General features: G+C 39.0%; 46 protein-coding genes and 1 tRNA gene (2 of these 47 only partly in view). 20 read left to right on the forward strand and 27 right to left on the reverse strand.

Annotated features, from left to right (window positions below; all coding sequences use genetic code 11):
* The 9 genes from BM107_RS05775 to BM107_RS05815 all read right to left on the reverse strand — a co-directional run.
* On the reverse strand, nt 1-7 hold the 5' end (the start) of the coding sequence (locus BM107_RS05775; protein ID WP_090981191.1) for a TerD family protein. The gene continues 560 nt to the left of window position 1, outside the view; only the first 7 of its 567 coding nucleotides appear in the window; it begins with the start codon at nt 5-7; its stop codon lies beyond the left edge, outside the window.
* 26 nt (nt 8-33) lie between these two features.
* The gene (locus tag BM107_RS05780; protein ID WP_090981193.1) at nt 34-1,320 is read right to left on the reverse strand and encodes a hypothetical protein; all 1,287 of its coding nucleotides are present in this window, start codon (nt 1,318-1,320) and stop codon (nt 34-36) included.
* Nucleotides 1,320-5,222, reverse strand: coding sequence for a hypothetical protein (locus tag BM107_RS05785; protein ID WP_090981195.1), 3,903 nt, complete (start codon nt 5,220-5,222; stop codon nt 1,320-1,322). The genes BM107_RS05780 and BM107_RS05785 overlap by 1 nt, the downstream gene beginning before the upstream one ends.
* A 6-nt stretch (nt 5,223-5,228) precedes the next feature.
* Nucleotides 5,229-6,872, reverse strand: coding sequence for a hypothetical protein (locus BM107_RS05790; RefSeq protein ID WP_090981197.1), 1,644 nt, complete (start codon nt 6,870-6,872; stop codon nt 5,229-5,231).
* A gap of 18 nt (nt 6,873-6,890) precedes the next feature.
* Nucleotides 6,891-7,229 (reverse strand): hypothetical protein, encoded by a 339-nt coding sequence (locus BM107_RS05795; RefSeq protein WP_090981200.1) that lies wholly within the window; start codon nt 7,227-7,229, stop codon nt 6,891-6,893.
* A 27-nt stretch (nt 7,230-7,256) separates the two neighbouring features.
* On the reverse strand, nt 7,257-8,795 hold the full coding sequence (locus tag BM107_RS05800; protein WP_139222277.1) for a hypothetical protein: 1,539 nt from the start codon (nt 8,793-8,795) through the stop codon (nt 7,257-7,259).
* 343 nt (nt 8,796-9,138) lie between these two features.
* On the reverse strand, nt 9,139-9,750 hold the full coding sequence (locus tag BM107_RS05810; protein WP_090981207.1) for a GIN domain-containing protein: 612 nt from the start codon (nt 9,748-9,750) through the stop codon (nt 9,139-9,141).
* 421 nt (nt 9,751-10,171) lie between these two features.
* Nucleotides 10,172-10,303 carry a hypothetical protein gene (locus BM107_RS25190; RefSeq protein WP_262987379.1) on the reverse strand — a complete coding sequence of 44 codons (132 nt, stop codon included), beginning with the start codon at nt 10,301-10,303 and terminating at the stop codon, nt 10,172-10,174.
* Between the two features lie 246 nt (nt 10,304-10,549).
* Entirely contained in the window at nt 10,550-11,161 is a 612-nt protein-coding gene (locus BM107_RS05815) for a GIN domain-containing protein (RefSeq protein ID WP_090981209.1), read from the reverse strand.
* Between the two features lie 379 nt (nt 11,162-11,540).
* On the opposite strand from BM107_RS05815, the gene BM107_RS05820 reads away from it, so the two are divergent.
* Both BM107_RS05820 and BM107_RS05825 read left to right on the forward strand, forming a co-directional pair.
* Complete coding sequence (locus BM107_RS05820) at nt 11,541-12,512, forward strand: aldo/keto reductase (RefSeq protein ID WP_090981211.1); 972 nt, start codon at nt 11,541-11,543, stop codon at nt 12,510-12,512.
* On the forward strand, nt 12,513-13,346 hold the full coding sequence (locus BM107_RS05825) for a helix-turn-helix domain-containing protein (RefSeq protein WP_090981213.1): 834 nt from the start codon (nt 12,513-12,515) through the stop codon (nt 13,344-13,346).
* Between the two features lie 116 nt (nt 13,347-13,462).
* Here BM107_RS05825 and BM107_RS05830 read toward each other — a convergent pair whose 3' ends face one another.
* Nucleotides 13,463-14,440, reverse strand: a complete 978-nt coding sequence (locus BM107_RS05830) for a S41 family peptidase (RefSeq protein WP_090981215.1) — start codon at nt 14,438-14,440, stop codon at nt 13,463-13,465.
* Between the two features lie 386 nt (nt 14,441-14,826).
* A complete protein-coding gene (locus BM107_RS05835; RefSeq protein ID WP_090981431.1) occupies nt 14,827-15,183 on the reverse strand; it encodes a winged helix-turn-helix transcriptional regulator in 357 nt (118 codons plus the stop codon).
* A 306-nt stretch (nt 15,184-15,489) separates the two neighbouring features.
* Between BM107_RS05835 and BM107_RS05840 the strand changes: the two genes are divergently transcribed.
* The 6 genes from BM107_RS05840 to arsB all read left to right on the forward strand — a co-directional run bounded on the left by BM107_RS05840 (nt 15,490) and on the right by arsB (nt 19,373).
* A complete protein-coding gene (locus BM107_RS05840) occupies nt 15,490-15,885 on the forward strand; it encodes a DoxX family protein (protein ID WP_090981217.1) in 396 nt (131 codons plus the stop codon).
* A gap of 90 nt (nt 15,886-15,975) precedes the next feature.
* Nucleotides 15,976-16,701, forward strand: a complete 726-nt coding sequence (locus BM107_RS05845) for a DsbA family oxidoreductase (protein ID WP_208864339.1) — start codon at nt 15,976-15,978, stop codon at nt 16,699-16,701.
* A gap of 105 nt (nt 16,702-16,806) precedes the next feature.
* Nucleotides 16,807-17,136, forward strand: coding sequence for an ArsR/SmtB family transcription factor (locus BM107_RS05850; protein ID WP_090981219.1), 330 nt, complete (start codon nt 16,807-16,809; stop codon nt 17,134-17,136).
* A 56-nt stretch (nt 17,137-17,192) separates the two neighbouring features.
* Complete coding sequence (locus BM107_RS05855) at nt 17,193-17,660, forward strand: DUF6428 family protein (RefSeq protein WP_090981220.1); 468 nt, start codon at nt 17,193-17,195, stop codon at nt 17,658-17,660.
* A 13-nt stretch (nt 17,661-17,673) separates the two neighbouring features.
* Complete coding sequence (locus BM107_RS05860; protein ID WP_090981221.1) at nt 17,674-18,294, forward strand: low molecular weight phosphatase family protein; 621 nt, start codon at nt 17,674-17,676, stop codon at nt 18,292-18,294.
* A 2-nt stretch (nt 18,295-18,296) separates the two neighbouring features.
* Nucleotides 18,297-19,373 (forward strand): ACR3 family arsenite efflux transporter, encoded by a 1,077-nt coding sequence (gene arsB / locus BM107_RS05865; protein ID WP_090981223.1) that lies wholly within the window; start codon nt 18,297-18,299, stop codon nt 19,371-19,373.
* A 350-nt stretch (nt 19,374-19,723) separates the two neighbouring features.
* On the opposite strand, the gene BM107_RS05870 is transcribed toward arsB, so the two are convergent.
* A tRNA-Arg gene (locus BM107_RS05870) sits at nt 19,724-19,795 on the reverse strand.
* Between the two features lie 204 nt (nt 19,796-19,999).
* On the opposite strand from BM107_RS05870, the gene BM107_RS05875 reads away from it, so the two are divergent.
* Nucleotides 20,000-20,722 carry an SDR family oxidoreductase gene (locus tag BM107_RS05875; protein ID WP_090981225.1) on the forward strand — a complete coding sequence of 241 codons (723 nt, stop codon included), beginning with the start codon at nt 20,000-20,002 and terminating at the stop codon, nt 20,720-20,722.
* Between the two features lie 85 nt (nt 20,723-20,807).
* Here the strand turns inward: BM107_RS05875 and metG are convergent, their stop codons facing one another.
* Complete coding sequence (gene metG, locus BM107_RS05880) at nt 20,808-22,916, reverse strand: methionine--tRNA ligase (RefSeq protein WP_090981436.1); 2,109 nt, start codon at nt 22,914-22,916, stop codon at nt 20,808-20,810.
* 40 nt (nt 22,917-22,956) lie between these two features.
* Between metG and BM107_RS05885 the strand changes: the two genes are divergently transcribed.
* Nucleotides 22,957-23,856: a S66 peptidase family protein gene (locus tag BM107_RS05885; protein ID WP_090981227.1), complete on the forward strand. Its 900-nt coding sequence runs from the start codon at nt 22,957-22,959 to the stop codon at nt 23,854-23,856.
* Nucleotide 23,857: 1 nt separating this feature from the next.
* Nucleotides 23,858-24,265 carry a DoxX family protein gene (locus tag BM107_RS05890; RefSeq protein WP_090981228.1) on the forward strand — a complete coding sequence of 136 codons (408 nt, stop codon included), beginning with the start codon at nt 23,858-23,860 and terminating at the stop codon, nt 24,263-24,265.
* Between the two features lie 545 nt (nt 24,266-24,810).
* Here BM107_RS05890 and BM107_RS05895 read toward each other — a convergent pair.
* From BM107_RS05895 to BM107_RS05915, 5 genes are all read right to left on the reverse strand, one after another.
* A complete protein-coding gene (locus BM107_RS05895; protein WP_208864340.1) occupies nt 24,811-26,442 on the reverse strand; it encodes a RagB/SusD family nutrient uptake outer membrane protein in 1,632 nt (543 codons plus the stop codon).
* Between the two features lie 17 nt (nt 26,443-26,459).
* Nucleotides 26,460-29,561 carry a SusC/RagA family TonB-linked outer membrane protein gene (locus BM107_RS05900; protein WP_090981230.1) on the reverse strand — a complete coding sequence of 1,034 codons (3,102 nt, stop codon included), beginning with the start codon at nt 29,559-29,561 and terminating at the stop codon, nt 26,460-26,462.
* Between the two features lie 1,283 nt (nt 29,562-30,844).
* Nucleotides 30,845-31,528, reverse strand: a complete 684-nt coding sequence (locus BM107_RS05905) for a hypothetical protein (protein WP_090981232.1) — start codon at nt 31,526-31,528, stop codon at nt 30,845-30,847.
* A gap of 67 nt (nt 31,529-31,595) precedes the next feature.
* Nucleotides 31,596-33,086 carry a SusD/RagB family nutrient-binding outer membrane lipoprotein gene (locus BM107_RS05910; RefSeq protein WP_159435203.1) on the reverse strand — a complete coding sequence of 497 codons (1,491 nt, stop codon included), beginning with the start codon at nt 33,084-33,086 and terminating at the stop codon, nt 31,596-31,598.
* Between the two features lie 11 nt (nt 33,087-33,097).
* Nucleotides 33,098-36,268, reverse strand: coding sequence for a SusC/RagA family TonB-linked outer membrane protein (locus BM107_RS05915; RefSeq protein WP_090981235.1), 3,171 nt, complete (start codon nt 36,266-36,268; stop codon nt 33,098-33,100).
* Nucleotides 36,269-37,051: 783 nt separating this feature from the next.
* Here BM107_RS05915 and BM107_RS05920 point away from each other — a divergent pair.
* On the forward strand, nt 37,052-37,744 hold the full coding sequence (locus BM107_RS05920; RefSeq protein WP_090981237.1) for a hypothetical protein: 693 nt from the start codon (nt 37,052-37,054) through the stop codon (nt 37,742-37,744).
* 286 nt (nt 37,745-38,030) lie between these two features.
* On the opposite strand, the gene BM107_RS05925 is transcribed toward BM107_RS05920, so the two are convergent.
* The 4 genes from BM107_RS05925 to BM107_RS05945 all read right to left on the reverse strand — a co-directional run bounded on the left by BM107_RS05925 (nt 38,031) and on the right by BM107_RS05945 (nt 46,920).
* The gene (locus BM107_RS05925) at nt 38,031-38,957 is read right to left on the reverse strand and encodes a BT_3987 domain-containing protein (protein WP_090981239.1); all 927 of its coding nucleotides are present in this window, start codon (nt 38,955-38,957) and stop codon (nt 38,031-38,033) included.
* 13 nt (nt 38,958-38,970) lie between these two features.
* On the reverse strand, nt 38,971-40,485 hold the full coding sequence (locus BM107_RS05930; RefSeq protein ID WP_090981241.1) for a SusD/RagB family nutrient-binding outer membrane lipoprotein: 1,515 nt from the start codon (nt 40,483-40,485) through the stop codon (nt 38,971-38,973).
* 25 nt (nt 40,486-40,510) lie between these two features.
* Entirely contained in the window at nt 40,511-43,657 is a 3,147-nt protein-coding gene (locus BM107_RS05935; protein WP_090981242.1) for a SusC/RagA family TonB-linked outer membrane protein, read from the reverse strand.
* A 767-nt stretch (nt 43,658-44,424) separates the two neighbouring features.
* Nucleotides 44,425-46,920, reverse strand: a complete 2,496-nt coding sequence (locus tag BM107_RS05945) for a M14 family metallopeptidase (protein ID WP_090981247.1) — start codon at nt 46,918-46,920, stop codon at nt 44,425-44,427.
* Between the two features lie 83 nt (nt 46,921-47,003).
* On the opposite strand from BM107_RS05945, the gene BM107_RS05950 reads away from it, so the two are divergent.
* On the forward strand, nt 47,004-48,305 hold the full coding sequence (locus BM107_RS05950; protein ID WP_208864341.1) for a UDP-N-acetylmuramoyl-tripeptide--D-alanyl-D-alanine ligase: 1,302 nt from the start codon (nt 47,004-47,006) through the stop codon (nt 48,303-48,305).
* A gap of 1 nt (nt 48,306) precedes the next feature.
* Here BM107_RS05950 and BM107_RS05955 read toward each other — a convergent pair whose 3' ends face one another.
* The 4 genes from BM107_RS05955 to BM107_RS05970 form a co-directional block, all read right to left on the reverse strand.
* Nucleotides 48,307-48,645 (reverse strand): hypothetical protein, encoded by a 339-nt coding sequence (locus tag BM107_RS05955; RefSeq protein ID WP_090981249.1) that lies wholly within the window; start codon nt 48,643-48,645, stop codon nt 48,307-48,309.
* Nucleotides 48,646-48,792: 147 nt separating this feature from the next.
* On the reverse strand, nt 48,793-49,290 hold the full coding sequence (locus tag BM107_RS05960; protein WP_090981251.1) for a gliding motility lipoprotein GldH: 498 nt from the start codon (nt 49,288-49,290) through the stop codon (nt 48,793-48,795).
* A complete protein-coding gene (ricT, locus tag BM107_RS05965; RefSeq protein ID WP_090981253.1) occupies nt 49,259-50,794 on the reverse strand; it encodes a PSP1 domain-containing protein in 1,536 nt (511 codons plus the stop codon). Before ricT ends, BM107_RS05960 begins: the two co-directional genes overlap by 32 nt.
* A gap of 1 nt (nt 50,795) precedes the next feature.
* Nucleotides 50,796-51,944 carry a DNA polymerase III subunit gene (locus tag BM107_RS05970; protein WP_090981255.1) on the reverse strand — a complete coding sequence of 383 codons (1,149 nt, stop codon included), beginning with the start codon at nt 51,942-51,944 and terminating at the stop codon, nt 50,796-50,798.
* Nucleotides 51,945-52,333: 389 nt separating this feature from the next.
* Between BM107_RS05970 and ruvX the strand changes: the two genes are divergently transcribed.
* The 7 genes from ruvX to BM107_RS06005 all read left to right on the forward strand — a co-directional run bounded on the left by ruvX (nt 52,334) and on the right by BM107_RS06005 (nt 57,309).
* Nucleotides 52,334-52,750 (forward strand): Holliday junction resolvase RuvX, encoded by a 417-nt coding sequence (gene ruvX / locus BM107_RS05975; protein ID WP_090981257.1) that lies wholly within the window; start codon nt 52,334-52,336, stop codon nt 52,748-52,750.
* A gap of 6 nt (nt 52,751-52,756) precedes the next feature.
* A complete protein-coding gene (locus BM107_RS05980; protein ID WP_090981259.1) occupies nt 52,757-53,395 on the forward strand; it encodes an O-methyltransferase in 639 nt (212 codons plus the stop codon).
* A 78-nt stretch (nt 53,396-53,473) separates the two neighbouring features.
* Nucleotides 53,474-54,151 carry a glucosaminidase domain and LysM peptidoglycan-binding domain-containing protein gene (locus BM107_RS05985; protein ID WP_090981261.1) on the forward strand — a complete coding sequence of 226 codons (678 nt, stop codon included), beginning with the start codon at nt 53,474-53,476 and terminating at the stop codon, nt 54,149-54,151.
* A 92-nt stretch (nt 54,152-54,243) separates the two neighbouring features.
* Entirely contained in the window at nt 54,244-55,086 is an 843-nt protein-coding gene (locus BM107_RS05990; RefSeq protein WP_090981263.1) for a glucosaminidase domain-containing protein, read from the forward strand.
* Between the two features lie 48 nt (nt 55,087-55,134).
* A complete protein-coding gene (locus BM107_RS05995; RefSeq protein ID WP_090981265.1) occupies nt 55,135-55,887 on the forward strand; it encodes a hypothetical protein in 753 nt (250 codons plus the stop codon).
* Nucleotides 55,884-56,207, forward strand: a complete 324-nt coding sequence (locus BM107_RS06000; RefSeq protein ID WP_244278741.1) for a hypothetical protein — start codon at nt 55,884-55,886, stop codon at nt 56,205-56,207. Before BM107_RS05995 ends, BM107_RS06000 begins: the two co-directional genes overlap by 4 nt.
* 94 nt (nt 56,208-56,301) lie before the next feature.
* Nucleotides 56,302-57,309 (forward strand): DUF3078 domain-containing protein, encoded by a 1,008-nt coding sequence (locus BM107_RS06005; RefSeq protein ID WP_090981267.1) that lies wholly within the window; start codon nt 56,302-56,304, stop codon nt 57,307-57,309.
* 2 nt (nt 57,310-57,311) lie between these two features.
* On the opposite strand, the gene BM107_RS06010 is transcribed toward BM107_RS06005, so the two are convergent.
* Nucleotides 57,312-57,671, reverse strand: the 3' portion of a protein-coding gene (locus BM107_RS06010; protein WP_090981269.1) for a ferredoxin reductase domain-containing protein. 372 nt of this gene lie beyond the right edge of the window; 360 of the gene's 732 nt are visible here — the last part of the coding sequence; its start codon lies off the right edge, out of view; the stop codon is at nt 57,312-57,314.

Genomic DNA, 57,671 nt, shown 5'->3' on the forward strand with positions numbered 1-57,671 from the left:
TAGCCATTTTATTAAGTTTTGGATTTATATGCCCTAAGCTTTTTTTGGAGGTAAGGGTGGTGGTTTTACCTGATTGTTTTTAGTATTCGGTGTTGCTTTTATTTCTGGCAACCTGGGAATGTTTATGGGTTTTGGAATGTCGCTTTGTTTTCTTGGTGGTAATGGCGGTGGCAATTTTGGTGATGGGAGCGGAGGACGAACCAATACCGGAGGCGCAGCAGGTACTTTTGCTTCAACTTTATAACCGCTATTGGCAATTGCCTGGAAAATAGCCAGCATGGTATCTTTAACGTCAACAGGCTGTAAGGCCGTAACATGATGATACTTTTTCAGCAGTTTATCAGAAAAATACGCTGTGCTGATTTCTTCTGATCCCAGCAGGATTGTGACGCCATCTGCCTGCAGATTGTTTGCCTTCAGCAGATCGTCTATTGCGGCAAAAATCATCCCGTCATTGGCGTAATATTGCAGCCTGTCGTTCAGATTTCTTTCTCTTACATTAAACCAATACCGGTTTCCATCAGACAGTTCGGCTTCACCTTTAATAATCGGACTGATGTTTTGAAGTAAAGCCGCACAAAAGGGAAGCAAAAAAGCGATTTCCGCACCTTTATCAACCGACAGGTAGGAATTTTGCATGATAACATATTCCACAATCATATCGGCCAGGATTTTTACCCTCGGGTCGGCCCCCTGACCTACCAGTTTGGCCGATCCGAGAGGTTCTGCCCTGATGTTTTTGTAGAGGTTTAAATAAAGTACGTCATCAATACCATTCATAAATAAAATGGCCTTGTGGTTTGGCAAAATCTGCTTTTGGGAGAGTATATTGAAAAGGGTATGGTGATATTCAATACGGCCTAAATTGAAATAACCCGCCTCCTGAAACAGGTTTTCGATCAGCGATTTCTCATTGTCTTCAATATCATCATCAAATAAAAAGCGCAAAGGAAACTGCTGCCTGTACGATTCGATAGAATCTGATTTGTATAATACCGTATTTAAAAAGTGTGATAAGTATTGTTCAACACCGTAATAAAACAGCTGCTTAACCGGTTTTTTATGACCATATATACTGAAATGTTTAGCCGGATCTTTTACAATTTCGAAATAATTACCATAAGCATAAGGATCGTTTCTGTAAAAGCGCTCCCTTGCTGCGCCACCAAAAATAAAATCGTTGCCATTTACATAAAAGTACAGGGGAACCGCATTCGATTCCCTCATTTTTAATGGGACATAAGGGTTACTGTCTGATTGATACCAGAAAGTAACCGTCCGCTTCGATATTTTTGCCAATACACAGAATCCCATCGCCATTATTGTTTTTGAATACCCTTAAGCAGGTGTTTTTCAAAGAATTTCATCCCTTCCAGAATGATGATCGGTGCTACGTAATCGAAATCTTTCTGATCATCGTGTTTCCGCTTTTGTGCTTTGATAAAATCCGGCTCTCCCTTGATATAGTTCTCAATATTCATATCCTGAAAACCGGCCATAAAATCTGTTGCATTCATTTTTAAACCGAACATCCCGGATGATACCTTGTAAAACAGATCGGCAAAATCCATAAACCTTGGGCAATGTGGTTTGCCTTCCTGTGGTAAACAGATAAAATGATTGCCAATATGCTCCAGCATTTCGGGCGTAATGGAATTGGTTGACTCCAGGTATTTAAATTCGCCATTTGGCGTAACCACACAGAAATTATCCTCGCCTAATATCTCAATGGCCTGTTTGTTGGTGGGTACCAAAATACTGGTGATGTTGGTGGGGATGGCCAAACCTTTTGATACCTCGTATTTAACATCCGCATTATCTGTACCGCGGTGTGAATTGATATCAATTATTTTTAAAGGGATTGTAGTAATCGGACTAATGGTTTGTTTGGCCACGGTTTCTCCACCCATTCCCCTGATAAACATCTGCGTATAATAATCATCTGCTGCAGCCGGATTTACCGCGTTAAACCAGTCGAATATCCTTGCGCCTTTCCCTGCAAATGCAATTTTTATTTTCGGTGGAATGGCTTTAACCGCCGGAGGTGCATCTTCTGATTTTACAATTTCATTCCGCAGTTTATAGGCCAGCTGACCTGCGTAAAACATAATCAGGCCGGTTACATAAAGGTTAACGCTCATCATTTCCTTGCACTCCGCAGCAATCAGGAGGTAAAAAGTTTCAAAATCAGCAGCTTCTAAACGGTCAACCACCTGTTCGAAATAATAAGGCGCGGTATTTTCATTAAATTTGGGTGTGCCGGAATTTAACCCCTGAATCGATATTTTTTTCTTTTCGCAGATCCGGAGCAGTACGTTTTTAAAATTGGGCGAAAATTTGGTAGCCTGCGCCACACGTTCAGCCGCAAACCGGATGGAATTCTGTTTGATCATGGCTTTTCCGCCCTCCATCTGGCATAATGCGGTAATATCTGTTGTACTGCCACCAATATCAAAACAAAGCACCAGTTCTCCGGGATTAATGGAGTAGCCTCCATTCGGGCGTACCAGGTAATTGGCTACGGCACAAGCTTCTGACAATGACTCCTCATTACCTAATTTTTTGAAATCGAATCTCACCGGACCGGTTTCCGTTTTGATATCTACTGCTGTAAGCGTTTTTTTAGCATCATTCCCCCATCCTGTTACTACCTCTGCTTTGGCCTGTTCACCCCAGGCACTATTGCCAGTTGAGCCCCATGCCGGTGTTGTGGCCGCAGGTGCTGATGCCTGGCTGCCCCATGCAACCGACTGAGCTAAGGGAGACCCCCAGCTGCTGTTGCCTGATGTATCGCCGATATCAGAAAGATCGGAAGGAGGGAAGGTTTTTAATTTAACGTTGCTTTCAATCGGTGATATTTCTTTAAGCGAATCCCATATGCCCCGGTACTCGCTTAATAACTCTTTACCCATTGATGAAGGGTACGACCATTTTAAGGTATGCGGCTCATGCCCTTCAATAAATAACTGCGCATAAACATGCAGCAATAGGGTACTTAAATAGGCTGTTTTATAGCTCTTGTCAATCTGCTGGGTAGACCATTTCATATTGTACACCAGCTCGGCCCTGCCAATGCGGTTATAACCTAAAATGTAGCGGTTGTTTTCTGCATTTTCAATAGGGAGGTTTTTTTCAAAACAGGGGAAACCACCCTTTACGGCCTGGGCCATTAACGAGTTAACCTGGATGTTGCCATCGTTTACTACTCTTCTGGGATCGTGGATAGTTAATACTGATTTAATGGAATTGGTGAGGATTTCGTCGTTCTGAAAAAAGAAAATTTCATCCTCAACAGCTGGGCGTTCGTCGTTATTTTTACTATCGGTAGCCAATAATGATACCCTTTTGTTGATGAGTTTCAGGTTTTCGCAAACCTCGTTCCGCTGATCGGAAAAGTAAGCAATAGATGAATTTGTACTACCAAAATCGACCCCTAAAAATGCCGGCGATAAGGTCCTTGGCGCGTTTAACATATTTATCGGTAAAGCCTGGGTATTGCCTGACCCATCATAACGAATGATCCCAAAGCCGCAATCAACCCCTGCCTGCGAAAATTTCACACCTTTAAAAGGTTTATTGCTTTCGTATATCTCGTATTTATATTTATTGTCGGCCACCGCATTGTTGGCTGCAACGTGTAGCTGCGCTTTGATGCTGCCATATTTTTCGGAGATTACCGCTGCCTTTCCATTATTGGCCAGGTATAACGGAATGCCCTTTTCATCCAGCACAATCCTGAAAAAATCGTCATCCATATTTCCGATAAATGGCGTAGCCTGAAACCTGGCATCGTTATGTGGTATTTCGGAATACAGAAAATAGCGGTTCCATTGTTTGGATATAAAATTAGGCCACATTAAAATATCCTTACCGCTGATCGATTCGGGGGTAACCCTATAAATAACCTCTTTAACAATCTCATTTCCGGTTTCGGTATATAACGTTAGCTGAACAATCAGTCGTTCGCCATCTTTATCTGCCGGATCGTAAATGGCAGTAATACGCGATTTTACGTTCGATGATTCGGAAATACCCACCAAAGCATCGAGTGTAGCACCAAAAACATTTAGTGCCAGCGGCGTTAAGGGCAAGGTAAAATAGGCATAGCTGTTTAGCTGTCCTTTGGTTTCGGCAGCCAATAGCAGTATAGGTTTTGATTTCAGGAAATTCCGGGTTTCCATGCCGTCTCTGCCAAAATCGACCTGAGCAATCTCAGTAGTATCCGGAAGCAATAAATCTTTCGGATCAAACAGGATACTACCTTCTTTCGATTCGTTGTAGATCATTCCTTCTGAACCGAACAAGGCTGTAGAATAGTTAAAAAGAAGGCTAAAAGGATAATTGAATAAGGAACCGACTTCGGGCGGGGTAGATTTATCGAGTTTAGGGTAACCCTTTGTCTGCTGATAAATGACCATCTCTTCCATCCAGGCCTGAATACAGGTTGAAACATTGCCATATTGAGGCCTGATCAGTTCGTCTACACCGGCATAATTCTGCCTGAACCTTTCAATGTTATCTAAAATGTGCCTGGCATAGCCATAAATTGCAGAGAGCTCCTGCGGATTCATTTCCGACTGTAAGGGATCAATAAATTTTCCGTTCTGTACATTGATGAAAGGAAATTTTTCCCTGATCTGGTAGGATACCGAAGTAAAAACAAAACCATCAGGTGAAGTGCCACCGATAACATGGCCTTTAAACGAAATAACATCGATAAAGGGTATCCTGTCGGTATTATTGGCCAATGACTGATCGCACCACAAAGGTTTACGCTCAAATAACATATTGCCGAAAGCACCAGTAGGCTCGTATAAATTTGCAGTTGTACTTAAATGCTGACCATCTGAATAAGATAGATGAATTCTATTCACTTCCAGGTCTTTATAGTTTAAGGCTATACAACTGATCAAACCTTTCCATTCACTGATCAGCGACTTATAAAACAACATTAAACCTGACGCTTCGGCGTCTTTATCCCGGATGTTGTCTATGGCATTTTTGAATAAATTAGCCCGGGCAAAAACAGAAGGTATACCCGATACAATTGTTCCGATATTAACAGCAGAATTACCGTCCTCACCCACAGCGATTTCGGGGATCAGGATGTTTTTCGTAAATACTTCCAGCTGCGGCATTTTATCCCAGGCAAATTCGACACCGTTTGGCTCTGTTTTGGGATGAACTTTTATCGCCAGTGCTTTGATTCTTTTATCAGACATGGTGCTTTAGTTTATATCGAAGTTTTGTGAAATGGTAAGTGCATTAAAAATGTGCGCGAGGAATTTCTCTTTGGTGGTATTTACCTTTTGCTCTTCTTTAGGATTCGTGTTGATCAGATTCTCCACGAAAACGTTATATCGATCGCTAAAAAACCGTCCTTTACTCCAATGGTGTTTTTCATCAAGGAAAATGGTACCCACATCCAGTTTTTTTAGTTCGGAAGGGTTATCCGGAAATGCCTTGCTATCAAAAAGAAATCTGCCCGGGGCAACGGAATTCCTCACCTGATAAAGCCAGCCCGGCACAAATCTGGCATCTTTAAAGGTGTAGGCAAAGAGTTTAAAATATTCGTTGATGTCTTTGCATTCCGCATCAGCAATGGTACTGTATTGGTTGAGTTTTTGATTCTCGCATTGTTTAATGAAACCTTTTATGCCCGCATCATCAAAAGCGCCGCCGTTTTTGGTCAAGGAAATGTGTGCCAGGGAGAAAAAAGCACCCAGTTTATTTACAAATATTTCACCTGATTTATTTTCGTTTCCGATGAAGTCATCAAAAGAAAAATTAAACGAATTATCTTTAAATTCTACCGCTTTATAGAGGTACTCTGCTTTTGCGCTGTTAAAACCGTCATTACGGGTAAAAAAATCGTAAGCAGCACAGGCACATAACAGTTCTGTGATATGGCATGGGTTTTTCTGCTCACTCCCACCGGTGATGGTTTGATTAGACGTATTGTTGCCGTCAATTTTCTTGCTTTCTATCGGCCAGCCGATATGGTAAAGCAGTTTATAACACCTCTGAACGGTAGGATCGCTTTGGTAAAACTGCAATGCTGCCTGGCTGTTTAGCGGAAAAAACGATGAATCGGCAATTACGCTATTGGCTTTGCTGGCTTTCTGTTTATCATCTGGTTTACTAAAAGTGAAATACTCCGTTAATAAAGTAGAACCAAATTTGGCCTTGCCGAAATCGATACTGGCCTTGCCGTTTGAGCGGATTTTCACAAAGTCTTGTAGTGCTTTCGGGATTACGGGGATAGATGAGGCACCAGTACCACCGAATATAGAACCGAAAATAAAAACCCTTGCATTTGCGCCTGCCCCCTCCAGTTTACCCATAAAAGTATCCAGTTCGCGTTCCTGCGATTGTACTGCAGCACCTTTAATGATATTGCGGGCAGCTTCTATAATGCCATGGTACATCAGCATAGAGCCGAGGTGGGTTTGGGCCCGGTAGCCATGGTCTAAAGCAAATTCCTGTACCGAACTATTATCCAAAAACAGGTCAGATATTAATTTATTGGCTTTCTGCTGTTCGGGCGAACCTGTTGTAATTTTACTGATGTTTTTATAGGTTTCTCTTCCCGGACCGGCATAATTGGTGAAAAACCGGTGCAAATTCAGTTTTGCTGAGAAGAAAGTATTTGCATTTGGCGTTCCGCCCACGCTGGTACCGGTTGTTTTGATCCGGTTGTAAAGGCCGATCAATTCTTCAACCCTCCCTTTATTCCCGTTATTCTGGTCGGTATCAAGCGTGAGGATTTCGATTTCCTGATTATCGAACATCCCGATTCCACACAGGTGGGTAAAGGCTTCCAAACAACGCATCCCGGTACCGCCTATGGCGATGACGAATAATTTATCCATTGCTATTTTAATTAGGGGTTAAAACCAGTGCCCGATTTTTCCGGTGGCAAATATTTTGCTCATTACAAAACCGATGATGATGTAAAGCATAAAACCGATAGCGGTACCAATACTCAAGGCTGTTACATAATTATTAACAACCATGATGTTGGCATCAGGCTTAAATGCATAATAGCCCAGCAAAAAACATACTGCCGGATTTAGGATGGCCAGTACCCAGAACCAGGTTTTACGTGCCTGCGGATCTTTAGGGTTACTTCCGCCTTCAAATTTAATGGCGTTTGCAATGATGGCCGATAAAAGAAGAAAGATCAATGCGGTAATGATCGAGATGATGTAAGCTGAAGCTGATTCCATTTTAGAATTTATTTTAATGATTTTAGATTACTGTTTAGTTTTGATGTAGTAAGTGTACACTACCTTATCTACAGGTTTGAGTTCCTGTAAAGTGTTTTTGATCGATTCTGACAAAGCGGTATTGGGGGTATTTTTTGCGTTTATCCATTCGAACTTCGCCATTTTAGCGCCCTTCAGATTTGGTGTAGCGGTTTTTGATAAAATATCTACCCTGATCAGACCATCCGGATCAGGAATGTTGGCGATACTGAATTTAGGGTCGAAGGAAACACCAAATTCTATGTGTTTTGGGTTGGACGCCCTGGTATTGGTAAAAAGGGTTTGGTTAAGGGTAAAAACCTCATTAATCGGGTTTGATGCCTGTGCTTTATAAATCCATTGTTCTTTTAATTTTCCATCGGCCTTGTAACAGGCCAGTGCAACGGCATCCTTTTCCTGATCAGAAAATTTAGCCTCGCCATTATTGCCTTTGCTTAATTTAGGCTGGTGTTTTTTAGCTTCGTCTGCTTTGGCAAAGTTTTCGAAATCAGCCGTTACATCGGAAACTTTTACGCCGAAGTTTCCAAAAGTGTAACTATCTTCATTACTCAGGTCTATAAAAAGTTTCCTGAAGAAATCGTTAAACTGGTTTTGTGCGGCATAAGTGTTGTGCAGTTGATCGATGCTTTTCCAATCTAATCCAAGAGGATAAAATTCAAAGTTATGTCCGTTTTTAAGACCATTAATGTAACCCTCTTTTAAATCGAGTACATTTTTGGCTTTGTCTGATTTTGCGCTTTCATCATAAAAAATACCTCCTGATGTTTCTGAAGGATAGGCTGTAGATAGCTGATAAGTACTGTTTGATAAATCAAACCGGGTTGTTGATGGCGAAAGTTTTGATTCGAGTTTTGAAATCAAACTCCCTGCATCCGGATGACCGTAACTGAATATGGTGAAATAGAGGTGTTTATTCACCTTACCTTCTTGATAATCGGCAATAAAAAAGTGAATGGAATTTCCTTTTTCAAGCCATTTGGAGAATGGTATTTTTAGAAAGGCGGTATTGGTCACCTCGACGTTTTTTTGCCACTCTTCGAAATCGGTAATCAGCAGTGCATCGCCATTACCGGCCACAATTTTTTCTACCGATGATTGCAATGGCGCCCAAATATCAGCGTATTGTTTTGGGTCGCTTACCTGCTGCCCCAGCTCGGTAGTGTTGGCTACATTGAGCAATGAAATTTTGTTGGAACCCAATTTATAAACTTCAAATTGCTGTGCCAGGATGGTATTGAAGCAGGCCGACATCATGCTTTTAATTTTAGGATCACTAAAAGCCTTGTTTATTCCGGAGGAGAAATCAATATAAAGTGCCGGAGTACCTTTCTCTATCTTACTCCCTGGAGTATTGGCGTTATGATATGCTTCGATACGTTTTCCTAAATTCTGATCATAAAGGTTAAAATTCGTAGCGGTGAAGGGATCTTCCGATTGGGATTCTCCGGAACCTTTACAAGCTGAAATTGCAAATAGCCCCAATAATCCCATTATCCCAATAAAGTTCCAGGTATTGCCTGTTTTCATAATTTATACGTTTTAGTGCTTTGAGTATAGTTTAGTTGACCAAAAGTATAAGCACGGCAACGGCAATCCTTACGGAAAACCGTAAAGAAAAAATTATAGGCGATAAAAATTTTGATTTAATTTTAAGAAACTCCAGCACGTTTTCGCGCCTTCGAACCAATCACCTCAGGTTAACCCTTCTATATCACCTGCATATTGCGTTCAAGGCAGATGTAAAAGACTTAAAGCCAATTAAAATTTACAATCAGTTGGTTTCACATCATACAGAAATATTCTCAATACCATCCCCTTAAACAAAAAAAGCCGCCCAAAAGGGCAGCTTTAATTATCTGATTGATTTTTTTTATTTTGCTAAAACCATCGCGTTTTGTTCTGCTTTCATAATCGCCTCAGAAGCATATGCTTCTGATTTAAGACTGGCAAAGTCTGCTAATTTTACATTTTTCATGTTGCTTGCAATCATGGTACTTTGATCAGCAGTACCATTTAATTTTAATACCGCATCTTCCTTAACGATGGTGTATAAACTGCCAGCTGTAGTTTTAATCTTGGCAGTAGCACTTTGGCTCAAAAACAACTGAAGGTTTTGTACATCAAAGTTATTACTGGTTATTACAACCGATTGGCCGTAAGCTTCAATTCTTTCTAAATCTTTTACGGTGATATTAAGTGTTACCTGACCGGTTTCCATTGAATTGACAAATAAGGTTGTTCCATCAGTGGTTACCGAAGTTTTTGCAGCATCGTAGTTGCTTGTGCCTTCTACATGTTGCTTTTCACCTTGGGTTAGAATAAGTTTTACATTTCCACTTACCCAGATCCTGTTGAATGTTGATAGTGTGGACGTTTTTGTTTCTGCTTTAACAGGCTCAGCGGCAAAAGTTACCATTGCTGATGAAGTGAATACTACTGCTGTTAATACTGCTGCGAATAAGGTTTTTGTTAAGGTTTTCATATCTTTAATATTTTAAGTGCTTGTTATTGTTTTGCTATTAAGACGCAGCTTACAACCAAACGTTGCAGGCAAAAACCCGCCATTATACCATTGTCCGTAACTTCTAGACCAACGCCGGTAATTTCTAGACAAACGCCTCTTAAATTTTATCCTGATCTTCCTTAACGCTGATGTATTACACCTGATCATCCATCTCCGCCACTCATTTAAGGTATATGATTTAACTGCAGGAAGATTTAATGCGCAAAAAATTGCATTGGAAGAAAAACTTGAATCTGGCGGGAAGTATACGGTTTGCCCAACCTGCTGATTCCTTCCAATGAATTTTTGCAGGGCTATTTTCATTGCATCGTTCCATATGCCAAAAGTTCAGGAGCCTCCATGACGGATGAAATGGGGATCTTAAAAGTAAAAAACGTTGTTAAATTACTACTTCTGGCAATGCATCCTTGATATCAACACTTGTAGAGGTTGCCCTAACAACTTTTAGCTTCTTTTGGGCGAATGTAGTGGTTACTGAGAAAAGGAGCAAGAATAGAATAGCGCGTTTCATTTTTCAATTCGTTTTAAGGTTCAGGATTTGGAACAAGACTCCCGAAGACGTCAGAACGTTGCAGGTAATCAAAATAATAATCACCTTCTAAAAACAAGATTACGAAGTAGAACTGAGAACAACCTATAGCCATTTTTAAACATGCGGTCAGTATGATTTCGCATAATACAGCAATATTCCTGAATCCTCCCTTTAAACAAAAAAAGCCGCCCCAAAGGGCAGCTTTACTAATCTGATTGATATTTTCTATTTTGCTAAAACCATAGCGTTTTGCTCTGCTTTCATAATTGCCTCAGAAGCATATGCTTCTGATTTAAGACTGGCAAAGTCTGCTAATTTTACATTTTTCATATTGCTTGCAATCATGGTACTTTGATCAGCAGTACCATTTAATTTTAATACCGCATCTTCCTTAACGATGGTGTATAAACTGCCAGCGGTAGTTTTAATCTTGGCAGTAGCACTTTGGCTCAAAAACAACTGAAGGTTTTGTACATCAAAGTTATTACTGGTTATTACAACCGATTGGCCGTAAGCTTCAATTCTTTCTAAATCTTTTACGGTGATATTAAGTGTTACCTGACCGGTTTCCATTGAATTGACAAATAAGGTTGTTCCATCAGTGGTTACCGAAGTTTTTGCAGCATCGTAGTTGCTTGCCCCTTCTACATGTTGCTTTTCGCCTTGCGTTAGGATAAGTTTTACATTTCCACTTACCCAGATCCTGTTGAATGTTGATAGTGTGGACGTTTTTGTTTCTGCTTTAACAGGCTCAGCGGCAAAAGTTACCATTGCTGATGAAGTGAATACTACTGCTGTTAATACTGCTGCGAATAAGGTTTTTGTTAAGGTTTTCATATCTTTAATATTTTAAGTGCTTGTTATTGTTTTGTTATTAAGACGCTGCTTACCACCAAACGTTGCAGGCAAAAACCCGCCATTATACCATTGTCCGTAACTTCTAGACCAACGCCGGTAATTTCTAGACAAACGCCTCTTAAATTTTATCCTTATCTTCCTTAACGCTGATGTATTTACACCTGATCATCCATCTCCGCCACTCATTAGGTTATATGATATTAATCATTTGGCATTCACATATCATGAATAACGCGATTGTATAACTACTGGTGATGTAAATCTCTCATTCGCTATAAAGCACGGATGAGCTACAGAAGCAAATTAATTGAGCCGTACAAGCAATTTGATTGAGGGTTTGATCACGGATATTTGAATTATGAAAAACATCAATAAAATCCAGTTAGGCCAGAATGGCCCGTTGGTATCCGCTCTTGGGCTGGGCTGCATGCGCATGTCGTCGGTTTGGGGAGGACCGCAACCTGATGAAGCGGAAAGTATGGCTACGATAAAGCAAGCTTTGGATCTCGGTATCAATTTCCTGAATACCGGCGATTTTTACGGCGCCGGACATAACGAAATGCTGATTGGAAAAGCAATAAGGGGAAGGCGCGATGACGCTTTTATTAGCGTGAAGTTTGGGGCCATCTTTCACAACGGCCAATGGCTAGGGCTCGACCTTAGGCCGAATTCAATCAAGAATTTCATTAATTACTCCCTAACCCGGCTTGGCATTGAAACCATTGATCTCTATCAGCCCAGCCGGATGGATAACAGTGTACCTGTAGAAGATATTATCGGTACAGTAGCCGACCTGGTTAAGGAAGGCAAAGTTAAACACATTGGTGTATCTGAAATTACCGCAGCGCAACTCCGTAAAGCCAATAATGTTTACCCCATAAGTGCACTGGAAATTGGCTATTCTCTAGCTGAACGGCAGATAGAAAATGAATTGTTACCCGCAGCCAGGGAGTTAGGCATTGCTGTTGTAGCTTTCGCGAATACAGCAGAGGGTTTGCTCACCGGCGAAATGACTGCACCACTTCCGGATAACGATTACCGGAACCATTTCTCCCGTTTCCAAAAGGAAAACCTGGTGCACAATCTTGAAAAAGTGGAGGTGCTGAAGCATTTAGCCATTGCAAAAGGGATTACGCCAACACAGCTTGCTATTGCCTGGGTAAAAGAGCAGGGGGATCAAATCATGCCTTTGGTAAGCATGAGCAGGAGATCGCGTTTGCCTGAAAATATCGAAGCAATGGAAATCAGCTTTACCCCGGAAGAAATGAATGCATTAAACACTACTTTTGCAATAGGGGCCATTAAAGGTGGTACCTATTTAGAACGATAAATGGAAAGTCCGGCAGAAATCCTTCCTGGTGTAATCTTTTACTCTTACCTCTCAACCGAAAGGAAACAGAAAGCTTGCTTTTGGAATCATCATACCCTGATACTGCAGGTTTCAGGTCAATTTACATTAGAAACTTCTGCTCAAACGATTTCGATGGGTGCAGGAGAAATGCTGTTGATTGGTAAAAATCAATTGGGTATGCTAACCAAAACACCTGGCGCCGGAGGCAGCTACGAAACGATTGTGATCTCACTACAGGAAGATTTAATGCGCAAAATTGCATTGGAGGAAAAACTTGAATCTGGTGGAAAATATATAGGTCTGCCAAACCTCCTGATTCCCTCCAATGAATTTTTGCAGGGCTATTTTCATTCCATCGTTCCATATGCCAGAAGTTCAGGAGCCTCCATGACTGATGAAATGGGAATCTTGAAAGTAAAAGAGGGCGTTAAATTATTACTTCTGGCGATGCCGATATTACGAAGTTTTTTATTTGATTATTCAGAACCCTATAAAATAAATCTGGAAAAGTTCATGCTTAATAACTTCCAGTTTAATGTTCCCGTAGAAAAATTTGCCCAGCTCACAGGCCGCAGCCTGGCTGGTTTTAAACGTGATTTTCAAAAAGCTTTTTGCCTTCCGCCTCGCCAATGGTTGCTCTCAAAACGGCTGGATACTGCAAAATTTTTAATTGAACATAAACATCAAAAGCCTTCGGCCATCTATCTGGATTTGGGCTTCGAAAGTCTTTCCCATTTTTCACATGCCTTTAAAAAGAAATTCGGACTAGCGCCAAGTGAGGTTATTCACATCGAAACAGTAAAAAAAGCATAATCTCCATGCATTAAGAGCGTGGTACAGTGTAGGCATTCTTAAAACGAACGACGATGATTCTTGATAGGTTGCGGCCAAAAGCTTACCAGTTCTCAAAAATGGCTGTAGCGTTGGCTCTACTTTTCTAATAACCATGCTTTAGCGGCGTCAATCACACGATCATTCCTGGTATTAGAAAGGTCGTCAATAAAAACATCGGGTTTAATGTTTTCTGGATAGCCTTTTCCGGTTCGGTCAGCTACGTAGGTTCTGGCCAATTGCAGCTGGTCACCATTGGAAAGATTAAAGGTATAATTAGCTGTGGTATACCCCGCCGATGTTTGCCCAAAAGATTTAACATTGGGCAGTCCGAGTAGCGAAACTACTGCCATCTCGCCGCTGCTTCCGGTTCTGGCATCCAGCAACACAGCGATTTTTAGTGAGTTGTTTTTAACCTTATAAGTGCTGATGTTGGCTGACTTACCCGAAATTTTACCGTTTTCATTTAGCCAGGGCTGTTTTTTATCCTTGCTGCCATATACAAAGTAACCTGCAGTACCATCAGCAACCAGCGCATTCAGCCCCGCCAGCATAGGCCACATGTTACCACCTGTATTATGACGCAGATCTACAATCCAGCCCGCAATGGTGTTTTCGGTATCTAATTTTTGAATGATCCGACGGATGGTGTCTGCAAAATGAGCGTCTTTCACTTCATTAAAACTCAAACACCTTGGTACCTTAACCCAGGCAATACCATCTCCCAGATATTCGCCTTGTGGCCGTTCCGCCACTGGCGACTCGGCAATCTGCTTCATCCGTTTTCCGGAAATAAAAAATGAGTGTTTATCGCCGGCTGCCCTTAGCTTCGCTGTATAAAAATTGTAAAGTGCCTGCTTGCTGATAGAATCGTTGGCGGTTAACGATAACATTTCGCTTTCCTCCTGTATGCTTCGCCAATCTAATTTGTCGCTATACATAGATTTATTTTTCAGTATGGTGAAAACTTCTTTATTTAATTTCACCGTAGTACGGCTAGGTGAATTGCTTTGGCTATAAACGGGGTTATAAAGTAAACCGCATAAGATGATTAATAAATAGGCAGGGATTTTCATCAGTTTCTGTTTAGATATAATTAATGTAAAACTATAAAGTATTGATATAATTTTAAAGACGCGGAGTTAATGGAAAAGGTTGCATAGGAAATGTATTAAATGGTTTTACCGGTCATTGCTATTGATAGGGACAGCATCTGAAAGCATATAATCGGATATATAAAATTCCCTGGATTGTTAATAGCACCGAAGATAAGTTAGATATTTTGATACGGGTACACCATTAGGTGAATAGGTGACTATGCAGATATTGTTTTAACCCCACCTGAAGAAAGTGATTATAACCCAAAAACTACCTGATCATATTTTATAAAACGGGAATAATAGGCTAGGGAACGATTACAAATTGACCAGGAATATTACCCTTGATCCGCAGCTCAATCATCTCATTGCTCCAATATTTTTTTTCTGTGGTTTGATCCCCACTGATGTAGCGCCTCAATTACCTTTTCTAGTGTAAAAACATAGTCTGTTGCCGTATATTCTACCAATACAGGCGATTCGTCATAAACAGTACGTTTGATCAGCTGATGTTCCTCCAGGTCTTTCAATTCTTTGGCAAGAACCTTAGAGGAAATTTTGGGAATGCTCCTTTCTATTTCTCTGAAACGTTTGTTGCCGCTCATGATGGAAATAATAATGAGGATTTTCCATTTACCACTGATCACATCAAGCGCGTCACGTACAGTCAGCATTCTTGCTAAACATTCATTTTTGGTATTGTCAGGAAATTTTTCTTTCATATCGCTTACTTTAAGGTAACTGCTTACATTTGGGTAACTGCTTACAAAATGTAAGCTAATGTACGTATTTTTGTATGAATAAAAGCCGTTCAAAATTTAAATGGGGTTATACAAAAATGGAATGAAACAAATATAGCTTCGCAACAAGGCAAGGCCGTTTCCATAACAGGAACTTAAAAATGACGGGCATAACCTATGTTTTCAATCAATATTAAGCTATAACAACCCAAACCATTTTAAGATGGAACACCTATATAAAATCAAACTAGAAAATCTATTCCAACAATCAAATTAAATCAATTAAAAATGACAAAACAGATCGAGTTCTCCCAGAATCCTGATAAAAAGGCAAAACGCATCTATTGGATCATCACCATTCTTACAATGGCCTTAATTATATTGCCATCGTATTTCGCACCGAGAGCATACCTCATCCAGACGACCAAAAACTTACAGTTTCCAGATTATTTCCCACTTGAACTGGATATCCTGAAAATGGTGGGAGCGATCACGATTTTAGTTCCGGCTATTCCAACGATGTTAAAGGAATGGGCCTATGTGGGCTTCGGAATCCTCTTGTTGTCTGCAAGTCTGGCGCACGGCATGGTGGATGGATTTGTAAAGGGTGTTGCCCCGCTTATTCCGTTTGCATTGCTTACGGTGTCTTATTATTATTTCCGAAGACTGAATTATGAAAAATAATGTGCTGTTTGTAGTTTTTTCGTGCTATTCTTCATCGCCTGTGGCCGGGAAATGCAAAAGAACTAACCCACAGAAACAAAAAATATAACGATGGAAAATAAAATGAAAATAGAAATATGGTCGGATATTATGTGTCCGTTCTGCTACATCGGAAAACGGAATTTTGAGAAAGCTTTAGCCCGATTCCCAAATAAAGACCTCGTTGAAGTAGAATGGAAAAGCTTTCAGCTTGATCCCGCAATGCCAGAAGCACCAAAATATCAGGATGATATGTATATGTTTGTAGCCGACAGGAAAGGCATGAGTTATGAGCAATCTAAAACGAGGCACCAGGACCTGATACAATACGCAAAAAGTGTGGGGCTTGAATATAACCTGGATAAGGCTTTGGTTACCAATTCAATGAAAGGCCACCGCATCATACAATTTGCCAAAACAAAAGGGTTAGGTGAAAAAGCCGAAGAAATTTTGTTTTTTGCCTATTTTACAGCGGGTAAAAATTTAAATAACAGTGCTACACTAGTTGAGTTAGGAAAAGAAATCGGTTTAACAGAAAGTGAGGTTTACACAGCCCTCACAGATCCTTTGTACCTGCAGAAGGTAGAAAGCGAAAGCTACGAAGCTCAAAGTTTAGGCGCTACAGGCGTCCCTTTTTTCGTACTAAACCGCAAATACGCCATCGCAGGTGCGCAACAACCTAACCATATTCTGCAAACTCTTGAAAATTCCTTTGCCGAATGGCAGAAAGAAAGCCCGCAGACCGCATTGAATGTAACAGCGGGAAAAGTATGCATACCTGACAAAGAATGTCATTAACCGTTAAATGACTTTTTAGCTAACGATTTTAAGTAAAAAAATAAATAAAGATGCATGATTATTTTGCATTTTCAGCTATACATCGTAATATTGCGATATAAAATTATGGGGCTTACAAAATCAGAAATATTTACAGATGAGCAGAACCAGCTTTCTGCTTTATTGAAAGCAATTGCCCATCCGGCCCGGATTGCCATTCTGCAACGGATTATCATATCAAACACCTGTATTTGCGGGGATTTGGTGGGCGAACTTGGACTGGCGCAAGCAACAATATCCCAGCACCTTAAAGAATTAAAACTAGCCGGCATCATTCAGGGCACCATAGAAGGTGTAAGCGTTTGTTACTGCATCAACCCCAAAACATGGAAGTTGTTAGAGGAACAACTTGGTGGATTTTTGGCCTCTTATAAAGGTGAAACGACCTGCTGTTAACCTTTTTTTAACTATATCAATCGTTAAATTGCAATAATACTATAAATATACAAATCATGAAATTATCAGAAATAAAAGAAATCTTAGCTGCAGCTGAAGGCGTAAATTTCAAACTGGAAAACGGTAACCCGGTACCTGAACATTTCCATGTAACCGAGGTCGGGATTATTACAAAAGATTTTATAGACTGCGGCGGGACCGTCCGCCACGAAAAAGTAGCTAATTTCCAGTTATGGGATGCTGATGATTATGAACATCGCTTAAAGGCCAGCAAACTGCTTCACATTATCTCACTTTCGGAAGAGATTTTGGGGATGGAAGATCTGGAAATTGAAGTGGAATATCAGGCAGAAACCATTGGTAAGTATGACCTTGGATTTGATGGAAAAAACTTTCTTTTATTGGCAAAAAAAACCGCTTGCCTTGCAATGGACAAATGTGGCGTTCCAGCCAAAAAGCAAAAAATTGAAATGGTAAATCTGGCCTCAGGTTCAGCATGTACGCCTGGTGGAGGGTGCTGCTAATTTAGATATAACGATGGAGGCAAAACTTTTCCATGCAATAGAAAGTGTGGTGAATACCATGAAGTTTGATAATATCACATCAGAACGCAAAGCGATATTACAGCCCTTGATTGATTTTATTCAACACAAACGCCACACAAAAAGTGAAATCAGGCTTAATCTGATCTGTACCCATAATTCGCGTAGAAGCCATCTCTCGCAAGTTTGGGCGCAAACAGCAGCAACTTATTATGGGATTAAAAATGTATTTTGTTATTCTGGAGGAACAGAGGCAACGGCCTTGTTTCCCGTAGTTGTGGAAATATTGAGGCAAATGGGGTTTCAGATTCAAATTATCGCCGAAGGCAATAACCCCATATATGCGATAAAATATAGCGATAATGAACATCCTGTAATCGGCTTTTCGAAGACCTACGATAATCACTTCAATCCTTCGGGAGGATTCGCGGCAATAATGACCTGCTCACAAGCTGACGGCGGATGTCCCTTCATTTCCGGGGCTGAAAAGCGTATTCCAATAACTTTCGATGACCCGAAAGCATTTGATCATACACCACAGCAGGCCGAAAAATATCAGGAAAGAAGTTTGCAGATCGCAACAGAAATGTTCTACGTCTTTTCACAAATCAAATAAATATGGCTGCAAATACATGTACCCCTGCGGCGGAACGTAAAAAACTGGGTTTTCTAGACCGTTACCTGACTTTATGGATTTTTCTGGCGATGGCTATTGGCGTATCTATTGGCTTTTTGTTTCCGTCATCATCAGGTTTTATTAATTCTTTTTCCAGCGGAACAACCAATATTCCGTTGGCTATCGGACTAATACTAATGATGTACCCACCGCTGGCCAAGGTCAGGTATGAAAAAATGGGGGAAGTTTTCCGCAACACGAAGGTGCTGGGTACTTCGTTGGCCTTAAACTGGATTATTGGTCCTGTACTTATGTTTACACTGGCGGTTGTGTTTTTACAGGACTATCCCGATTACATGACCGGCCTGATCCTGATCGGCCTCGCACGCTGTATCGCAATGGTGGTGGTTTGGAATGAACTGGCAGAAGGCAACAGGGAATATGCAGCCGGTCTGATTGCGCTTAACAGCATCTTTCAGGTGTTACTCTATAGTTTTTATGCCTATCTCTTTATTACAGTACTTCCACCGCTGTTTGGTATCGATGGATTATCGGTAAACATTACCATTATTGAAATTGCAAAAAGTGTAGGGCTTTACCTGGGTGTTCCCTTTGCCGCCGGGCTGATCAGCCGGTATGTTTTGATCTGGTTTAGAGGCGAGCAATGGTTCCAGCAGAAGTATATACCGTTTATTTCTCCAATAACCCTGATTGCGCTGCTTTTTACAATTGTGGTGATGTTCAGTCTTAAAGGGGAACTTATTGTGCAGATACCAATGGACGTAGTACGCATTGCCATTCCGCTGGTCATCTATTTTGCCATCATGTTTATCGCCAGCTTTTTTGCAGGGAAGAAAATGGGGGCTGATTATGCCCAAAGTACTTCCATTGCCTTTACTGCAGCAGGTAATAACTTCGAACTGGCCATAGCAGTAGCTATCGGAGTTTTTGGCATTAATTCCGGTCAGGCATTTGTGGGAGTAATTGGGCCACTGGTCGAGGTACCTGCGCTCATTGCACTGGTAAATGTCGCCTTTTGGTTTAGAAAGAAATACTATGGAATTGCCAAAGCATCCTGACACATATTTTCTTGCCCCATCTCAACAACCATTTCTCGCCCTTCGGACGACGTAATTGGTCATCATTTATTCAATTGAACGGATGCTGAATCAATGTATTTTATCAGCATCTGAACTTAAAAATCTTATGCAAACCTTATGCCCCATAAAAGCTGCCCGAAATTTTGCATTCCATTTGAGAACGTAACAGCCCTCGCGAAAAGTATTTTAGAAAAAACAGCCAATTTCCGACGCTCCAAAATTAACCATTCAGTATGTCGAAAAAGAGTCTTAATGTGTTATAAAAACCAAAACATAGCCTTGAAAATCAATGATTTGCGCGACAATGTTCTGGTTTGAATTTTAGGAAGTGGTCCCGACGAGAATCGAACTCATATCTAAAGTTTAGGAAACTTCTATTCTATCCGTTGAACTACGGGACCATTTGTTGGGCAAATATAGTAAAAGTTTTCTCGCAAGAGAATTCATTTTAATAAGGATCTATCACCAGGGAATTGCATTTAAATAATTAAAAAAGTTTATCTATTGGGGTTATTAAGCATTTCCACATTGCTAAAAACTGTACTACTCACCATAATAAATCATTTCAATAACTTCATCTTTGTATTATCAAATTGATTAAGAACATGAAACTAACAAAAAATAAAATCCTGATTACAGGAGGTGCAACCGGGATTGGTTTGGGGCTGGCTGAAAGGTTTATCAGTGAAAACAATACCGTAATTATCTGTGGAAGAAGAGAAGCGGCTTTAAAGGAGGCAGCAGAAAAACTACCTTCGGTTATTACCAAAGTATGCGATTTGACTGTTGAAGCAGACCGGATTGAACTGTATAACTGGATTGCTGAACACCATAGCGATTTAAATGTATTGGTTAATAATGCAGGTATCCAGAATTGGATGCAACTTAAGGACAACGATTTTTATGAAAAAGCTGAAGCTGAAATTTCGACAAATATTTTAGCACCTCTCCATTTAACAAAATTGTTCTGCCAGCTAAATTCGTTAAATACCATTATTAATGTAACATCCGGATTGGCATTTGTACCTTTATCAACAGTGCCTGTTTATTGCGGAACTAAAGCTTTTATGCGATCTTTTACACTCTCATTACGCCATAGCCTAAAGGATTCTAATATTGAGGTTATTGAAATGATTCCACCAGCTTTAAATACCGATTTGGGCGGTAAAGGTTTGCATGATGCATATCCATCAGTAAGCGAATTTGTAACATCGGTGTTTGAACAATTAAAAGATGGTAAAACAGAATTAACTTTTGGCACCAGTACAGACAGGGCAGCCGCTAACAATGAGACCATAGCTGCCTATTTTAAATTGATGAACCCCTAATACCAGAAACCAGGCTTACACCGGAATAATAAAAAAAGCCATTCGAATAATCCCGAATGGCTTCATATTTTAGTAAAAGTAAATACTACCTGATTACACTGCCTTCCTGAAATTTTTCTACAGGTGCTACGAAAGTGAGTTTGCCTTCAGCATTTTCGGCCATTAAAATCATACCTTGCGATAAAATACCTTTGATCTCTCTAGGCGCCAGATTCACAATCATACTTACCTGTTTACCCACAATATCTTCAGGTTTATAATATTCTGCAATGCCAGAAACCACCGTCCGCTCATCAATGCCCGTATTTACGGTTAACTTTAACAGCTTTTTGGTTTTCTCTACCTTTTCTGCAGCTACAATAGTGGCTACCCGGATATCCATCGCAGAGAAATCATCAAACTGGATATTTTCTTTTGCCGGAACAGCAACAACGTTATTAGCTGCATTACTGGCTTTGCTTTGATTCAGTTTTTCGATCTGGAAGTCGATTTCTGCATCTTCTATCTTTTCAAATAAGAGTACAGCTTCTCCAATATCGTGACCACGTTTTAACAGGTTAACCGTACCTGCATCATTCCAATCATGACCGCCATTTTTAAGCATTTTCATTAACTTTTCTGCGGTGAAAGGCATAAAAGGTTCTATAAGGATCTGAATATTGGCGGCTATTTGAAGTGCAATATGTAAGATTGTCCTTACGCGGTCTTCGTCTGTCTTAATCAGTTTCCAGGGTTCGGTTTCGGCCAGGTATTTATTACCCAAACGCGCAACGTTCATTACTTCCGATAAAGCTTCTCTAAAACGGTAGTTTTCTATAGATGCAGCAATTTTAGCCGGATAACCAGCCAATTCATCAATAACGGCCCTATCTATTTCAGTAATTTCCATACAGGTTGGTACAGCACCATCAAAGTATTTATGCGTAAGCACCACCACCCGGTTTACAAAATTACCCAGTATCGCTACCAGTTCGTTATTATTTCTGGCCTGAAAATCTTTCCAGGTAAAGTCATTGTCTTTAGTTTCAGGTGCGGTTGCCGTTAATACATAACGCAGTACATCCTGTTTCCCTTCAAACTCTCTTAAATATTCATTTAACCAAACAGCCCAGTTTTTGGACGTTGATATTTTTTGTCCTTCAAGGTTTAAAAATTCGTTTGCCGGCACATTATCAGCCAAAGTATATTCGCCATGGGCCATTAACATTGCGGGGAAAATAATGCAATGGAAAACGATATTATCTTTGCCGATAAAGTGAACTAACTTGGTTTCATCACTTTTCCAGTATTCTTCCCAACCACATTTGTCGTTTTCGTAGTTATTAATATAATATTCTTCTGCTTTTGGGTTCCAAACATCAAGCTTAGCATAGTTGCATAACTCTTTGGTTGCAGAAATATATCCGATTGGCGCATCAAACCACACATAAAGTACCTTACCTTCGGCATCTCGGAGCGGAACACGCACCCCCCAATCCAAATCTCTGGTCATGGCCCTGGGTTGTAAACCTGCATTTAACCAGCTTTGGCATTGGCCGTACACATTTGGTCGCCATTCTTTATGGCTTTCGATATACGTCCGTAAACGGTCTTCATATTTATCAAGTGGCAAAAACCAGTTTTTAGTTTCCTTTAAGATGGGTTTATCACCAGATAAGGTCGATTTTGGATTGATCAGGTCGGTCGCATTGAGTGTAGAACCGCAGTTTTCGCACTGATCGCCATACGCGTTTTCATTGCCACATTTAGGGCAGGTACCTGTTATGTACCGATCGGCCAAAAATTGTTTTGCAGTGGGATCGTAATATTGTTCGGTAATTTCTTCTGTAAATACACCTTTTTTGTAAAGGGTTTCGAAGAAATCAGCAGCAGTTTGGTGATGGGTAAGCGATGAAGTACGGTGATAGATATCAAAAGATACCCCAAACTCTTTAAAAGAATCGCCAATAATTTTATGGTACTTATCTACCACTTCCTGAGGCGTAATCCCCTCCCTTTTGGCTTTTAGCGTAATGGGTACACCATTTTCATCAGATCCACAAATGAATTTTACATCGCGTTTATTCGATCTTAAATAACGGGCATAAATATCTGCAGGGATGTAAACACCAGCCAGGTGTCCAATATGAACCGGTCCGTTTGTATACGGAAGCGCTGCAGTTACGGTATATCTTTTTATTTTACTATTATCCAAAACAATTTTTATTAATTTGGCAAAGATAAGTGTTTTGAAGATGATTAAGCAGCCACCATATTTAAAAAAAGGAGATAAGATTGCACTGGTATGTCCGGCAAAGAAATTACCCAAACCGATAGACCATGCGATAGCGCAACTGGAAAGCTGGGGCCTGGAAGTTGTTATTGGCGAAAGTGTATATGCCAGCCACCATCAATTTGCAGGGGATGATGCCTTAAGAGCGGAAGATATTCAGCGTTTTTTAGCTGATCCATCTATCAAAGCCATTATTTCAGGACGTGGGGGCTATGGTACCATCCGGATTATTGACGACCTTGACTTTACTGAATTTAACAAAAACCCGAAATGGTTGGTGGGTTTCAGCGATATTACGGTTTTGCTATCTCATCTGATTGCACAATGCAATTGCCAATGTATACATGCCCAAATGCCCTATACATTTGATGAGTCTACTCCTGAGGCTTTAAGCTCTTTAGAAAAGGCTTTATTTGGCGAGAAACAGACCTATTCGTATCAAAGCTTGTTTAAAAACAGGGAAGGGGAGGCAAGCGGAATTTTAATCGGTGGCAATTTAAGCTTGCTTACGATGGTACAGGGCTCGGTTTCGGAAATGGATTTTACCGATAAAATTCTCTTTTTGGAGGATGTAGGTGAACAGGAATATGGTATAGATCGCATGTTGCGTATGCTGAAAAGAGCGGGAAAGTTAAAAAACTTAAAGGGATTGATTCTTGGTGCCTTTACTGAAATTGAAGAAGAAAAAATCCCTTTCGGGCAAACTGCTGATGAGGTAGCCTGGGATCTGGTTAAAGAATATGGTTATCCGGTCTGCTTTAATTTCCCAACAGGGCATATCGACAATAACCTCAGTATGGTTTTAGGTGCTGAGGTGAACTTAAAAGTAGAGGTAAATAACGTTCAATTTAAATATTTATAAGATGGCAATTTTAGACAATTTAGGAAAATACCGCAATACGGGCTTATTGCTGCTTCGGATTGGTTTAGGTATCATGTTTATCATTCATGGTTTCCCCAAACTGGCAGGCGGCCCAGGTGGCTGGACCAGTTTAGGAGGAAGTATGAAAGTAATCGGCATAGATTTTATGCCCATATTTTGGGGTTTCATGGCTGCCGCAACTGAAACTTTTGGTGGATTCCTGTTGATTGTAGGATTATTTTTCCGACCGGCACTGGTGTTGTTGATTATTACAATGATAATAGCCGCGCTGGTTCATTTTAGCGAAGGGGAAGGCTTACAAGGTGCCAGTCATGCCATTGAATTAGCTATTGTATTTATCGGGTTGATTTTTATCGGCCCCGGAAAATATAGCGTTGATAAGAAGTAAAGATTTAACTTGTTTAAATAATTGATATGCTAATTTAAAAAAATGGCGGGCTTAAATTAAGCCCGCCATTTTTGTGGTGATCTATCTATCGAGTAAACCCAGGTATTTCAACCCGAAATTCTCACAGAACCGTCCGTGATGGTCTCCATCATACGGCTCTTAATATCACAATGCCTCAGTAGGCTTTGAGCCGAATGTCCATTAGGCAAGCAAATGTGGTTTTCGTTTGCGTAAACACCTTAACCCATTTCATCGAACTGATCAAACGAACGCTCAAAACTTTATATTTCCTTGATTGCCCAGTTAGCGAACTTGCATTAACATTCGTAAAAAGTCTCGTAACTTTGTACTGTAGAATTTTCCTTAATAGTTGATCAAACCCTGTAATACCATATTCATCTCTCTGGCAATTGCTTCTATCTCAATACCTGCAATTCGCAGTATTTGCAATTTTGTTAAGCTTTCTGTTCATTGCTTTTATTGCCTTTGTACTTACTGCAAGAAAAAAGTTGGAATGATTTGCTACCGCAAATCATTCATGTCGCTTAGTAACCTGGGTTTTGCTGTTGAGCCAAAACAGGGTTAGCCTGAGTTTCAACGGTTGGGATAGGCCAGATAAATCTAAAACTTGTAGTTGCACCTGCATAAGGAATTGCGGCAATAGATCTTGCGCCTGTATAACCTGCAGCTGCGTTGTATGCGGAGAAAGCTACTGTAGAACTCGTTTTAGCCGGAATACCATTAGGACCATATAAATTCTCTTTCGCTAAACGGTGAATATCCATCCATCGTTTACCTTCACCTAAAAATTCTATTCTTCTTTCGTTGATAATGCCTTGGATCAAACTGGCTGGAGTTGGGAAACTGTCGGCAGTATATCTATCTGCAGCAAGGACTGATCTGTTTCTAACCGCATTTAATAAGGCTAAAGACTGGGTTGCATTTCCTGTTCTTGCATAAGCTTCAGAAACATTTAATAATACTTCTGCATATCTGATGATTGGATTGGCATCAGTCCAGGTGGCAGGATCCTTGTATTTTGCGCTAAAATAATATTTAGCAGCTACACCAGTTGCAGCATCTGTAGTTGATAATAGCGTTCTACGGGCATCTGTAGCTTTCCACGACGGATCATTCCAGATAATTGGAGAGATTACCACAAGTGCTCTTCCCGGAGCTTTAGAATACATGGTACTTAATGAACCGTTTGTACCTGCGTTACGGATCGTTGAGTTTTCAATAGAGAAAATTGATTCAGTATTTCCATAATTTGCACCAACACTGGCAAATGGGCCATCTGGTGTTGCAGTTAAAGCATAGCCACCCAATGCTGTAGGAGCAGTAAATGTAGCTGATGTTGCAGCTGTACCAAGCTTAGCTCCTTCTGTAATCACGCCTGCATAATCTCCCATGTGTAATTTGACTCTCGTTTTGAGCGCAATAGCAGCCCCTTTTGTTGCTCTGGTAATTCTAAGTGATGCTGTTGATTGCGCAGCCAGATTGGCTTCGGCAAAATCAAGATCAGCAATAATTAAATCATAACCTTGCTTTACAGTACCACGGCCGTCGTTTTTATACTGATCTACCAATTCCGGTGTATTGATTCCTACAGTCCTTAACACTACACCCTGATGCGTTGCTCCAGCAGTTTCATTATAAGGACGGGCAAAATGAATTAACAATTCATGATAACTCAAAGCCCTTAGAAAACGGCACTCCGCTTCACCTGCTGTTTCTACATCAGTTGAGATTGTTCCTGCAGCTGCTGCCTCTTTTAATTTAGTAATTACAATGTTGGCTCGGTTAATAGTTGCATATAAACTTGTCCACATAGCAGTATTGTTTGCGGTGGTAGCATCATAGCTATTTTCATAAGTAATCAGGAAGAAGGACGGGATAGCCATCATGTCTTCTCCCCTCATATCACCCTGAATAGTATTGGCGGCACCAAAAGGATACCCACGGTTCGTATTATCCGTATATGGACTTGACTGCGCAGCACTGTATACACCTGTAATAGCTAAGGCAGCTCTTTGCGGGTTCGAATACGCATCATCCTCAGCAAAAGTATTGTCTGGAACAAGTTCCGTGTATTTTTTGCACGATCCGGCGAATAACATTAAGCCAATCAATGGCAGAACCCATGCCTTTCTATTTATAAAATGTCTTCTTTTCATTTTCAAATTCTTTTCAGTTAAAATCTTAAATTAGCTCCAAAAGTAAAGGTGCGTTGTTGAGGGTTTCCGTTAAAGTCTACGCCAGCACCAGTAGTATTCGTTTCCGGATCAAGACCTTTATAACCTGTAATCACAAATAAGTTTTGCGCCGAAGCATATAGTCTAATTCCGCTAACTTTTAATTTGCTTGATACGCTTTTGGGTACATTGTAACCAAAAGCTACGTTATCCAATCTTAGGAACTTGCCATCTTCAAGGAAACGCGTTGTAGCATCGCCATCCCTGTTGATAAAAGTTGATCTTCCAAACCATTGTCTTGGCGTTACCCCGTCACCAGGATTAGCAGCACTTTGCCATCTGCCTAAAATCTCAGTACCATTATTAACAAAGTTTTGATTTAATTGATCCACACGGGTTCTGTTATAAATTTTGTTGCCTCCTTGAAATCTTAAAAACACATTCAAATCAAATCCTTTATAAGTAAATGTATTGTTTAAGCCACCAAACCATTTTGGCAATGAACTTCCAAGAACTTTTTTATCCGTTGTTGCTGATAATATGGCTGATACACCAGTTGCACTTGGGTTAGAGGGGTCGTAAACGTTATAAGTTTGGTTGGTAATGTTACCTTGAATGATCTGGCCATTTCCTTTAATATATAAAGGGTTACCGTTCGCAGGATTTACACCAGCATATTCATATCCATAGAAAGAATTTAAAGACTCACCCACACGAATGATGTTATAGGTACTGATCTGATCCTGTCCTTCTCTTAGTGAACCAACAATGTTTTTCTGAGTAGTGAAAGTGAAGTTTGCATTATAGGTGAAATTATCTGTTTTCACAATATCTCCACTCAATGAGAACTCAAATCCAGAGTTAACAATATTTCCGATGTTTTGGGTAATGGTATTTGACGGTACACCTAAAGATGGTGCTGTTGGTGCATTTTGTACCAACCCGTCTGTATTTTGCCTGAAGTAATCTGCTGTGAAATTTAATCTGCCTGCAAATAAACCTAACTCTAAACCAACATCAACTTTCTTTTGAGATTCCCATTGAAGATTATAGTTTCCAATATTACTGAAACCAATTCCTGGTTGCGCACCGTAAACGGCTGCATTATATTGACCCAAATACCTGAAGTTACCAATGTTAACATTACCTACTTCAGCGTACGAACCACGAAGACGTAAATCAGATACAAAACTTAAACCTGATGAATTTTTGAAAAATGATTCTTCTGAAATACGGTAGGCTGCCGATACGCCAGGAAAGTAACCTACACGGTTAGCCGTAGGTAAATTGGAGTTTTTATCTGAACGTATTGAACCACCAATATAATACTTGTTTTTAAAGTTGTAGTTTACACGGGCAAGGTAAGACTCCAGTGCTGTTCTTACCAAACCACCAGTCGCAGTTGGCGTTACGAATGTACCACTTACAATATTTTGATTCCAGTAAATATCCGTTAAGTTTGAAATAGATGCCTGATAAAAAGATGATCTGTCATTTTGAAATTCCTGAACCAAGGTCACACTTAAGTTATGTGCATCAGCAAAACTTTTATTATATGATAAAACGTTTTGAAGATTCAATCTGATGATCGGGCTGAAAGCTTGAGACATGCTACCATTGCTACTCACACCATCGCCTGCTCGTGGATCAGTATAAATAAAATCATCAATGTTTTGATTATCAACACCTACCTGGGTTCTGAATTTTAAACCGTCGAAAAGGTTAACCTCTGCATATGCAGTAGCCAGCAAACGATAAGTCTGTGACCTTCTGATGTTATTGTCCAATACGAAACGTTGGTTACCAATATTATCGGAGATGGTAATTAGGTTATTTCCTCTTCCTAATGCCGTCCTGTTAGGCGCAATATTATAGCCTGTAACATTCGTTGCATCGTATACGGGAACGTTTGGTAACATACGCAAACCACCAAAAATATTTCCTGATAGGGTATTACTACCGGTTTGAGGCCCTGTATTATCCTGATAAGTAAAGCCAGACGTTAATCCAAAACTAAATACTTTGTTTACTTTTTGATCAAAATTTGCTTTGATCGAATATCTTTTCAATGAGTTTGCAACAATTACACCTTCTTGATCGCTATACCCCAATGAGAAATAATACTTAGCCTTTTCATTACCACCTGCAGCAGAAACACTGTGGTTTTGTTGCTGTGCGGTTCTGAACAGATAATCCTGCCAATCTGTATCTACGATTCCGCCTTGTCCATCTGGCATTGAAAAAGCCTGTGGTGCATTACCTGCAGCAACTAAACGTTCGTTAGCAATTTCGATAAATTCTTCCGCGTTCAGCTGATTGTATCTTTTAGAAACTTTACCTACTGCATAATAGCCATCATAAGTAAAAGTAGCCTGACCAGATTTACCTTTTTTGGTAGTAATTAAGATTACGCCACCAGCAGCTCTTGATCCATAAATCGCTGTAGAAGCACCATCTTTTAATACTTCGAAAGATTCAATGTCATTTGGATTGATATCGGCTAACGCATTCGATGAGGTGAAACCACCAACATCCCCAGAAAAAATTGGCACTCCATCTACTACATAAAGAGGTCCCTGACCTGACGTGATCGTATTTGTACCACGAATCCGTACCTGAGCTGGCTGCCCGAGTAAACCATTTGGAGTAATTACCTGCACACCTGCAGCTTTACCCGCTAAAGCTTTATCAAAGGATGGAATTGCCCTGTCATTAAATTCTTTAGCGGCAATACTTGATTGAGAACCGGTAACATCTTTACGGGCTACAGATCCATAACCAACAACAACCACATCGGTTAGTGTTCTTGCTTCGTTTGATAAACTTACGTTTACAGTATTAGATGTGGTTAGTACTCGAGAAATGGTTACAAATCCAACTGAAGAAAACTCAAGTGTTGCACCATTATTGGCTCTAATTGAGTATCTACCGTCGGCGCCAGTAGTTGTACCGCCAATTGCGCCTTTAATTTTGACACTTACGCCAGGGAGCGGTAACCCATCTTCGTGAGCCGTAACCGTCCCAGTGATTGTTCTTTCTTGCGCTATTGCTGAGGTGGCAATAAATAGCAATATGAACAAACTTTGTAGAAGTTTTTTCATAAAAAAGTTAAGTTTAGTTAATGATAATGCAATATAGAATTTAGTATTTTGTAATGCAAATTTTACAATAAAAAATAGTTATATAAACTAATTAAATCACGGATTAAGACATACTGATAATAATTTGTTGGTCAATTTGACTTGTACTACACGGGGATGTACATGCTGTATTTGAAATCATGTATATGATGACCATCATATCGTGAATAGTCAACTAAGTCCGCTTAGTTGTTCAATTTCGATTTATTGCTCCGGCTGCAATAACAGAAATGGGAGCAAATTTTAACATCCTAATCCTTAATAAAGTTAATTTAGTTTCCGTTTAATAACTAAATATAACACTTACGAGGACGTGGTGCAAATTTTACAAAAAAAATAAAAAAGGTTATTTTAATTAATTGACGAAGTAATCGCTGAAAAAATCTATTTAACGTATAAAAAAACACATTTAAGATTTAAACACCTATAAAACAATGATATAAATAAACAAAAAAGATACAAATACATTAAAATTGAATTAGAGTTTAGGTTTCACACTATTAAGATGCTTCTAGTTTTTTTTTAGAACTTCTCTAGAAATTATCCTTTTTCTGACAAATAGAAAAATACAATTCAAGGTGTCATAGCGATAATAACATGATCAATCTCGGGGTTACTATAAATCCATTTTGCGATATTTATGAAAACTAATTATCATTTTAATAGTTTTAATGGCATAGCATAGTAAGGACTAACAACCTACAACCTTGAATTAATTTTATCCGTTACATCTGGTAAAAAGACCTAATTCTGCGCCATTCTCATTTGGTATCTTTTTCGTTGACACAGCGCCTAAACCAACATCAAGTAGGGTATAAAAATCCATTCCAACTTCTTATGAAACGGTCAATTGTTTTAAATAAAAGGTACTATAACCAGTTAATTCTTCTTTGATTACCTTGTTGAATTGGCACCTCAAGTTTGGTTATAATTATAAATTCTAAAAGATATGCCTTATGGAAGTTTTCCGTGAGTTATTTGGCGATAAGGGGTAAGTGTCCACAGCCCTGATCAATTACTTGAAGAGACGGCGGTTAAGATAGTGATAAATCCAAAGAAAATATGAGGAATGTTAACCTAAAACCAGCACGATAGGATGCTGCTACAATGCATCGATCAGTAAAATCATATAAATCACAAAGCAAGCTAATACAGGTAAAAAGAAAAAGCTTGTAAATACAACCTCTTCGTTTTTAAAGATCCATTTTAAGAATTCGGTTAATTAATCTAAATCAATAGGTGTATTAGTTGACTTGAGTCGAATAATAGTCAAATATTTTAATCAGATCCATATCATTTTTTAAATCCAGTTTATTTTCACGGATGTATGTAAGTAATGAATCTGCATGATCGCCAAAAGCCTCCTTAATTGAGTTGGTGTCTCTTTTGAATTCTGATAGCTTATTTGCTTTATAGTAATAGTATTTAACTCTTTCAATAATTGATTTCGTTATGGTAGCCGAATTATATTCTCTGTATTCTTCTATTCGTTTCACATTCTTTTTAGCTAAACTCAATTTTCCTTCATATAAAATTTCATAATAATTCTGTGCCGTAGATCCCTTAAAAGGCTCAAATCCATTTCTAAATATTGACGATTTTGTCGATCCATTAATAATATAGCTAATCTTAAACTCGGTTACAGGAACAGCAAAGCCAAGTTCGCGGCCATCAGTATTTTTAAATATCAACTCATCTTGGAGTTGGTCATATTTCAGATCAATATCCCTTAATTTTTGCCCGTTTGATTGCTTAACTAAGCCCTTACTCCATATATCTACAAAATAAGGCGATCCTTTTAGATCAATATAACTTCTTGACCTGAGCGGCATCCCAATTGACTCCTTTAGTCTGAATACTTCTTGAGCATTTACAACATTAATTATTGATAAAATAAATAATATTAACACTTTAGCAACATTTTTCATAATATATATTTTAATAAAAAAGGAGCTTTATTAAATAAAGCCCCTTTGAATTTAATAATTAAATAAACTATGGTTTATCCCACCACACCCTATTATTAATACTATTATTTGTCCAGCCCTGTTGAGCTATTGCGGCATTGTAGTTATCTCTGTTTGTTGTCTGATCAGCTGTAGGATAACCGACACGTCTAGGAATAACTGTTCCATTTTGTGAGTTAGGACCTGGAACCAGGGCAGGAAAACCTGTTCTCCTAAATTCACTCCAAGCTTCCCATCCGTCTAAGTATAATGCGATCCACCTTTGGGTTCCAATTTGCTGTAAAGCCGTAGTTGGATTATATAAAATGCCTGTAACAGTTTTAAATGTTGGATCAGTTACACCATATTGGGCAAGCGAAGCATCAATACCTGCATTATAATAAGTAGCTGCAGAAACGTCACCACCAGAGATCCACCCTCTTTTTGCTGCTTCTGCAAGCGCAAACTGTACCTGTGCACCAGTAAATATGTATGCAGGTGAGCCTGCACCACGTAAAGTAGAACCAATGCGACTATAAGAATTAGGAATATTTGTTTGTACCTGTGTGCCAAACTCTAATCCAATAACTTGATTTCCGGCTAAAACCTCACCATAAACCGGTAACCTTGGATCGGTACCTGTACCATTATTTTTCATGATATTAACCAAGGTTTTACTGATCGCAAAATCATTACGATTAGAAATACTGTAGTTGTTATACCAAGGATTATAATTATTCGGATCTCCACTTAAAAATTTATAAGTTAATGTTTCACTTGCTGTAAGCGGAGAAGCAGCAACGGCAGAAGCAAATTCAGTAGCAGCGAAATCACCAGCGTTAGGATAAACTTTAGAGAGTCTTAACGCCATGAGCAATCTTTGGGTAGCCGCAAACTTTTTCCAAGAAGCCATATCTCCACCAAACATGATATCACCTGTTGGCCCGGCGCCACCATCCATCTGGGCTACAGCTTCTTTCAGTTCTTTAAAAAGATCTTTATAAATATCTTCCTGTTTTGAGAATTTGGGCGTAATATTATTACTGTTTAGGGCCTCTGTATAAGGTACATCACCCCATCTGTCGGTAACCTTCCAAAACACATAAGCTTTCATGATCCGAGCTACGGCAATTTGGTTATTTAAAGAACCATTTGCTGCTGCATCAGCTTCAGGAGCACCTGCTTTTGCAAAAGTGATTACCTGGTTTAAATTTTTAAGAACCTCAGAATAGAAGGAGTAGTAACTTGGGTTTAATGTACTTCCTGCGTCATTAAATGGCGACACGGTTAAATACGGCCCTTCGGAAATATGCTGTCCAAAAATTGCCCCGGTTGAGGACAATGTAGTAGTAGCATTGGTATTTGTAGCACCATTTACCTGGCTTTTTTGTAATGCGTAAGTTAACAAAGCCTTCGTTGCTGCTTTTGCAACTCTTGTTTGATCAACATTCGTATCACCGAATTCGCGAAATTTATTACAGCCTGAAGCTAAAATACTAACTCCAATAGCCATATATATATATCTTTTAATATTTTTCATATTCATATCAATTAAAGGCCAACTCTTAAATTAAGACCAAAGGTGCGAGATGACGGCAATTGCCCGCCTTCTTGCCAAAAATTTTCAATTTCTGATGGGTCAACGCCATATTTCTTTCCAGGGGCGGAAATTAGCCATGCATTACCCACAACCAAACCTAAGTTTGCTGATTTAAGAAAACCTGATTTTGCTAAAACTTTACTTGGTAAATTATAACCTAATCTAACCTCCCGCAATTTAAGGTATGATGCGCTGATCATAAAAAGTTCACCCGAGCCAGTTTGCATACCATTATAAAAAGCAGTACTCGCGGCTACATACCTTGTATTAGGTTGGCCATTTGCTAAAACCCCAGCAAATTTATATCCGCCACCTTGAGCAACAGGCAACCTCCAGTCGATCCCCTTATCGTTTACACCAACGGTTTCCTGAGATAAACCACTGCCCATATTGAACGCACGGGTAGTAGAGTTAAACAAACCGCCTTTCTGGAAATCTATAGAAAATCCTAAATCGAAATCAAATACCCTTAATGAACTGTAAACACCTCCACTGAATTTTGGACGAGCGTAACCAATAAACTGATTGGTTGTTGAAGTTGGTAAACCACTGGCAGCAATGATGACATTTCCATTTGCATCACGATTCCAAGTACGTCCCAAGATATAACCCCACTCTTCACCTTCACGTAAATTTAAAGTATTGCCAAAGAATGTACTTGTTTGATAAATCACGTTCGTTTGTTTATCAGTAATCTTATTAACTATGGTTTTAGATTTACTAAAGTTTACTGTCAAATCCCAACTTACGTTTTTTGACTGCACCGGCGTACCAGTTAAGCTAAACTCAAAACCTCTATTTGTTAAATCACCTGCATTAATTAAGTTACTTGTATAACCGGTCGCACCATTTAACGTTACAGCTAAAATTTGGTTTTTGTTCTTATTGATGTAGTAAGCAAAATCTAACCCGATTCTATTTTTCAAGAATTTCATTTCAGTACCTACCTCAAATGAATTGGTTTTAGCAGGGATTAATCTTCCATCTCTAAATTCATTACCAATTGCCAAAGAAGGGTTACTGCCATAAGCTGGCGAAGTATTATATTGTAAATTTACCCTATAAGGATCTACATCTGAACCTACCTGGGCATAGGCCAATCTTAACTTACCAAAAGAAACTGCATTTTTAACACTGGTAGGTAAGAACTCTGAGAATACGAATGATCCTGATACCGAAGGATAAAAATATGAGTTTAAATCTGGAGCAAATACTGATGACCAGTCATTTCGGGCTGTAACATCTAAGTAGAGAAAGTTCTTATATCCCAAAGATGCTTTACCGAAAACACTTCTAACTTCTTTTTCGTAATAATCGTTGGTCACTGTTGGACGAGCTAAAGACGCAGCAATGTTAAAATAGTTAGGAAAACTTAGACCTCCCGCTGTAGCCATGTCTATTCTTTCTCTTTTTTCATGACGGATGTTACCTGCCGCCAATGCATTTAAAGTGAAATCACCAAAAGTTTTATTATAAGTTAAGTTCAATTCGTAGTTAAACTCGGTATCTGTCCAGTTTCTTGTTTTAAAATAATCCTGTTGCAATCCACCTGTAGCCATACGCTCGTCACCAGATTCATTGTTGATATTACCTCTTAAAAAACCGGCAAGCGCTAAACCACTCCCCAGATCATATTTTAAACCTAAATTACCAACTAAACGATTGTTTCTTTGAGTCCTGTAGTTATTGTTAACAACCCAGAAAGGATTATCCCAGTATTGAGGAGTCGTAATTTCATTTAAATCTCCAGTACCATTTGGATTTCCTATATTCCAAGAAGTCACGGTACCGTCAGCTAACACCTGATGATCTCTTAAGTAATTCATGTCTAATTGACGTTGAAACCATTGGTTAAATCCTTGAACCACATTTAAGCCATCATTTCGGTAGGTTTCATAAGGCTGTCCAATCCTACTCTCTTTGGCGAACTGAATGTCGGTAGATACAGTAAATCTTTTACTAACATCGTACGATCCATTAACATTTAAAATATTCATTGACCGGTTTGCATTCTCCTGAACAAGAGATCTAGTCTGGTTAGTGTATCCAACACGTAAATTATAACCTTCTCCACCAGATGTGAATGCAATACTGTTATTATAAGAACCACCATTTTTTAGATAATCTTTAATATTATTTGGTTGAGCAGTTAACGGAACCAGCTTACCAAAATCTTCGCCAGGATACCAACTATAATATGGACGATAAAGGGTTGTACCGTCGATTTTCGGCCCAAAGCTTGCGTCAGCGCCATAATCGAGCATATTTTGTCCATTGAAAGCAGCCCAAGTTGCGGGGTGGATAGCTGGATCATAAACAAATTTCTCGAATTGTCCGGTATATCCACCAGCATATTCATTTTGATAATCAGGTAACAAAGAAGTTTTTTCGATGGCAAGCCCGGAATTAATCTCAATTGAGGTTCCTGCTTTTCTACTTCCCTTTTTACTAGTTACAATAACAACTCCATTGTAAGCTCGCTGACCATACAATGCTGTTGCCGCCGCTCCTTTAAGTACAGTTATACTTTCAATATTATCCATGTTTACATTTGCCTGGTCTGCAGGTGTCCCATCTACAACAAACAGAGGAGATCCAACGGTGAAACCATTAATTCCACGAACAATTACAGAGGCATTGTCAAATGAGGAACTTGGTGATCCATTTAACTGAACACCGGCGACTTTACCTGCTAATGCTGTACTAATATCGGTGTTTTTCGCAATCGTAAGTTTTTCACCTTTTATTTCCGTGGCAGCATAACCTAGGGCTCTAGCTTCCCTTTTTTCTCCCAACGCTGTTACAACAATCTCAGACAACGAAGTAGCGTCAGAAATGAGAACGGCATTTACAGTTGTTGACGAGCCGATTGTCTTGGTTTGTGTAACAAATCCTACAGAACTAAAGATTAATGTTGTTGCAGAGCCTGAAACTCTTAAAGAATATTTACCATCTGCACCTGTAACGGTTCCTCCTGATGAACCAGAAATTTTTACGCTTACACCGGGAATTGGTAATTTGTCTTCCGCAGCTGTAACTGTACCATTGATTGTCCGATCTTGTGCATATCCGGCAGTAGCCAAGCACAAAAACATGAACAAACTTTGTAGAAGTTTTTTCATAATTAAGAAATAGGTTAGTTAATGATTTATTGATGCTAATGTATAGTTAGTTATGAATAACACCAAATATTTTTTAACATTTTTTAACAATTAAGTTGCTTTGTTAAAAAATAGCACGAAAATTGAAAAAAAAACAAGCTTAATCAAGATAAAACTGAGTTTTTAGTTGAATATTAAACTGATTAAACAGACATAATTAAGTTTTTAGTTAAACCCAAGCGGAATAAATCGATTAAATCAACAGAAAGATCGTAAAATGGAACATTTTTATTTACTACATGTTTCGCGCCTAAATTCATCTGAAAATGAGATCGATTTTCTTGTGGACTTATGGATAGTATAGGCATCTATATAAAAACGTGATTTTAAGGAGTAGGATAATGTAATTCGCTAAAAAGAATCCGTCTTGATTGTTTTTTGAGGATTCGATATGTATTGCGAGAAGTTGCAACCCTAATCCGCCCTCCTCGTAGCTATCGAAATTACTAAATATGGGTCAGGACTCATTCAAAAAGGCTTGAACACTTCAAAGATAATTTTTTAATCTATTAACTTAAATTACCAGTATGCGATTAAGTATCGATGAATCCGCGTACTTAGTTGAAAATCGGAAATAAGTTCTTTGGGATTATTGAACTTTGATATTTATATTGACAAAGGCCGATTTAAAAAGTAAAATTTCACTATTATATGCTTACAACCGATGAGGATTATTTGATTTAGTTAGTGAACCATATCTTTATATCTTAATTTATAGCTACCTTCATAAAAAACACACAAAATATGCAAACAAAATCTTTAATTCTCGCGACATCCCTGATATCAGTTTTCGCGATTTCCAGCTCTAAGCTTTATGCACAGACAGGCCTGGAGTTACAGTACGGGAACAATGATGTTAATATATCAGGAAAGATGTCTGAAAAAATCAGCGTAAACTTCTTTAATCCAGAATGGACTGCTGGAGATGTCAAATTAGCCGACAACAAAATCTATAACAAGTTAAATTTAATGTATGACATTAAAGATGACAGACCAATATTTAAAACTGATCAGGGTAAGGTGCAAGCATTTGCAGCGCCAGTCACGGAATTTGTCTTATATGCTGACGGTGATAAAAAACCAGCAAACAGATTTAAAAATGGTTTTCCGACAGTCGATGGAAACGATTCGAAGTCATTCTATGAGGTCCTGTCAGAAGGCGCATTAACATTACTGAAAAAATACCAAATCAAAACTGTCGAAGAGCGACCTACAGGTTCCATTTATGCCGTTAAACAAAACAAAAAAGCAGTAAATTATTATTTGCTTTACAAAGACAAAATGATACCCTTTAAAAGAGATAAAAAACAACTTCTTTCCATATTGGAACTAGCAGATAGCAGAAATATAACAGCATATATTAATAGCAAAAAGCCCAACTTTAGGGATGATGAAGAACTAAAAACATTGGTAAACTACTTCAATTCTGCTAAATGAATTCATAAAGATAATTAAAAACAGTCTTGATTAACACTATTAGCCAGATAAAAACCCTGATAAGCCACATCAGTGCAAAACTTGACGCTTTAGCAATTTGAACCATTATGATTCGGATGCATATTATCAAACACTTCAATCACGACAAATAAGCTAAAGTGAAGGTTAAATATATCTGCAATAATATCAATTAGATAGACTAACCTCCCTTAAGCAGATTGATATTTATGAAAAAGGCCGTGTCACAAACAAATGTGACACGGCCTTTTCAGCAATTTAAATGCTTCTATCTAGAACTTTTGTAAGTGATTACTAAACCAGTAATCTGTCTAACATTAGCTGTAGGATTCCATTCGAAATTAAGCGTAAAAGTTTTCGTTGCTGGATCGTATTTGTTAACAGCACCCGGAATATTCCTGAGCGTGGCATTGCCTAGCGCTTTCATCGTTACCAGGTTTGTCGTTGGGTCAACTACCGCTTGAAGATTATCTATTCCAGCAATACCCGATGTACCACCAAACCATGTTAATCCGGCAACCAACACGGTATTTTGGTCGATTGTACTTAATGTAACATTTGGGTTACCAGCCAAGGTACCGTTTAAAGCGTCGCCAACAGTAGGAACACCTGGAGAAGAATAACGCTGAACATTACCTGCTTTAATTGAATAAATTCCATCATAGCTGTTTTTAGCTGAAACTCTAACTAAAGTAGTATTATAATTTCCACTAATTACGTACTCAGGCTTATCAACCCCAACGATCCTAAAAGCTAAAGCATAAGGATGTGCAGGGTCTAACCCAGACTGATTGGTTGTAAGCTTCAAATAAGCAGATCTTGAACCTTTAGGTATAGTAACCTTCAAGCCATTAGGCAAGGTATATTTATCCGAAGGAAATTTCATAACAGACGCTCCGTTGGCTGTATTGTACGCCGCGATTTGAGCATCGGTTTGATCTGTACTTAAAGTAACTGTAACATCCTCAGTAGCTGGTTCACTAGAAGCCAAACTTACCTGCAAGAAATCAAGTGTAGTAGTTTTATTTTCCAGTAATAAAGCAAACGCATTCGAAGTAACAGGAAGTTGAGCAAGCTTATTTGCATCTAAATTGATCATACCATATTTTTGATCGTCGATCATATCATCTTTCAGGCACGAAGATAATCCCATGGTTAACAGACCAAGAGATAATAATATTGAATATTTTTTCATATTGATTCTTTAACTATTTATCCCAAAAAATCTTTGATGTTTGAGCATTGATTGTACCCTGAGCAGCTACATTAGCAGCATTAGTGTTATACTCACTTTGTGGATACAACAAACGGGAAGGAATGATATTACTACCACGGCTAGGTGAAAGTGACAAAGGTAGGTCAGTAGGAACACCTAACCTTCTGTAATCAACATATGCCTCAAAGTTATTGATTCCAATTAAGGCCAAGTATTTTTGCATATCAATTAGCTTAATCTTATCATCAGATGAGGTTGCTGAACTCCATGATACAATAGGATTTGCTTGATCAAGATAGGTATTCGCTGTTGCAACAGCATTTGTAACACCTAACCAAACAAATGATTCCTGAACTGCAGCTCTGTAAGCAGTTTGTGCATTTCCTGATATCCATCCTCTCTGGATAGCTTCTGCCTGCAAAAATAAACTTTCAACTGATGTAAATAACCATTGATCTTGTGTTGCACTTTTTGCTAAACCAGGGCCAGCAACATCAGAAGAGTTGATCGCTTTAGGAGCACTATTTGGGATGGTTTCACCGTAGTTGTAACCATAGTAAGTATTTCCGTTAAGTGGTGTTGCAGCAGGGCTGAAAACATATTGGTAACGGATATCCTCATTGTTTCTAAATTTACCTAAAATGTAATTATTTGCTCTATTATAGTCGTCAACAACAGCACCTAGTTCTGTCAATTTGTATGCTGCCCAGAAGGGATTTTGCTGATCTTTAATAACTGCAAAACCAGGATTTACGTTTGCGCTTGCACCAGCATTAATAAAACCACTTCCATCGGCAGTAATTTTTGCAATCTCAGTAGCAACCGCTGTAGAACTTAAATATTGCGATTGGTGAATAAGTAGTTTTAAACGTTGTGTATTAGCCAATTTTCTCCAACGGGTCAAATCTCCTTTAAACATGATATCTGCCGTCTTCATTTCAGCAGTAACATTTGCACTCGCAAAAATTTTAGCGGCCTCATCCAACTTTACCAATAAATTGGCGTAGATATCTTCTCCTTTATCATAAGCAGGCAAAATATTTCCCTGAAAATCGAAAGCCTTCGAGTAAGGTACATTTCCATATTGATCAACCAGATACATAAAACCGATTGATTTAATTACTTTAGCTGCTCCACTATAGAACGTCTCACCTGTTACGGCTGCTTTTTTCTCCATCAAGTCAACGTCAGCCAAAATATCATACCAACCAGTATTGGTTGCAGTCCATTGACCTGAATTAAAACTCGTAGTAATGGCATATGATTCCTGCTCAGTACTTGGCCCGTAAGTACCCGAGCGAGCCCAATAACCCATCCACAAGGCAGAATAGTTGTATGCTGTAGCCATCTTCGCCGCAGTACGTTGCAGGGTAGAAGGTAAAATTAATTGTGCAGTAATTGAACCTTCAGTAGGTGAATTGGGATTTTGGTTGATATCAAAAAAACTTTTTTTACAGCCTGTCATTAAAAATAATGAAACAGTAAAGGCATATATAATCTTTTTCATTTTCTTTATCTATTTATTTCCTCTATTAAAAAGTTATAGTGATATTTCCACCGAATGTACGTGTTGGTGGATTAATGGTTGAATCACTTATACCGTTTCTATTATTTGACGCAGTGCCTGAACTTCCAACACCAAAAGAAGTATTAGTATCTGTATAAGTAAAATCAGGATCTGTGTAAATATTAGATTTAGGTAACCACAAGGCTAAGTTTCTTCCTGTTAAGGCTACAGATAAGCCTTTAATTACCTTTTGATTTCCTAAAACTTTTACAGGAATTTCATAACCAATAGCGACCTCTCTTAATCTCCAAGATGCGGCACTGGTTAAGAAGTTGGTACCCACTGTTCTATAAACACCAGTGTAAAAGTTCTCACTATTATTAATGGTTACATTCGTGTTTGGTGAGTAGCTTCCATCAGCATTTGCGATAGATGAGTTTGGAAAAATAAAAGGTTGACGGTTGTTGCTCGCTGTTGCATAGCCAACACCTGTCCAGGCCATATCCGGGCCAATGTTGTGATAAGCATAGTTGCCAGTTTTGTATTCGAACAAAGCTGATACATTTAGTCCTTTCCAGCTTACTGATGGGTTAAATCCTAAAATCCATTTTGGCATCGTTTGACCAAATATTTTCGCCGTTGGATCCTGAGTTGGTAGACCAGTATTGCGATCAACGATTACCCTTCCCTGAGGATCTCTAACATAGTCCGTCGCTTTTATTACGAAAGCCGGATTATCTTTTACTACATAGTTAGAAGCATTCACATAACCACCAATTAGCACCTCATCTAGACCGGAGTAAACACTCGTCACATTGTTTTCATTGTAGGTTGCATTTGCTCTGAAGTTAACCCTTACATCACCTAAATCAACAAGTGGAGTCAACTTTAAATCTAACTCTACACCTTTATTTACAAATGATGCGGCATTAACAAAGGCGCTCGTATAACCCGTCGTAGCTGACACATTGATCGGAATGATCTGATCCGTCATTTTTTGGTTGAAATATGTGGCTTCAATGTTGATTCTGCCATTAATAAAACCGGCTTCGGCACCAACCTCAAAACTTCTGATAAACTCAGGTTTTAAGTTTGCATCGTAAGTGGTATTATTTGCCGTATATCCTGGTAATGTTCCGAACGGAAAGCCCGCTGGCTGCGAAAATGTAGCTGCTAATAAATATGGACTAATGTCAGCATTACCTGTTTTATTCCAGGCACTTCTTAATTTTAAGTAAGAAAGAACCTTGTTGTTTTTTAATGCTTCAATTGCATCGGTTAAAACAACTGCACCATTTACACCTGGATAAAAGAATGAATTATTATTTAAACTCAACACAGAGGTCTCATCATTACGACCGGTTACCTCAATGTTCGCCCAACCTTTATAATTCAAACCAACACTTCCATAAAAACCAAGCAATCTTGATCTGCGGTAAGGTGAAGATCCAGTTAATTGTCCCACACGGTTCTCAACATTGAATAATTCCGGCACAACTAAGCTTGATGCACCGATACGGGTATCCCTAGCTTCATCCTGACGATAATATGTACCAAGAATTGCGCTCAATTTAAAGTCAGAACCTAAGTCTTTATTTGCTGATGCAAACGCCTCTGATGACAAACGCGTATTCTTGAATGAACGCTCCTCAATAGCACCAGGAATTAATTTAAATGATCTTGATAAACCAAAAGCATTTGGAATTTCACCCTTAGAGCTTCTTCTTTCATTGATTGTTTGGTTGGTGATTGCTGCACGATAAGTAAAATTTAACCAGTCTGCAGCTTTGAAATTCATTTCTACGTTAGTTAAAAAATCCTCACGTTTACCATTTTTGCGCCAATTATCTATTGCAAAATATGGGTTTAAACCATAATCATTAAAATAGTTATTATACGTTGAAAATTTATCACCCAAAAAGTCTTTATAAGATGTAAGGGGAACTTGCACAGGTGTATTGAAGATTAAGTTCATTAAACCACCATTTAAGCCCACATTATTGGCCGCATTGTAGCCGCCCATAGCTGCATCATCAAAAACATTATAGTTTTGCTGGCTATAGTTTGTATTTACGGCCACTTTGAACCTTCCGTATTCTTTTGATGTATTTAGTCTGATACCTGTTCTTCTGTTTTTATCATCCGGAACGATACCTTTAATATTTGCATCCTGGAAACTCAAGTAAAAATCTTTTGATGCGAAAGAAACATCATTCTGAATCGTAACTCCAGTATTAAAAAACTTTTTACGATCATTTTTCGCACTATAATCTGTAGTTTGTGTAGTACCGTCAGGAAGTTGGTGACCTAACTCCACAGTAGAACCATCGAGAGCAGGACCCCATGACCAGTTTTCATAGGGAATATATTCTCCTCCGCCACCAGAACCGAATTTCTCTTGAAATTTAGGAAAGAAAGAAATGTTGGTAAACTGAGTTGAGTTACTTAATGTAATGACCGGCTTATCGTCTCTAGAACCTTTTTTAGTAGTTACAACAATTACACCATTCCTTGCATCAGGTCCGTAAAGTGCAGCACCAGCCGAACCTTTCAGAACGTTTACTGACTCAATATCGTTTGGATTGATTGAAGAAAGGTAATTAATATCCGATTGAACTCCATCTAACAACAAAAGCGGGTTGTTGTTACCTGTTAATGAACGAATACCACGAAGATTGATTTTAACGTTTTCGAATACACCACTGTTGGTTGTAGTAATGTTCATACCAGAAACTTTGCCCTGTAATCCATTTACCGCATTTACAGCCTTTGCTTGTGTAATTTCTTTACTTGTAACACTAGTTGCGGCGTAACCCAAATCTTTTTTCTGCCTTGTGATACCTAATGCAGTTACTACAACTTCACTTAAGGCTTTTGAATCTGAAACCAATGAAACGTTTAATGTTGAAGCTGAACCTATCGTTCTGCTTTGTGCAGTGTAACCGATGTAGGAAAAATCGATTACAGTTGATCCTGCAGGAACCCTAACAGAATACTTACCACTTGCATCTGTTACGGTACCACTTTGAGTACCTTTCACTCTTACACTTACTCCAGGAATAGGTAATTTGTCATCCGCAGAAGTAACCGTACCAGTAATTGTTCTTTCTTGAGCAATTGCAGTAGTTGCAAAAAACAAAAGTACGAACAAACTTTGTAGAAGTTTTTTCATGAAATTTAAGTTAGTTAATGATTAATTATTTTGAACGCTAAATATAATGGAGATAAATAGAACTTTAACAAATTTTAACTAAATCAACAGGTATAATGACTTAAAATTGACAAACAATACGCATGATTAAAAATACAAGCCGAAATCATATTATAGACAGACATACATAAAAGCAACTAAATTTTAACCGGAAGACACTGTATCTTGCTTAAAAACAGTATAAAAGGATTGGACGAATGCATATTAAAAAAATAAAATCATAAATTTTATCTGTCTGAAAATTAGACAAGAAAAGCTTTAAAAAACTGAAGAAATAGCTTTTATCAAATCGAAAAATATTCATACAAGGGAATATCCTAGGATATAAAAATCAATATAAATAATGCTTCTGATCCTACGGCTTGGTCTTGCCTCGGCTAACGATTAATAATCGGTACCGATATGTCGCCTAAGGGTTCTTTCTTGTTGGCATCAAAAGGAAACACAAAATCCCCGCTGAAAATTTATTCGTTTTTTGATCTTGTTTTCATTGGCATCCATAATGGCTTCGCCATTCTTTTAAAACCTGTGGCACAGCTTGTTCAGTGGAGTCCGAAAATTTATCAGACAGGGTTTAAGTAAAACGGAGATGATGTGCCCTGCTAGACGACAAGACACAGCTCGACGAATCTTTCATTATCAAATAAAAAAAAACGGCGTTAATAGTAATTTTTCTTAGAATCTTTTTGAATAGAGAGAAAATTAGAAGTTTTTATATATACACTTTTTTAATACCCACAAAATATGATATTCGAAAACAAGGTCTTACCGCTTTCCCAAAAGTTCCTAAAAAGTGGGTCGTTAGCTAAATAAACAACCTGGCCCCGCCCGAAATCCTGCACTCCGATAAGCAGTCCGCTTTTAAGCTCTTCTCTTGCTTTTTTGCCTACAATACCGGCCATTAAACTTTTTTCGTTGATCAACCCCACATTCCATCCCTGAACAAATGGCTCATATATTTTACGATCGGTTTTTAAGCTGTAATAAGTTTTGCCCAGACCATAAGAAAAAGGATGACTAGAATCAAGATTGATCTTATAAATTGCGCCGGGAATGGTCGTTTCAAAATCATCCTTATTCTTATCCTTAAAAAGAAGTTTGTTCGCTTCTGGTTTCTCATCTTTTTTGACAATAGCCTCTTTCTTTTTAACGTCAAAACCCTTCTTATCCAATACACTCTCGATGGCATCTTCCATTAAAATCAGTTTTCCACCTTTATTTAACCAGGCAGTTAAACCATCGCCAATAAAAGCGCTATAACTACCATCGGGCAAAATCAATGTATTTACCTTATTGATATCCAGGTTATTTAAATCTTTGGCATTAATAATAACAGGAGAAAGATTCAGATCATGTTCCAAAAAAAACCATGCTTCACCAAAGGCCAGAGAGGAAACTTCCGCACCTGAGGCAATCGCTATTTTAGGCTGTTTTAACAATGGATAAACGTTAGACCCAAAATCTTTACCTTTTTCTACAAAACCACTGCTTACGGCTTGAATGGGTTTATCCTGCATTTTAGCAATAAAGGCTATTTTATCTTTTATTCCCCTTATTGTTTTTTCATTTTCTGCTCTCAGTACAATCAATGTGCCCGCAGGATAATCTCTTCCGTTTACCGAGAATGGCTGATCGGCCTGCCTCACCTTTATATTTTCTTTTTGCAATGCCGTTAAAACCCTAACATCTTCGCGGGTTCCCCAGTTAAAAAGCCAGGCCAGTGGTTTCTCAACCTCAGTATTGATAATCGTTGGTTCTTCAATTGCCGGGAATTTTCCCTTTATACTCTCTTTACTGGCATAGCCCTTTAATCCGTACACATAGGGTAGGGCCCAGGCCGTAATATCATAAGTATTTGAATCAGTTACAACAGTTTGTGGTTCTAATAAAACATTAGCCAAAACTGCCCTTGGCTGCTGGATGTTTACAATTAAATCATTCCGGGAAACGCTAAAACTTTCTTCTTTTTGCGTATCATAATCGTAAGCTCTTCCGGTTTTATCGCCACCAAAGGCAAATTCGATCTTATTTCTTTTTAACAGTTCTGCCAGTTTTTTTAAGCGTGATAAACTGGTCGCTTTTATAATATAACTTTTATAAATACCCGGGCTATTAGTTAATTCCTGCTGGAAATATTTTTTAAACTCTGCTAATAATTTCTGATGGTTTAAGGAAGTTACTTCAAGGGTAGACATTCCTGTGGTAAAATGATGTGCAATACGGTCTTTCAGTGTTAGGGTATCACCATCATTGGTTACCACTGATAATCCGGCCCTAATGCCCCCTTGCTCGTAAGTCATACCAATTGATCCATTGTACAAAGGATAGGTATCCCCGTAAGAGGGATAGAGCAGATCAAACCGTTCTTTGGTAAAATATTGCCAGCCTTCGGCATCAAAGTATTTGGCATTGTTTTTACCGACCACCACCTGGAAACTTTTTTGCCAGGGTGTTATGTCTTGATGAACCGGTTCTGCCGCAGGGGCAAAATAATAGGGCTCATTATAGCTTTGCTCATGAAAATCGACATGTACCTGCGGCATCCATTGATTATATAGAGCCAAACGTTGCTGACTTTCAATCTGGGTTTGCCATGCCCAGTCGCGGTTTAAATCGAAATAATAATGGTTTGGCCTGCCACCTGGCCAAGGCTCGATGTGTTCTCTTGATGAAGGGTCGGGATTAGGTGTTTTACCTACAACACTGTTAAAATAGTTTACGTATCGGTCTCTTCCATCAGGGTTCAAACAGGGATCGATTACCACAACAGTATTTTTCAACCACTCGCTGGCCGGCTTGTTATTGCCCGAAACCAGGGTATAAAGCATCTTCATTGCGGTTTCAGTTGAATTTGCCTCATTACCATGTACATTATAGCTTAACCAAAGTATAGCAGGCTGGGTAGTTAGATCAATCGTATTATTGGTGCCTGCTGCCAAAACCAAATTATTAGCCCTAATCTGTTCCAGTTTGCTGATATTTTCCGGCGAAGACACAATCGCCACCATTAACGGTCTGCCCTCATTGGTTTTTCCATATTCTATCAATTTCATGTTTTTGGCAGAAGCAGCAGCGGTTTGCCTAAAATAATCAGCGACTTTATAGTGAGGGGTAAAGTGCGAACCTAACTGGTATCCGAGAAATTCATCAGGAGATTGTATTTGTGCCTGCACAAATGAAACCACACCAAGGGTGATTAAACAGATCGTTAAGAGTCTTTTCATAAGAAATAATTTTACCTAATGTACAAATTTTGTTTTTTGTTGTCGCGAAAGCTTAATTTTACATGATATTTTTTACCATAGGCATGATTACAACCGAAAAATTATACGAACACTACCAGAAAAACTCAACCATATCCACTGATACAAGAAACATTACACCTGGTTGTATCTTTTTTGCCTTGAAGGGAGATCATTTTAATGCCAATGAATTTGCGGCCCAGGCCATAGAAAAAGGGGCTGCATTTGCTGTAATTGATGAAGAAAAATATGCGCAAAGCGATAGGTTTTTACTGGTTGAGGATGTGCTAGGCTGTTTACAGGATCTGGCACGCCATCACCGCAAACAGCTTGGTATACCGGTTATCGGTTTAACGGGTAGTAATGGAAAAACAACGAGCAAAGAACTTATAAATGCGGTTTTATCTGAACGGTATAAAACTTTTGCCACTTTTGGTAACTTAAACAATCATATTGGTGTTCCGCTATCCATACTATCTATTACAGATGATGTGCAGATCGCGGTAATTGAAATGGGCGCAAACCACCAGAAAGAAATAGAATTACTATCTGCTATAGCACAACCCACCCATGGCATTATTACCAATGTTGGCATGGCACATTTAGATGGTTTTGGTGGCTTTGAAGGCGTAAAAAAAGGTAAGGCTGAACTTTATGCTTACCTTAAACAAACCAATGGTTATACTTTTATCAACAGAGACAATCCGCATTTGCTTGAGATGTGCATGACCGCGGGTTTAAACAAGCTCATTTATTATGGAACCGAAAATGGAAATGCCATTAAAGGGGAATTAAAAAGCAGCGATCCTTTTATCGAAGTGAGCTGGACCAATCATGAGGTTTCATCATCGGTAAAAACCAATTTAACCGGCAGTTATAATTTCGAAAATATTCTGGCTGCAATCTGCATAGGCGACTTTTTCGACATGGCGCCTGAAGAAATAAATATTGGCTTATCAAATTATCAACCGAAAAATAACCGTTCGCAACTCAACAAAACGGAGAAAAATACGGTGATCTGTGATTTTTATAACGCCAACCCAAGCAGTATGTCAGCGGCTTTGAAAAATCTATCGGTAATATCAGCCGATAAAAAGACTGCCATATTGGGAGATATGTTTGAATTAGGCCCTGAGTCCCCAAATCAGCACGAACTTATTGCAAAACAAGCCAGTGAAAGTGGTTTAGATCAAATCATTTTCATCGGGAAGGATTTCTATGCATTTAAAGGCAATTTTAAAGGTATATTCTTCGAAACGCCGGCCGAGGCTGACCGGTACTTACAAGAAAATTTAATTCATGATCATTTAGTATTACTCAAAGGCTCACGGGGAATGAAACTGGAAAACCTGTTAAAACACCTATAAATTACTTTGAAAACTGAATTTCATACCTTTCACCATTAATTTCTAAAAGTTCAGGCTTCATTTTATCTGGATAGCTGATCAGCAATATTCTTTTTAAACTTTTTTGAGGACCTAAAGTTGTTTTATTTTTTGCTGGTATTGATACAACTGTAGCCTGGTAAACAAAAGAGACCGGATATTTCACCTTATTTACAAGATCCAGTAATGAAACTTCTGAGAAGTCTATATCAATGGTTTCATTTGTTTTGTTAGTCACCTTCGTCTTTACGCTAACAAAGGTATAGCCTTTTTTGGCAACTATTCGGCTGTTTCCTGTGGCTTGCTGACTTGCAGAACTCATTCCATAAACTTCATATTCAATATCGTTTTTGTAGTTGAAGTTGTTTTTCGCCGGGCTGAGCTGATAGACGGTTACACATGATGAAAGCGTTAAGATTAAACCAAAAAAGAGTAATCTAAAGAGAGGTATTTTCACGAATGATTAATTTCAATTAGTTAAGGATTCACTTACAGTTAAACCAACATCACTCACTTCCAGTAGCGGATTATCGCGCATGTTCTGTTCAATCTCAATCTCAAACTTACCATTTCTTGGAAAATAATGGTTGGTCAACATGGGTAGGGTATAACTGAATACATTTCCTGAACCGCTACCCAACCATTCGCCATCATTTTTAGCCAGTTTATATTGATAACGTTTGGTTAACACCTTTTTACCATCTTTAAAATGGGCCAGGATAAAAATATTGGCATATTTATAATTGGCGGTATGCCTTAACTTAAAATAAATATTATACGCTTTGGTATTATCTTTAATATCAAAAGTTGTAGAAACATGGTTTCGGTAAGTCCACCTGCGGTCGGCAATTTCAACATTACTATCAACTACACTGTTTGTGCAACCCACAGAAAGGGTAACCATCCATAAAAAGGCAAGTAAAATGATTTGCCTTTTATTCAGCAGCAGGTTTATTTTCTGAGCCATTATTATTGTTTCGGCGGTTATTGTTTTTCCTACGGTTATTTCTGTTTTTATTTTTGGTCTGCTCTGGCCTGGCACCATCTACGCCAACATTCCCTTCAGTTTTAACTACTGTTTTTGGGGCCTGTGGCTGCTTCTGTTTGTTATTTTGCGGTTTGGGCCCATTTACATGCTGCGGCTTCGGTACCGCCTGTTGAGGCTTTTGACCAGAATTTTGTTGCGGCTTTCCTCCGTTAGGCTGTTGTTTTCCACTTTTTTGCGCTTTTTGGGTAACCTGTTGAGGCTGCTGAGGCCCGTTGTTAGCTCCTGCGCTTTTTTCTCCGGCAGTAATTCTTTCTCTCTTATTCTGGTTATTACTGCGGTTATTTTTCTGGTTGTTCCTATTCTGGTTGTTTTTACCACGAGAACGTTCGTCAAGGCGGGTTAAACTATCCTGCCCTACAACATTTTCGTAATCAAATGATTTCTCTACTACAACAGGAGCAGCAATCTGAACGGCTTCTTCTTTTAAGTTCGGTGCTTTTTTACCCGCCTTATTCATCGCCATGATCTCTTTTACACGTGCAGCTTTAACCGGAATCCAGTTTTCATCGCCCTGATAACTGAACCACATGATTTTTTTAAAAATATCCGTTTTCTGGTGACGAGCAAAACCCGCCTCGGTATCCAGGTTTTCAATCCTATCAGGAATATCTTTCAACGCATCCAGATAGGTATCCAGCTCATAATTTAAGCAGCATTTTAATTTACCGCATTGCCCGGCAAGCTTCAAGGTATTTAGTGATAAATTCTGATAACGTGCCGCAGCGGTAGAAACCGTTTTGAAATTGGTTAACCAGGTAGAGCAACATAACTCGCGACCGCACGAACCGATTCCACCTAAACGGCCGGCTTCCTGTCGCATCCCAATCTGGCGCATTTCAATACGGATGCGAAAACTTTCTGCCATTTTTTTGATCAGCTCGCGGAAATCCACACGCCCATCAGCAGTATAAAAGAAAGTGGCTTTCGTTTTATCGGCCTGATAATCCACATCGCTGATTTTCATCTGCAAACGGAGATCCAATGCCAGTTTTCTTGCCTTGTGCATGGTTTCCCATTCCATTCCTTTGGCGGCATTCCATTTCTCCACATCGGCTTCAGTAGCCTTACGGTAGATTTTTTTGGTTACCTGATCAAGGGTCGTCTTGCGGCGTTTCATCTGGATCCGCACCAGCTCGCCGGTAAGCGAAACATGTCCTACATCAAAACCTCCTGTTGGTCCTTCAACGGCAACAAGTTCTCCAATTTCAAGGTAAATATTATCGCTATTGAGGAAAAACTCTTTACGAGAGCCCTTAAATTTAATCTCTGTAACCTGAAAAGGTTTATAATTAGAAGGCATATCCAAATTAGACAGCCAATCGTGCACTTCCATTGTCTGGCAACCACCGGTGCCACATGAGCCATTACTTTTGCATCCATTAGGGGTGCAACCACCACCTGTTGAACAACTTCCACATCCCATATTAATTGTATATATATTGAGTCCCCGCAGGGAGCGTTTTAAACTTGATAATTTTTACCAATTGTAAAGATACATCTAAAAACAGAATTTTCGGGTTCGCGTTTCTTTCAATGTGGTAATGTGCCTTTTCCAATTCGCTGATAATGGCCTCTGCCATGGGCAAGGTAAGCACGTGTGTACTGAGTTTTTTGGCGGTTTCAAAGGTAAGCGGCGGTAATTTGACCAATTCTTCGGCACCACTTAAAATTAAACAGCACTCGCGTAAATAATTTACGCCATATTTTAAAAAATTCTTCTGGTTTTCTCTTCCCCACTTGGCCGCCTCATCGGTAAAATCGATTAAATCGGGTACCTTATTGCCAAAACCCATCCTTAACCAGGCCGTAAATGTACCTGAACTGTCGCTTTGTGTATCTGCTGCAAGCGCTTTTGCTTCAATTAAATTCCCGTCGGCTAAAAAAGAATAATCAATAGCCTGATGTTCCGTTAATCCGCTCGAATTTAACAGATATCCGGTCACCTCTTCCGAAGAAAGTTTTGGGATCTTTACAATTTGCGTTCTGGATAAAATAGTGGTTAAAATCTGGTCCTGACTTTGGGCGATTAAAATAAACAAGGTATTTGCCGGCGGTTCTTCAATTAATTTCAACAGGGCATTCCCGGCCTTATCCAGGTATTCGGGAAGCCACATAATTAAAACCTTGGTTTCGGCTTCAAAGGCTTTGTAACTTAGCTTTTTAATAATATCGTGACATTCGGCGATATTAATATTGGCCTGTTTATTGGCTGCATCGAGTTTAGAACGCCAGATATCCATATCAAAATAAGGATCCTGCAGTAACATGCCCCGCCATTCTTCCAGCACATCCACAGCCGTTTTTACACTTGCTGAGGCGAAAAAAGGATAGGAGAAATGCAGATCAGGGTGAATTAAACGCTCGTACTTTCTGCAGCTCGAACATTCTCCGCAACTATCACGCTCGCCCTTGTTTAGGCAATTGATGTATTGCGCATAGGCTATCGCCAGGGGTACAGCACCAGAACCGGCAGGCGACAAAAATAGCTGCGCATGGCTAATGCGGTTTTCCTTAACCGTTTGCACCAATTGTTGCTTTACTCTTTCCTGTCCGATGATTTCTTTAAACTGCATTTGGTGCAAAATAAGAAATAGATATGAGATTCACACACAAGTGACCATGTTCTTACTTTCGGAGTATTAATTTATATCCTGAAATAGATTTAATTCGAATCGGATTTGTGACGCTAAACTCGTCGAAATATCATATCTACAATTGCATATTCAAATAGAAAATCGTCATCTCGACTGAAGCACAGCGGAATGGAGAGATCTTTTGAATCAAATTATTAAATAAATTCAAAAGATCTCTCCACTACGGTCGAGATGACGAAGTATCGAGACATATCATCACCGTTTAGATTTCCATTGTTATATCTATTATTTCAAAAACCTTACCTTTGAACTTTTTAAAATTAAAAGATTGGGTCAGCGCTTACGCAAACCCCTAACGCTTATTTTTTATGGCAAGGATCCTCGCATTTGATTACGGAACAAAACGCATCGGCATTGCCGTAACCGATCCATTGCAGATCATTGCAACAGGCCTGGACACGGTACATCCTAAAGATGTGATTGAATATATTAAAAAGTACATGCTTAACGAGCAGGTTGAGGCCTTTGTACTGGGCGATCCCAAACAAATGGATGGTTCGCCGTCTGATTCTGCTCAACATGTGAAAGGTTTTGCTACGCTGCTGAAAAAATCATTTCCCGATATCCCAAGGTATTGGGTTGATGAACGTTTTACTTCCAAAATGGCGCAGCAGGCCATTATGCAGAGCGGGCTAAAAAAAACCGACAGAAGAGACAAAGACAGGGTAGATACCATTGCCGCAACCATTATTTTACAATATTTTATGGAAAGTAACCGTTTATAACCAAAAATGAGCCTAATAAACGACGATTTACAGGATTTACTAATTGCCTATTGCGAGCCTGAAAGCGAATTGCTTCAACACATAGACCGTGAAACCAACCTTAAAGTGTTAATGCCCCGCATGCTTTCCGGCCACTACCAGGGCCGGGTATTGAGCATGCTCAGTAAAATGGTTTCCCCTAAAAGGATCCTGGAAATCGGCACTTTTACCGGCTACGCAACTTTATGCCTCGCAGAGGGATTAACTAAAGACGGCCTAATGTATACGCTGGATATTAATGAAGAACTGGAAGACATGGTTCGCCATAACTTTGCCAAATCAGCCTATAATGATCAGATTCGTTACATCCTCGGCGATGCTACTACTATGATTGCAGGTTTAGATGAAGTTTTCGACATTGTTTTCATCGATGCAGATAAAAAAAACAACGGTACATATTATGATCTCATTTTTGAGCGTGTTCGCCTAGGCGGGCTGATCATTGTTGATAATGTATTATGGAGTGGAAAAGTACTTCAGGAGAAACAGGATAAAGACACCAGAAATATTACTAGTTTTAATGATAAGATAGCTGCTGATGAACGTGTTGAGAAATTAATTCTACCGGTGCGGGATGGTTTGTTTGTGATCAGGAAGAAAGCTTAATATATTGTGGTTAATCGGTTAATTGTTTTAATCGGTTAATCGTACAGTTAACCAATTAAATAATTTGTACAGTTAACCATGACTAAAAAAATCTTTACTTTCTGCCTGTTCCTTTTAACAGGAATTATTGCGAAAGCACAGAATACTGAAGACTATATTGCAGCACATGTAGCGTGTGCACAAGGTTTAATGCATGATCATAAAATTCCGGCCAGCGTTATTTTAGCTGTTGCCATTCACGAATCTGCCGCCGGAAATAGTAAAATCGCACAGCACCTCAATAACCATTTCGGCGTAAAAGGACCAAATAACAACGCGGAAATCCGATCCTCATATCGTGATTATCTAAACGCCGACGAATCTTACAGCCATTTTGTAGAAATTATGGAAACGCGGGAGCCTTTTAACAATCTTTTTGGGAAGTATGATCAGTATGATTATAAAGGTTGGACTTATGGCATCCGCCGCTGTGGCTACGCCCATAGCAGAAGCTGGGCCAGTCAGGTAATAGGCTTAATTAAAAAATACGAACTCTATCAATACGATGAGCGGCCGGAGGGCTATGTAGAACCTGTTTATGCAGCTCCTGTCCACCGCCGGGCAAAAAATAAAAGAAAAATAAAGTTATACACGGTTAAATCTGGCGATAATCTAAGTATTATTGCCAAAAAGAAAGGCACAACCGTTAAATCCCTTATGCAAAAAAACGGTATTAAAAAGGCAAATTTAAAGCCAGGGCAGCGAATTAAGTTTTGAGTTGGGAGCTGGGAGTCATGAGTTCACAATTAACCAGTTTTCAGTCCACAGTTCATCAATTAAACCATTAACCGATTAAACATCACCACATAATGCGTTCATATCATCATTACCTTTTAATCGCTGCAATCCTTGTTTTTTTTAGTTCCTGCGGTACCAGAAAGTTTTCTAAAAACAATAAAAAGATTGAAAAAGAAGCGAACAAAGCAAACAACAACAATTATAAGAGTTACAACACCTTAAGTTATATTGATGAATTTAAAGGTGTGGCTATAGAAGAAATGAACTCCGCCGGTATTCCGGCAAGCATTACTCTGGCACAGGGAATCCTGGAATCGGGTAGTGGAAACAGCGATCTGGCCAAGTATGCCAACAACCATTTTGGCATCAAATGTACATCAGACTGGAAGGGAAAAAACTATTTCCGCGATGACGACCAGAAAAATGACTGTTTTAGGGTGTATAAAGATGCCCGCGAATCGTTCAGAGACCATTCTGAATTTTTAAAGCGCAAGCGCTACAGTTTTCTTTTCCAATTAGACAAAAATGATTATAAGAGCTGGGCGCAAGGGTTGAAAACCGCAGGTTATGCAACCAATCCAAAATATCCGGACTTGTTGATCAATACCATCGAAAAATATCAGCTTTACCAATACGATCAACCGGAGAGCGAAAAGCAAAAAATTGCCCGAGAAGATCGTGTTTTTTCAGAAATCAATAAAAATATCCCCCAGGAAAAGGCTAAGTTTACCCCCGTAGAAACGCCACCTGCCGGTGCTAAACCGATCCTTGCCGACGGCACTTATACCGTTGTTAAAGGTGATACACTTTACAACATAGCCAAACGCTTTAATTTAACCGTTGATGAGCTAAAAATGTTGAACGAAATGACCACCGAAACCATTAAAATAGGCCAAACATTGAAGGTTAAATAATGTTAAGTAAAAAAATAGCCAGCAAGATATTTGTAGTTTTATAGCTGAATGAAATTTTTTATTCCTTTTATACTTGTTTTTGGCTTCTCTACGTGGATTTATGCACAAAATAAACCTGTGCAGGGTATTGTTATTGATAAAGAAACCAAGCAACGTTTAGCGAAGGTTTATATTTATAATGTCCGTACGGGTGATGGTTTATACAACAATACAAAAGGCGAATTTAGCACGTTTGCTCTTCTTGGTGATACCTTGGTTGCAGCTTTATCAGGCTATGGCGTAGATACGATTGTTTTCAAGGGGCAAACTGCTGCATATTTTCAACTCAGATCACTTGGTATCAGATTACGTGATGTAGTTATTCAACAAAAAAGGTTGACCCCGCAGCAGCAATATGAAAAAAATGTTCAGGAATACCGCTACCAAACCTTGAAAGGGAGTAGTAAAGATTTATTGAATTTAGGCAACGGCGGTGTTGGCTTAGGCATCGATGCCATTTATAACCTGTTAAGCAGGCAGGGGAGAAATGCCCGTCATTTGCAAAAAGTCCTGGAAAAAGATTATCGTGAAGACCTGATCGATTATCGCTTCAACGCCAATCTGGTTAGTCAGGTACTTGGCATAAAAGACGCTGAACTGACTGATTTTATGCAGCAATACCGCCCAACCTATCAATTTGTATTGGATGCTACAGATTATGCTTTTAATCTTTTCATCAGAAACGCCTATAAAAGCTACAGGTTAAACCCTAAAGCCCTACAATTGCCTGCATTACCCAAAATAACGATTGATAAGTTGTGAACGCACCAGTCCTGATTGTTAAAAAACTACCCGCAGCAGGCATGGCCATCTTTCCATTTATTCTGCTAAAATCGGCAGCGTTTAAAAACGATCAGGAAATTATCAACCACGAGAAAATCCACTTGCGCCAACAGTTGGAATTACTTGTATTCCCTTTTTATATCTTATATTTGCTTAACTATCTGATCAATCTGATCAGATACAAAAAACACAATCTGGCCTATCGGAATATTGTTTTTGAAAAGGAAGCTTACACTCATGAAACTGATTTAAATTACCTTAAAAAGGGTAACTGGTATGGCTGGATCAAGATAAGGTGAAACTATTTCCTCTACTTTTACCTGAATAGCTGTTCTGGTAATCATTTTGTTAAATGCTTTTTATCTCTAAAATTTTTCGTTTTCTTTGTAGGTAATGAAGAACTGTTTAGCTGCCATCATCCTGATTCTAAGTTTCTGCTCTACCCAATTACATGCACAGGAAATTGATACTATTCCAATCAATACTAAAGACCTGAACATTAAATTGAAACGCAGTCCACTGCCAAGCAGACAGGGCCCGTTAAACTTTGAACCTGTAAAAATTAAGCCCCTGGTGGTAAACGCCAAGATTAATTATTGGAAAACAAGAACCAATATCGGCATCAACATTAACCAGGCGCAGTTCAGTAATAACTGGAAGGGTGGGGGTACCAATTCGGTAGCCGTTGGCGGTTTGGTTAACTGGAAAGCGGAGTATAACAAAAACAGTTATAGTTATGTGAGCGAAGTGGTTTTACAGTATGGGAAAATCAAAAACAAAGATCAGCTGCAAAAGAAAACCAACGACCGTATTTTTTGGGATAATAAAGCGTCTTTTCAATTATCGAAAAGTTGGTTCTTCTTTGGATCGGTGAGTTTCGAATCCCAGTTTGACAAAGGTTTCAGGTATTATAGAGATGGAAAAGGCGATGAGCAACAAGTGCTGATTTCGAAATTTATGTCACCGGGTTACTTAACTGAATCGATCGGTTTGGAGTATAAACCAGTCAAGTATTTTTCTACCCGAATCGGCACAGGTACAGCCAGACAGACTTTCGTGCTCGATACTGCCGTTTACGAAAAAGATAAAAAAGAAGCTTATGGGGTAGACAAAGGGAAGAAATTCAAAAATGAACTTGCTTTCCAGATTGTAAGTGCAATTGACAAAGATATTTTTACCAATACCAACCTGAAAGCCAGGTATGCCATGTTTATTCCATATCAGGAATTTAAGCCAAGTAAAATCGACCATAGATTGGATATTGCGCTAACAGCAAAAATCAACCGGTTTATGAATACGAGCTTAACAGGAGTGTTGTTGTTTGATACCGATATGGATACGAATAAAATACAGGCTAACCAAACGCTGGCCTTGGGCTTTGGCTTTACCTTTCCAAGGTAGGTTTAGCCGCCACCAACTTTACCCATTTCCCAATAGGGCATTGTTATAATCTGCCTGAAGCTTACGCCCCTTTGTTTTAGGTACCGTTTAAACTGCTGTACTGATTTTGCCCTGCCTGTTAAATAGAACGTAGCATTTTGCCACATTTCCCAACAGAGCGGGTGCATATTTTCCATCCAGCTGATGGCATTTTTCGCCGGGGCGTTCAGGTCAGAGGGTACGGTATCAATCAATAATTTAAGGTGTTTCACTGAATTCAGGTTTTCTTCCTGAAGTTCCAGAATCCCAAAATACTCTACATCTTCATCAATTACCTTTTTACCTAACGATTCATACAAACCAAGGCTGGTTTCGTCGCCAAA

Source organism: Pedobacter suwonensis, from assembly GCF_900111825.1.
In the GTDB taxonomy this organism is placed as follows: domain Bacteria; phylum Bacteroidota; class Bacteroidia; order Sphingobacteriales; family Sphingobacteriaceae; genus Pedobacter; species Pedobacter suwonensis.

Bases quoted from the DNA above. Each gene is read 5' to 3' on its own strand.
- BM107_RS05780 (WP_090981193.1), bottom strand. From the start codon at position 1,320: ATGGCGATGGGATTCTGTGTATTGGCAAAAATATCGAAGCGGACGGTT.
- BM107_RS05785 (WP_090981195.1), bottom strand. From the start codon at position 5,222: ATGTCTGATAAAAGAATCAAAGCACTGGCGATAAAAGTTCATCCCAAA.
- BM107_RS05790 (WP_090981197.1), bottom strand. From the start codon at position 6,872: ATGGATAAATTATTCGTCATCGCCATAGGCGGTACCGGGATGCGTTGT.
- BM107_RS05795 (WP_090981200.1), bottom strand. From the start codon at position 7,229: ATGGAATCAGCTTCAGCTTACATCATCTCGATCATTACCGCATTGATC.
- BM107_RS05800 (WP_139222277.1), bottom strand. From the start codon at position 8,795: ATGAAAACAGGCAATACCTGGAACTTTATTGGGATAATGGGATTATTG.
- BM107_RS05810 (WP_090981207.1), bottom strand. From the start codon at position 9,750: ATGAAAACCTTAACAAAAACCTTATTCGCAGCAGTATTAACAGCAGTA.
- BM107_RS25190 (WP_262987379.1), bottom strand. From the start codon at position 10,303: ATGAAACGCGCTATTCTATTCTTGCTCCTTTTCTCAGTAACCACTACA.
- BM107_RS05815 (WP_090981209.1), bottom strand. From the start codon at position 11,161: ATGAAAACCTTAACAAAAACCTTATTCGCAGCAGTATTAACAGCAGTA.
- BM107_RS05820 (WP_090981211.1), top strand. From the start codon at position 11,541: ATGAAAAACATCAATAAAATCCAGTTAGGCCAGAATGGCCCGTTGGTA.
- BM107_RS05825 (WP_090981213.1), top strand. From the start codon at position 12,513: ATGGAAAGTCCGGCAGAAATCCTTCCTGGTGTAATCTTTTACTCTTAC.
- BM107_RS05830 (WP_090981215.1), bottom strand. From the start codon at position 14,440: ATGAAAATCCCTGCCTATTTATTAATCATCTTATGCGGTTTACTTTAT.
- BM107_RS05835 (WP_090981431.1), bottom strand. From the start codon at position 15,183: ATGAAAGAAAAATTTCCTGACAATACCAAAAATGAATGTTTAGCAAGA.
- BM107_RS05840 (WP_090981217.1), top strand. From the start codon at position 15,490: ATGACAAAACAGATCGAGTTCTCCCAGAATCCTGATAAAAAGGCAAAA.
- BM107_RS05845 (WP_208864339.1), top strand. From the start codon at position 15,976: ATGGAAAATAAAATGAAAATAGAAATATGGTCGGATATTATGTGTCCG.
- BM107_RS05850 (WP_090981219.1), top strand. From the start codon at position 16,807: ATGGGGCTTACAAAATCAGAAATATTTACAGATGAGCAGAACCAGCTT.
- BM107_RS05855 (WP_090981220.1), top strand. From the start codon at position 17,193: ATGAAATTATCAGAAATAAAAGAAATCTTAGCTGCAGCTGAAGGCGTA.
- BM107_RS05860 (WP_090981221.1), top strand. From the start codon at position 17,674: ATGGAGGCAAAACTTTTCCATGCAATAGAAAGTGTGGTGAATACCATG.
- arsB (WP_090981223.1), top strand. From the start codon at position 18,297: ATGGCTGCAAATACATGTACCCCTGCGGCGGAACGTAAAAAACTGGGT.
- BM107_RS05875 (WP_090981225.1), top strand. From the start codon at position 20,000: ATGAAACTAACAAAAAATAAAATCCTGATTACAGGAGGTGCAACCGGG.
- BM107_RS05885 (WP_090981227.1), top strand. From the start codon at position 22,957: ATGATTAAGCAGCCACCATATTTAAAAAAAGGAGATAAGATTGCACTG.
- BM107_RS05890 (WP_090981228.1), top strand. From the start codon at position 23,858: ATGGCAATTTTAGACAATTTAGGAAAATACCGCAATACGGGCTTATTG.
- BM107_RS05895 (WP_208864340.1), bottom strand. From the start codon at position 26,442: ATGAAAAGAAGACATTTTATAAATAGAAAGGCATGGGTTCTGCCATTG.
- BM107_RS05900 (WP_090981230.1), bottom strand. From the start codon at position 29,561: ATGAAAAAACTTCTACAAAGTTTGTTCATATTGCTATTTATTGCCACC.
- BM107_RS05905 (WP_090981232.1), bottom strand. From the start codon at position 31,528: ATGAAAAATGTTGCTAAAGTGTTAATATTATTTATTTTATCAATAATT.
- BM107_RS05910 (WP_159435203.1), bottom strand. From the start codon at position 33,086: ATGAAAAATATTAAAAGATATATATATATGGCTATTGGAGTTAGTATT.
- BM107_RS05915 (WP_090981235.1), bottom strand. From the start codon at position 36,268: ATGAAAAAACTTCTACAAAGTTTGTTCATGTTTTTGTGCTTGGCTACT.
- BM107_RS05920 (WP_090981237.1), top strand. From the start codon at position 37,052: ATGCAAACAAAATCTTTAATTCTCGCGACATCCCTGATATCAGTTTTC.
- BM107_RS05925 (WP_090981239.1), bottom strand. From the start codon at position 38,957: ATGAAAAAATATTCAATATTATTATCTCTTGGTCTGTTAACCATGGGA.
- BM107_RS05930 (WP_090981241.1), bottom strand. From the start codon at position 40,485: ATGAAAAAGATTATATATGCCTTTACTGTTTCATTATTTTTAATGACA.
- BM107_RS05935 (WP_090981242.1), bottom strand. From the start codon at position 43,657: ATGAAAAAACTTCTACAAAGTTTGTTCGTACTTTTGTTTTTTGCAACT.
- BM107_RS05945 (WP_090981247.1), bottom strand. From the start codon at position 46,920: ATGAAAAGACTCTTAACGATCTGTTTAATCACCCTTGGTGTGGTTTCA.
- BM107_RS05950 (WP_208864341.1), top strand. From the start codon at position 47,004: ATGATTACAACCGAAAAATTATACGAACACTACCAGAAAAACTCAACC.
- BM107_RS05955 (WP_090981249.1), bottom strand. From the start codon at position 48,645: ATGAGTTCTGCAAGTCAGCAAGCCACAGGAAACAGCCGAATAGTTGCC.
- BM107_RS05960 (WP_090981251.1), bottom strand. From the start codon at position 49,290: ATGGCTCAGAAAATAAACCTGCTGCTGAATAAAAGGCAAATCATTTTA.
- ricT (WP_090981253.1), bottom strand. From the start codon at position 50,794: ATGGGATGTGGAAGTTGTTCAACAGGTGGTGGTTGCACCCCTAATGGA.
- BM107_RS05970 (WP_090981255.1), bottom strand. From the start codon at position 51,944: ATGCAGTTTAAAGAAATCATCGGACAGGAAAGAGTAAAGCAACAATTG.
- ruvX (WP_090981257.1), top strand. From the start codon at position 52,334: ATGGCAAGGATCCTCGCATTTGATTACGGAACAAAACGCATCGGCATT.
- BM107_RS05980 (WP_090981259.1), top strand. From the start codon at position 52,757: ATGAGCCTAATAAACGACGATTTACAGGATTTACTAATTGCCTATTGC.
- BM107_RS05985 (WP_090981261.1), top strand. From the start codon at position 53,474: ATGACTAAAAAAATCTTTACTTTCTGCCTGTTCCTTTTAACAGGAATT.
- BM107_RS05990 (WP_090981263.1), top strand. From the start codon at position 54,244: ATGCGTTCATATCATCATTACCTTTTAATCGCTGCAATCCTTGTTTTT.
- BM107_RS05995 (WP_090981265.1), top strand. From the start codon at position 55,135: ATGAAATTTTTTATTCCTTTTATACTTGTTTTTGGCTTCTCTACGTGG.
- BM107_RS06005 (WP_090981267.1), top strand. From the start codon at position 56,302: ATGAAGAACTGTTTAGCTGCCATCATCCTGATTCTAAGTTTCTGCTCT.